The organism is Streptomyces sp. NPDC028635 (assembly GCF_040637635.1).
In the GTDB taxonomy this organism is placed as follows: domain Bacteria; phylum Actinomycetota; class Actinomycetes; order Streptomycetales; family Streptomycetaceae; genus Streptomyces.
Map to the genome: position 1 here is coordinate 55,393 of NZ_JBEZWX010000017.1, position 57,671 is coordinate 113,063.

The 57,671-nt window shown below is 73.4% G+C and carries 44 protein-coding genes and 3 tRNA genes (2 of these 47 only partly in view); 27 read left to right on the forward strand and 20 right to left on the reverse strand.

Translation table 11 applies throughout. From position 1 onward, the window contains the following. From chvE to AB0E88_RS19895, 5 genes are all read left to right on the forward strand, one after another. Positions 1-658: the 3' portion of a multiple monosaccharide ABC transporter substrate-binding protein gene (chvE, locus tag AB0E88_RS19875; protein WP_361632019.1), read on the forward strand. It extends 449 nt beyond the left edge of the window; the window shows 658 of its 1,107 coding nt (coding positions 450-1,107); the start codon falls outside the window, past its left edge; it ends in the stop codon at positions 656-658. Between the two features lie 32 nt (positions 659-690). Beyond that, positions 691-2,250 (forward strand): multiple monosaccharide ABC transporter ATP-binding protein, encoded by a 1,560-nt coding sequence (mmsA, locus tag AB0E88_RS19880; protein WP_361632021.1) that lies wholly within the window; start codon positions 691-693, stop codon positions 2,248-2,250. Next, the gene (gene mmsB / locus AB0E88_RS19885) at positions 2,247-3,536 is read left to right on the forward strand and encodes a multiple monosaccharide ABC transporter permease (RefSeq protein ID WP_361632023.1); all 1,290 of its coding nucleotides are present in this window, start codon (positions 2,247-2,249) and stop codon (positions 3,534-3,536) included. Before mmsA ends, mmsB begins: the two co-directional genes overlap by 4 nt. A 22-nt stretch (positions 3,537-3,558) precedes the next feature. After that, positions 3,559-4,722, forward strand: coding sequence for an aldose epimerase family protein (locus tag AB0E88_RS19890; protein WP_361632025.1), 1,164 nt, complete (start codon positions 3,559-3,561; stop codon positions 4,720-4,722). A gap of 105 nt (positions 4,723-4,827) precedes the next feature. Next, positions 4,828-6,318 carry a histidinol-phosphate transaminase gene (locus tag AB0E88_RS19895; protein WP_361632027.1) on the forward strand — a complete coding sequence of 497 codons (1,491 nt, stop codon included), beginning with the start codon at positions 4,828-4,830 and terminating at the stop codon, positions 6,316-6,318. A gap of 114 nt (positions 6,319-6,432) precedes the next feature. On the opposite strand, the gene AB0E88_RS19900 is transcribed toward AB0E88_RS19895, so the two are convergent. Beyond that, entirely contained in the window at positions 6,433-7,083 is a 651-nt protein-coding gene (locus AB0E88_RS19900) for a DUF4360 domain-containing protein (protein WP_361632029.1), read from the reverse strand. A 204-nt stretch (positions 7,084-7,287) separates the two neighbouring features. Here AB0E88_RS19900 and AB0E88_RS19905 point away from each other — a divergent pair, with 204 nt between their 5' ends. Continuing rightward, positions 7,288-7,932, forward strand: coding sequence for a hypothetical protein (locus AB0E88_RS19905; protein WP_361632031.1), 645 nt, complete (start codon positions 7,288-7,290; stop codon positions 7,930-7,932). Between the two features lies 1 nt (position 7,933). Here AB0E88_RS19905 and AB0E88_RS19910 read toward each other — a convergent pair whose 3' ends face one another. From AB0E88_RS19910 to AB0E88_RS19935, 6 genes are all read right to left on the reverse strand, one after another. Beyond that, positions 7,934-8,395 (reverse strand): Rrf2 family transcriptional regulator, encoded by a 462-nt coding sequence (locus AB0E88_RS19910; protein ID WP_361632033.1) that lies wholly within the window; start codon positions 8,393-8,395, stop codon positions 7,934-7,936. A 57-nt stretch (positions 8,396-8,452) separates the two neighbouring features. Beyond that, on the reverse strand, positions 8,453-9,958 hold the full coding sequence (locus AB0E88_RS19915; protein ID WP_361632035.1) for an alpha-N-arabinofuranosidase: 1,506 nt from the start codon (positions 9,956-9,958) through the stop codon (positions 8,453-8,455). An 84-nt stretch (positions 9,959-10,042) separates the two neighbouring features. Further along, on the reverse strand, positions 10,043-11,008 hold the full coding sequence (locus AB0E88_RS19920; protein ID WP_361632037.1) for an arabinan endo-1,5-alpha-L-arabinosidase: 966 nt from the start codon (positions 11,006-11,008) through the stop codon (positions 10,043-10,045). Positions 11,009-11,031: 23 nt separating this feature from the next. Beyond that, positions 11,032-11,895, reverse strand: a complete 864-nt coding sequence (locus AB0E88_RS19925; RefSeq protein ID WP_361632039.1) for a carbohydrate ABC transporter permease — start codon at positions 11,893-11,895, stop codon at positions 11,032-11,034. Next, complete coding sequence (locus AB0E88_RS19930; RefSeq protein WP_361632041.1) at positions 11,892-12,833, reverse strand: sugar ABC transporter permease; 942 nt, start codon at positions 12,831-12,833, stop codon at positions 11,892-11,894. Before AB0E88_RS19930 ends, AB0E88_RS19925 begins: the two co-directional genes overlap by 4 nt. After that, positions 12,830-14,179, reverse strand: a complete 1,350-nt coding sequence (locus tag AB0E88_RS19935) for an extracellular solute-binding protein (protein ID WP_361632043.1) — start codon at positions 14,177-14,179, stop codon at positions 12,830-12,832. Before AB0E88_RS19935 ends, AB0E88_RS19930 begins: the two co-directional genes overlap by 4 nt. Before the next feature lie 265 nt (positions 14,180-14,444). Here AB0E88_RS19935 and AB0E88_RS19940 point away from each other — a divergent pair, with 265 nt between their 5' ends. The 6 genes from AB0E88_RS19940 (at position 14,445) to AB0E88_RS19965 (ending at position 20,845) form a co-directional block, all read left to right on the forward strand. After that, a complete protein-coding gene (locus tag AB0E88_RS19940; RefSeq protein ID WP_361632045.1) occupies positions 14,445-15,017 on the forward strand; it encodes a toxin-antitoxin system, toxin component family protein in 573 nt (190 codons plus the stop codon). Continuing rightward, positions 15,014-16,246, forward strand: a complete 1,233-nt coding sequence (locus AB0E88_RS19945; RefSeq protein ID WP_361632047.1) for an MAB_1171c family putative transporter — start codon at positions 15,014-15,016, stop codon at positions 16,244-16,246. Before AB0E88_RS19940 ends, AB0E88_RS19945 begins: the two co-directional genes overlap by 4 nt. Before the next feature lie 151 nt (positions 16,247-16,397). Next, entirely contained in the window at positions 16,398-16,904 is a 507-nt protein-coding gene (locus tag AB0E88_RS19950) for a toxin (RefSeq protein WP_361632049.1), read from the forward strand. Beyond that, positions 16,901-18,226, forward strand: a complete 1,326-nt coding sequence (locus AB0E88_RS19955; RefSeq protein WP_361632051.1) for an MAB_1171c family putative transporter — start codon at positions 16,901-16,903, stop codon at positions 18,224-18,226. The genes AB0E88_RS19950 and AB0E88_RS19955 overlap by 4 nt, the downstream gene beginning before the upstream one ends. Beyond that, entirely contained in the window at positions 18,223-19,401 is a 1,179-nt protein-coding gene (locus AB0E88_RS19960) for an MAB_1171c family putative transporter (RefSeq protein ID WP_361632053.1), read from the forward strand. The genes AB0E88_RS19955 and AB0E88_RS19960 overlap by 4 nt, the downstream gene beginning before the upstream one ends. A gap of 28 nt (positions 19,402-19,429) precedes the next feature. After that, positions 19,430-20,845, forward strand: a complete 1,416-nt coding sequence (locus AB0E88_RS19965) for an FAD-dependent monooxygenase (RefSeq protein WP_361632055.1) — start codon at positions 19,430-19,432, stop codon at positions 20,843-20,845. Between the two features lie 357 nt (positions 20,846-21,202). Here the strand turns inward: AB0E88_RS19965 and AB0E88_RS19970 are convergent, their stop codons facing one another. Further along, positions 21,203-22,054, reverse strand: a complete 852-nt coding sequence (locus AB0E88_RS19970) for an SMP-30/gluconolactonase/LRE family protein (protein ID WP_361632057.1) — start codon at positions 22,052-22,054, stop codon at positions 21,203-21,205. Further along, positions 22,051-22,824 (reverse strand): IclR family transcriptional regulator, encoded by a 774-nt coding sequence (locus AB0E88_RS19975; RefSeq protein WP_361632059.1) that lies wholly within the window; start codon positions 22,822-22,824, stop codon positions 22,051-22,053. Before AB0E88_RS19975 ends, AB0E88_RS19970 begins: the two co-directional genes overlap by 4 nt. 136 nt (positions 22,825-22,960) lie before the next feature. Between AB0E88_RS19975 and AB0E88_RS19980 the strand changes: the two genes are divergently transcribed. The 3 genes from AB0E88_RS19980 to AB0E88_RS19990 all read left to right on the forward strand — a co-directional run bounded on the left by AB0E88_RS19980 (position 22,961) and on the right by AB0E88_RS19990 (position 26,507). Further along, on the forward strand, positions 22,961-23,572 hold the full coding sequence (locus AB0E88_RS19980) for a hypothetical protein (RefSeq protein WP_361632061.1): 612 nt from the start codon (positions 22,961-22,963) through the stop codon (positions 23,570-23,572). Between the two features lie 156 nt (positions 23,573-23,728). Continuing rightward, positions 23,729-25,177 (forward strand): acyl-CoA synthetase, encoded by a 1,449-nt coding sequence (locus AB0E88_RS19985; protein ID WP_361632063.1) that lies wholly within the window; start codon positions 23,729-23,731, stop codon positions 25,175-25,177. After that, positions 25,170-26,507, forward strand: coding sequence for a carboxyl transferase domain-containing protein (locus AB0E88_RS19990; protein ID WP_361632065.1), 1,338 nt, complete (start codon positions 25,170-25,172; stop codon positions 26,505-26,507). Before AB0E88_RS19985 ends, AB0E88_RS19990 begins: the two co-directional genes overlap by 8 nt. Positions 26,508-26,787: 280 nt before the next feature. Here the strand turns inward: AB0E88_RS19990 and AB0E88_RS19995 are convergent, their stop codons facing one another. Further along, positions 26,788-30,423, reverse strand: a complete 3,636-nt coding sequence (locus tag AB0E88_RS19995) for a S8 family serine peptidase (protein ID WP_361632067.1) — start codon at positions 30,421-30,423, stop codon at positions 26,788-26,790. Between the two features lie 202 nt (positions 30,424-30,625). Here AB0E88_RS19995 and AB0E88_RS20000 point away from each other — a divergent pair, with 202 nt between their 5' ends. The 5 genes from AB0E88_RS20000 (at position 30,626) to AB0E88_RS20020 (ending at position 39,165) form a co-directional block, all read left to right on the forward strand. Further along, positions 30,626-30,967: a CU044_2847 family protein gene (locus tag AB0E88_RS20000; RefSeq protein WP_361632069.1), complete on the forward strand. Its 342-nt coding sequence runs from the start codon at positions 30,626-30,628 to the stop codon at positions 30,965-30,967. Continuing rightward, positions 30,964-32,616: a trypsin-like peptidase domain-containing protein gene (locus tag AB0E88_RS20005; RefSeq protein WP_361632071.1), complete on the forward strand. Its 1,653-nt coding sequence runs from the start codon at positions 30,964-30,966 to the stop codon at positions 32,614-32,616. The genes AB0E88_RS20000 and AB0E88_RS20005 overlap by 4 nt, the downstream gene beginning before the upstream one ends. A 22-nt stretch (positions 32,617-32,638) precedes the next feature. Continuing rightward, positions 32,639-33,649 (forward strand): MoxR family ATPase, encoded by a 1,011-nt coding sequence (locus AB0E88_RS20010; RefSeq protein WP_361632073.1) that lies wholly within the window; start codon positions 32,639-32,641, stop codon positions 33,647-33,649. Next, positions 33,639-37,970 (forward strand): SAV_2336 N-terminal domain-related protein, encoded by a 4,332-nt coding sequence (locus tag AB0E88_RS20015; RefSeq protein ID WP_361632075.1) that lies wholly within the window; start codon positions 33,639-33,641, stop codon positions 37,968-37,970. Before AB0E88_RS20010 ends, AB0E88_RS20015 begins: the two co-directional genes overlap by 11 nt. Before the next feature lie 157 nt (positions 37,971-38,127). Further along, a complete protein-coding gene (locus AB0E88_RS20020; RefSeq protein WP_361632077.1) occupies positions 38,128-39,165 on the forward strand; it encodes a rod shape-determining protein in 1,038 nt (345 codons plus the stop codon). A 625-nt stretch (positions 39,166-39,790) separates the two neighbouring features. On the opposite strand, the gene AB0E88_RS20025 is transcribed toward AB0E88_RS20020, so the two are convergent. Further along, on the reverse strand, positions 39,791-40,729 hold the full coding sequence (locus AB0E88_RS20025) for an anti-sigma factor RsbA family regulatory protein (RefSeq protein WP_361632079.1): 939 nt from the start codon (positions 40,727-40,729) through the stop codon (positions 39,791-39,793). Beyond that, positions 40,726-41,079: an STAS domain-containing protein gene (locus tag AB0E88_RS20030; RefSeq protein WP_361632081.1), complete on the reverse strand. Its 354-nt coding sequence runs from the start codon at positions 41,077-41,079 to the stop codon at positions 40,726-40,728. The genes AB0E88_RS20025 and AB0E88_RS20030 overlap by 4 nt, the downstream gene beginning before the upstream one ends. Before the next feature lie 284 nt (positions 41,080-41,363). On the opposite strand from AB0E88_RS20030, the gene AB0E88_RS20035 reads away from it, so the two are divergent. The 3 genes from AB0E88_RS20035 to bla all read left to right on the forward strand — a co-directional run bounded on the left by AB0E88_RS20035 (position 41,364) and on the right by bla (position 43,428). Then, complete coding sequence (locus AB0E88_RS20035; RefSeq protein ID WP_361632163.1) at positions 41,364-42,008, forward strand: ANTAR domain-containing protein; 645 nt, start codon at positions 41,364-41,366, stop codon at positions 42,006-42,008. A 65-nt stretch (positions 42,009-42,073) separates the two neighbouring features. Further along, positions 42,074-42,238: a hypothetical protein gene (locus AB0E88_RS20040; RefSeq protein WP_361632083.1), complete on the forward strand. Its 165-nt coding sequence runs from the start codon at positions 42,074-42,076 to the stop codon at positions 42,236-42,238. 266 nt (positions 42,239-42,504) lie between these two features. Beyond that, complete coding sequence (gene bla / locus AB0E88_RS20045; protein WP_361632085.1) at positions 42,505-43,428, forward strand: class A beta-lactamase; 924 nt, start codon at positions 42,505-42,507, stop codon at positions 43,426-43,428. A gap of 104 nt (positions 43,429-43,532) precedes the next feature. Here the strand turns inward: bla and AB0E88_RS20050 are convergent. From AB0E88_RS20050 to AB0E88_RS20060, 3 genes are all read right to left on the reverse strand, one after another. Further along, positions 43,533-43,606 (reverse strand) — tRNA-Ile (locus AB0E88_RS20050). 188 nt (positions 43,607-43,794) lie between these two features. Next, a tRNA-Asn gene (locus AB0E88_RS20055) sits at positions 43,795-43,867 on the reverse strand. A gap of 5 nt (positions 43,868-43,872) precedes the next feature. Beyond that, positions 43,873-43,945: transfer RNA gene (locus tag AB0E88_RS20060), tRNA-Asn, on the reverse strand. 158 nt (positions 43,946-44,103) lie between these two features. Between AB0E88_RS20060 and AB0E88_RS20065 the strand changes: the two genes are divergently transcribed. The 4 genes from AB0E88_RS20065 (at position 44,104) to AB0E88_RS20080 (ending at position 49,798) form a co-directional block, all read left to right on the forward strand. Next, a complete protein-coding gene (locus AB0E88_RS20065; protein WP_361632087.1) occupies positions 44,104-44,418 on the forward strand; it encodes a YtxH domain-containing protein in 315 nt (104 codons plus the stop codon). A 152-nt stretch (positions 44,419-44,570) separates the two neighbouring features. Beyond that, on the forward strand, positions 44,571-46,010 hold the full coding sequence (locus AB0E88_RS20070; RefSeq protein WP_361632089.1) for an FGGY family carbohydrate kinase: 1,440 nt from the start codon (positions 44,571-44,573) through the stop codon (positions 46,008-46,010). Positions 46,011-46,136: 126 nt separating this feature from the next. After that, positions 46,137-47,870, forward strand: a complete 1,734-nt coding sequence (locus tag AB0E88_RS20075) for an ABC transporter ATP-binding protein (RefSeq protein ID WP_361632091.1) — start codon at positions 46,137-46,139, stop codon at positions 47,868-47,870. Continuing rightward, positions 47,870-49,798: an ABC transporter ATP-binding protein gene (locus tag AB0E88_RS20080; protein WP_361632093.1), complete on the forward strand. Its 1,929-nt coding sequence runs from the start codon at positions 47,870-47,872 to the stop codon at positions 49,796-49,798. Before AB0E88_RS20075 ends, AB0E88_RS20080 begins: the two co-directional genes overlap by 1 nt. A 39-nt stretch (positions 49,799-49,837) precedes the next feature. On the opposite strand, the gene AB0E88_RS20085 is transcribed toward AB0E88_RS20080, so the two are convergent. The 5 genes from AB0E88_RS20085 to acs all read right to left on the reverse strand — a co-directional run. Next, positions 49,838-51,121, reverse strand: coding sequence for an RNA polymerase sigma factor (locus AB0E88_RS20085; RefSeq protein WP_361632095.1), 1,284 nt, complete (start codon positions 51,119-51,121; stop codon positions 49,838-49,840). Positions 51,122-51,263: 142 nt separating this feature from the next. After that, positions 51,264-53,183: a DNA primase gene (dnaG, locus tag AB0E88_RS20090; RefSeq protein ID WP_361632097.1), complete on the reverse strand. Its 1,920-nt coding sequence runs from the start codon at positions 53,181-53,183 to the stop codon at positions 51,264-51,266. A 200-nt stretch (positions 53,184-53,383) separates the two neighbouring features. Beyond that, positions 53,384-54,649, reverse strand: coding sequence for an FAD-dependent oxidoreductase (locus AB0E88_RS20095; RefSeq protein ID WP_361632099.1), 1,266 nt, complete (start codon positions 54,647-54,649; stop codon positions 53,384-53,386). A gap of 145 nt (positions 54,650-54,794) precedes the next feature. Continuing rightward, on the reverse strand, positions 54,795-56,051 hold the full coding sequence (locus AB0E88_RS20100; RefSeq protein WP_361632101.1) for a deoxyguanosinetriphosphate triphosphohydrolase: 1,257 nt from the start codon (positions 56,049-56,051) through the stop codon (positions 54,795-54,797). A 63-nt stretch (positions 56,052-56,114) separates the two neighbouring features. Continuing rightward, positions 56,115-57,671: the 3' portion of an acetate--CoA ligase gene (gene acs / locus AB0E88_RS20105; protein WP_361632103.1), read on the reverse strand. It continues 444 nt past the right edge of the window; only the last 1,557 of its 2,001 coding nucleotides appear in the window; the start codon falls outside the window, past its right edge — the gene reads right to left on this strand; it ends in the stop codon at positions 56,115-56,117.

Sequence of the window (57,671 nt, forward strand, 5' to 3'; positions counted from 1 at the left end):
GCAGCTCCAGGCGAACTACATCGCCGACAAGCTGGGCCTGAAGAGCGGCAAGGGCCCGTTCAACATCGAGCTGTTCGCCGGCTCCAACGACGACAACAACACCAAGTACTTCTTCAACGGCGCGATGAGCGTCCTCAAGCCGTACATCGACAGCAAGAAGCTCGTCGTGCGCTCCGGCCAGACCTCGCTCAACCAGGTCACCACCCTGCGCTGGGACGGCGCGACCGCCCAGCGGCGCATGGACGACATCCTGACCAAGTCCTACAAGAGCGCCCGCGTCGACGCCGTCCTGTCGCCGTACGACGGCATCTCCATCGGCATCCTGTCGGCGCTGAAGTCCGACGGCTACGGCTCCGCGGGCAAGCCGCTGCCGGTGCTGACCGGGCAGGACGCCGAGCTGGCGTCGGTGAAGTCCATCATCGCCGGGCAGCAGACGCAGACGGTCTACAAGGACACCCGCCAGCTCGCCAAGGTCGCCTCCGGCATGGTCGACGCGGTGCTGAACGGCAAGAAGCCCGAGGTCAACGACAGCAAGACCTACGACAACGGCTCCAAGGTCGTGCCCGCCTACCTGCTCCAGCCGGTGAGCGTCGACAAGACCAACTACGACAAGGTCCTGGTCGCGGGCGGCTACTACACCGCCGGCCAGCTCAAGTAACCGGGCACCGAGAAGGATTGGAAGGCACGACCATGGCGGGACCCGTCCTGGAAATGCGCTCGATCGTCAAGACCTTTCCCGGTGTCAAGGCGCTGTCCGACGTCACGCTGACCGTCCGCCAGGGCGAGGTCCACGCCATCTGCGGGGAGAACGGCGCCGGGAAGTCCACCCTGATGAAGGTGCTCTCCGGCGTCCACCCGTACGGCAGTTACGAGGGGGACATCCTCTTCGAGGGGGAGGTCTGCCGGTTCCGGGGCATCCGGGCGAGCGAGCAGCACGGCATCGTCATCATCCACCAGGAGCTGGCGCTGGTGCCGTATCTGTCCATCGCCGAGAACATCTTCCTCGGCAACGAGCACGCCAGCCGCGGTTTCATCAACTGGAACGACACCCTCAGGCACGCCGCAGAGCTGCTGCGCCGGGTCGGCCTCGACGAGCACCCCGAGACGCGCGTCGCCGACATCGGCGTCGGCAAGCAGCAGCTGGTGGAGATCGCCAAGGCGCTGTCGAAGAAGGTGAAGCTGCTCATCCTCGACGAGCCCACGGCGGCGCTCAACGACGAGGACAGCGGCAAACTCCTGGATCTCATCCTGCAGTTGAAGGACCAGGGCATCACCTCGATCATCATCTCGCACAAGCTGAACGAGATCCGCAAGGTCGCCGACTCGGTCACGATCATCCGCGACGGACGCTCCATCGAGACGCTGGACGTGAAGGCGCCGGAGACGACCGAGGACCGGATCATCAGCGGCATGGTCGGCCGCGACCTCGACAACCGCTTCCCCGAGCGCACCCCGCACGAGCCGGAGGCCGGCGCGGCGCCGGCGCTGGAGATCCGCAACTGGAGCGTGCACCACCCCATCGACCAGCAGCGCAAGGTCGTCGACGACGTGTCGCTCACCGTGCGCCGCGGGGAGATCGTCGGCATCGCCGGCCTGATGGGCGCGGGCCGCACCGAACTCGCGATGAGCGTCTTCGGCCGCTCCTACGGCCGCTACGCCGGCGGCACGGTCCTGAAGGACGGCAGGGAGATCCGGACGAAGACCGTCGCGGAGGCGGTGGAGCACGGCATCGCGTACGTCACCGAGGACCGCAAGCACTACGGCCTCAACCTGATCGACACGATCAACCGCAACATCTCGCTGACCGCGCTGAAGAAGGTCGCCAGGCGGGGCGTGGTCGACGAGCACGGGGAGCGGCAGGTCGCCGAGGGCTTCAGGAAGTCCATGAACATCAAGGCGCCGACCGTGTTCGAACCGGTGGGCAAGCTGTCCGGCGGCAACCAGCAGAAGGTCGTCCTCAGCAAGTGGATCTTCGCGGGTCCGGACGTGCTGATCCTGGACGAGCCCACGCGCGGCATCGACGTGGGCGCCAAGTACGAGATCTACACGGTCATCGACCAGCTGGCCGCGCAGGGCAAGGCGGTCGTCTTCATCTCCTCCGAGCTGCCCGAACTGCTCGGGATGTGCGACCGGATCTACACCATGGCCGCCGGGCGGCTCACCGGCGAGGTTCCGCGGGCCGAGGCCACGCAGGAAGTGCTGATGCGCCGGATGACGAAGGACACCCAGAACGAAGAGGTGACGCGATGAGCACCGAAGTGACCAAGAGCCCGGTGGCCGCCCCGCCGGGCGGCGGCCCGGGCCAGGGCACGACGGGAGGGAACCTGCTGCAGCTGGTGGTGGGCGGCCTGCGCCGCAACATGCGCCAGTACGGCATGCTGCTCGCGCTCGGCCTGATCGTCGCCGTCTTCGCCGTGTGGACCGACGGCGACCTGCTGCTGCCGCGCAACGTCTCCAACCTGGTCCTGCAGAACAGCTATGTGCTGGTCCTCGCGATCGGCATGATGCTGGTGATCATCGCCGGTCACATCGACCTGTCGGTGGGCTCGGTCACCGCGTTCGTGGGCGCCTTCGCGGCCGTGCTGACCGTGGAACACCATGTGGCGTGGCCCGTCGCGGTGGTGCTGTGCCTGCTGGCGGGTGCGGTGGCCGGCGCGGTGCAGGGCTACTTCATCGCCTACCTCGGCATACCGTCGTTCATCGTCACCCTCGCGGGCATGCTGATCTTCCGCGGCTTCACGGAGATCCTGCTCCAGGGGCAGACCCTCGGACCGTTCCCGAACGGCCTGCAGAAGATCGGCAACGGCTTCCTGCCGGAGGCCGGTCCGCACACCAACTACCACAACATCACCCTGCTGCTGGGCTTCGCGCTGATCGCGTTCTCGGTGGTGCAGGAGGTCCGGGACCGCAGGCGGCAGCGCGAGTTCTCGCTCGACGTCGTGCCGCGCAACCTCTTCCTGCTGAAGCTGGTCGCCATCGTCGCAGCGATCCTCGTCGTCACCCTGCTGCTCGCCAGCTACAAGGGCGCGCCGATCGTGCTGCTGATCCTGGGCGTGCTGGTCGTCGGCTACGGCTATGTGATGCGCAACTCGGTGTTCGGCCGGCACATCTACGCCATCGGCGGCAACCTGCCTGCGGCGAAGCTGTCGGGTGTGAAGGACAAGAAGGTCACCTTCTTCGTCTTCCTGAACATGGGCGCGCTCGCGGCCCTGGCGGGGCTGGCGATCGCGGCCCGGCTGAACGCGGCGTCCCCGAAGGCGGGTCTGAACTACGAACTCGAGGCGATCGCCTCGGCGTTCATCGGCGGCGCGTCCATGAGCGGCGGTGTGGGCACCGTCCTCGGCGCGATCATCGGCGGTCTCGTCCTCGGCGTGCTGAACAACGGCATGAACCTGCTCAGCGTCGGCACCGACTGGCAGCAGGTCATCAAGCCTCCCGCCGTGGGGGGGGTGGTGGGTTTCGTGGTTTGCAAAACCCCCTCGCGGTGTGTGTTTCTCCCGGGGCCCCGGCCGTCGGGGGGGGCCCCTCCCCTTTGACGTCGTGTGAGGAGCCGTACCCATGGAACTGAACAGACGCACGGTCATCGCCTCGGCAGCGGCGGCGGGCATCGCCGCGACGACCCTCGGCACCACGGCCGAGGCCGCCCCCGCCACCGGCCGGCCCGGCCACCGGCCGGTGAAGGAACACTTCGGCACGCTCGCCGACGGCACGAAGGTGTACCGCTGGACGCTGGAGAACGGCGGCACCCGCCTGGGCGTCCTGTCCTACGGCGGCGCCGTCCAGTCGCTGGAGATCCCCGACCGGCACGGCCGCCGCGCCAACGTCTCCCTCGGCTTCGACAACCTCGACGACTACGTGGCGTCCAGCCCGTACTTCGGCGCCCTCATCGGCCGCTACGGCAACCGCATCGCCAAGGGCCGCTTCACCCTGGACGGCACCGGCTACCAACTGTCCGTGAACGACGGCGAGAACAGCCTGCACGGCGGCGCCAAGGGCTTCGACAAGCGGGTGTGGGACGTGGAGCCGTTCGCCGCCGGCTCCGATGTCGGCCTGCGCCTGCACTACACCGCCGCCGACGGCGAGATGGGCTACCCGGGCACGCTGCGGGTGACCGTGACGTACACCCTCACCCGGGGCGGCGACTGGATCATCGACTACGCGGCCACCACCGACAAGGCCACCGTCGTCAACCTCACCAGCCACATGTACTGGAACCTGGCCGGCGAGGGCAGCGGCAGCGTCGAGGACCACGAGCTGCAGATCGCCGCCTCCCGCTTCACGCCCACCGACGCGGGCCTCATCCCCACCGGCGAGCTCGCGAAGGTCGCGGGCACCCCCTTCGACTTCCGCCGCGCCAAGCCGGTCGGCCGGGACCTCCGGGCCGGTCATCCGCAGCAGGTCCTCGCCAAGGGCTACGACCACAACTGGGTCCTCGACAAGGGCATCACCGGCGAGCCGGAGCACGTCGCCACGCTGCGCGACCCCGCCTCCGGCCGCACCCTGAAGATCGCCACCGACCAGCCGGGGCTGCAGTTCTACTCCGGCAACTTCCTCGACGGCACCCTCACCGGCACCTCCGGGCGCACCTACCGGCAGGGCGACGCGCTGTGTCTGGAGACGCAGCACTTCCCGGACTCGCCGAACCACCCGGCGTTCCCGTCGACGGTGCTGCGCCCGGGCGAGACGTACCGCTCCCGGACGGTGCACCGCTTCTCCGCGTGAACCCGGCCACACGGCACGGGTGTTGAACGACACCCCACCGGTCTGCGTACACAAGGGCGGTCCGTGCTCCCCCGGCACGGGCCGCCCTTGGACACGGAGGCCCCCTTGGCAGACAACGTCACTTCGCTGTTCCGTGAGCACGCCGCGCACAGTCCCTCGATGGCGGCGCTGACGCGGGAGAGCGACGGGGCGGGACCGCTGGACTTCTGCATCCCCTGCAATCCGTACTTCCCCACCCCGGCGATGTTCGAGGAGCTGGCGGCCCGGCTGCGGGAGATCCTCACGTACTACCCGAGCAGCGCGGAGACGGTCACCGCAGAGCTGTGCGATCTGCTGCGGCTGCCGCCGAGCTGTGTGGCGATGGGCAACGGCTCCACGGAGCTGATCACCTGGATCGACCATCTGCTGGTGCGCGAGTCCCTCGCGGTGCCCGTGCCCACCTTCGGGCGCTGGACCGACCAGCCGATGGAGACCGGCAAGCGGGTCGACATGTTCCCGCTGCAGGAGGCGAACGGCTTCGCCCTCGACCTGTCCCGCTACGCCGACTTCATCCGCGCCCGCGGCACCCGGGTGGCGGTGGTCTGCAACCCGAACAACCCGGACGGCGGCTACCAGCACAAACAGGCGCTGGTGGGGTTCCTGGACGCGATGGCGGACCTGGACCTGGTGGTCGTGGACGAGTCGTTCCTGGAGTTCGCGGACGCGGAGGCGGACGCTTCCGTGGTCCAGGAGGCCGTGCTCCGTCCGAACGTGATCGTCCTGCGCAGCCTGGGCAAGAACTTCGGGCTGCACGGCGTCCGCTTCGGCTACCTGGTGGCCAACCCGGCGCTGGCCGGCCGGGTCAGGTCGATGCTGCCGAAGTGGAACCTCAACTCCTTCGCCGAGCACGTGGTGTTCATGCTGCGCGAGCACGGCAGGGACTACGCGCGCAGCCTCCAGCAGGTCCGCCGCGACCGCCAGGAGATGACGGCCGCGCTGTCGGCCCTGCCGGGCCTGACCGTCTACCCCTCCCAGGCCAACTTCCTCTTCGTGCGGCTGCCGGTGGGCGCCGAGGGAACGGTGGTGCGCGACCGGCTGCTCACCGGGCACCGGATCCTGGTCCGCGAGTGCGGCAACAAGATCGGTTCCTCCAGCCGCTTCCTGCGGCTCGTGGTGCGCCCCCAGCCGGACGTGCGCCGCCTGGCGTCCGGCCTGGAGCAGGTCCTCTTCGGCACGTCCACGAGGAGTGCCGCCGAGCCGTTCCCCGGGGGCGGCTACAGCTCGGGCACGGCGGCGGTGGACCGGCTGGTCGGCCAGACCAACGGCACGGGCGTGCCGGTGATCGGCCAGACCAACGGCACGGGCGTACCGCTTCCGCCGGCCCAGCCGTGGCCCCAGCCGCAGCCGTTGCCCCCGGCGGGCATCCCGGCGGGAGTGCCGGCCGGCATACCGGCGGCGGCCCCGGTGGGCGTTCCGGCGGCCGCCACCGTGGGAGTGCCCGCCCAGGGCGGCCTCACGGCGGCCCAGGTGCGCGGTACGACGGGCATGCCGGACGGCCTGACGGCGGCCCCGGCGGCGGGCTGGCCGAACGCGGCGGGGATGGGGCGGGCGGGCTGAGCCGGGGGCAACGGCTCACGCGTCGGCGCTCGACGGCCCGCGCGGTCCCGGAAGCGGCCCCGCGGTCACCGTCCGGGGGACGGTGACGGTGACCGCGGGGCCCCCGCGTCGGGCTCAGCGGTCCGGGCACTCCTTCCACGCCAGGTGGTAGACGGTGCTGATGTCGCCGTCGGTCGAGTCCATCGTCATGAAGCTGACCTTGCCGGGCGCCGAGGTCCCGGCGTTCACGCGCAGCTCCGTGTTGATGTTGAAGTTGCGCTGCACTCCGCAGGGCGCCCAGACCAGCTGCGCCCAGTCCGTGGTGTCGGTGGCCTGCCAGTTGTCGTTGTAGGGGCCGGTCAGCGGGTGGTTGCGGTACACCGTCTGCGAGGAGCCCTGGAAGTAGTACGACGCTCTCTGCGCGCCGTTCGCGCCCTGCTGGAGTGCGGCGAAGCCGCGGTAGTCGGCGCTCGCGACGGCGTAGGTGAAGCCCTGGGGGACGTGCACGACGAGGTTCAGCTGGCAGTTCTTGCGGAAGGCCGTGGGGTCGGAGTTGCCGCCGGCCTGGGCCAGGTAGTCGCTGTAGGTCACGGTGAAGGCCGTGTTGTCCTCGGAGACGGCGACCGCGGTGGTGCCCTGGGGGCAGCCGGAGCCGTTCACCGTGGCGATCTTGATGACGATCTTGTCCGGGGGCGGGTCGGTGAACCCGGAGGACGGGTGCTGCGCCGGTAGTGCCGTGCCGAGCAGAGCGGCGAGGACGCCGCTCAGGAGGAGTCCGCCGGCCATGGTCTCTCCGTCCGTTCAGTGGGGGGTGACTGTGTCGCACCGACTGTCGGGGACGTGTGAGGGATCCGTGAAGGCGCCCTCCGGTCATTCGCGGCGCCCTCCTGTGACACGGCTGTGACCGGAGTTATGGCTTCCACCACAGCCCGGTGCCGGGGCGGGCTCCAAGATCAACGGGTGCGCAGATCCCGCTTGCCCTCATCGTCCGTGACAGGTGCCCTCGTCGGCGCCCTGGCCGCCCTCGGCGTGGTCGGTGGGGTGCTCGTCGGGTGGGGCGGGCTCGACACCGTCAACGGGTGCGGGTATCCGGACAACCCCTATCCGTCCGAGACCGCGCGGGACTGGGTGACGTACGCCGACGTCGTGGTCGTCGGACAGGTGGTCGGCGAGCGGGAGAGCGGGCGGCGGGAGCTGGCCTCGGGCCCCTACCGGTACGCCGTCGAGCGCACCGTGCGGATACGCGCCGAGTCCGTGCCGTACGCGTCCCGGGAGCGGTCCCACCCGGCGCTCGGCGCGGCCTTCGACTACGTCGCGCCCGGCTGGAGGATCACCCGCGGCAGCCGGGACCGGGTCGACGTGCTGACCGGTGACGCACCCCGCGTCGTGCCCGGCCACACCTACGTCCTCGCCCTGCGTCACCGCGAGGGGCGGTGGGTGGCGCTCGGCGAGGGCGGTGTCGTGCCCTACGACGGGCATGTGGTGGGGCGCGGGGAGTGGTGCGGGCAGGTCGTGGACACGGACGGGTTCGCCCACGGGGAGCGGCTCGGCCGGCGTGACGACCACAGCCTGGAGAAGGCCCTGCTCGGGCAGGGGGATCAGGCTCTCGTCCGCGCCCTTCGCGAGGCCCGCTGACTCACGGGTTCTCCCACGCCGCCGGTTCCGCCGCCAGCTGCCGCACCGGCTCCGGGAGGGCGTCGGCCGCGATGTCCGCGAGCGTGACGCCCTCCAGGATCCTGCGGACGTTGGCGCGCAGGGCGATCCACAGCGGCAGCAGCGGCTGGGCGCTGCCGGTGTAGGTCAGGCCCGTGGGGCGTTCGCCGCGTACCGAGACGATCGGGCCGTCCACGGCCCGGATGACGTCCGCCACCGTGACCGCCGACGGCTCCCGGGCCAGCCGGTAGCCGCCGCCCCCGCCGCGCCGGCTGTCCACGATGCCGGCGCGGCGCAGATCGCCGAGGATCCCCTCGAGGAACTTGTGCGGGATGCCCTGGGCCGCGGCGATCGCCTCCGCCTTCAGCGGGTCGTCGCCCTCCTGCCGTACGGCCAGCTCCAGCACCGCTCGCACCGCGTAGTCCGCCCGCGCCGAGATCCTCATGCGTTCATTGTGCGGCCCGGGCCCCCGCTGCCCCCGCCCGGCCCGTGCGACCCTCCTCTACGCCAGCCTGATCACGTTCCAGGACAGCGGCTCCAGCACGGCCGTCAGGCGGCCGTCGGTGAGGGCCGTGCCGTCCACTTCGTGCGGGACGACCCGCTCGGGCTCGGTGAGCGTGTTGCGGGCGTCCGGGTCGGCGTCGGCGAGAGCGCTGTGCTCGACGACCCGGGTCAGGTCGAGGCCGTTCAGCGCGGCCTGGAGCGGCAGCGGTTCCGTGCGGCTGCGGTTGACCGCGAACACTGTGACGGTGCCGTCCTCGGCGCGTACGGCGGTGGCGTGCAGCAGGTCGGTCTCGCCGTAGCGCTTCGTCTCGTACGTCGGTGAGTCGACACGGACGTCCAGCACCTGCCCGCGGCCGTGCTTCGACGCCTGGGCGAAGGGGAAGAACGTCGTCTGCCGCCAGGCCGGGCCGCCCGGCTCGGTCATGATCGGGGCGATGACGTTGACCAGCTGGGCGAGGCAGGCGACGGTCACCCGGTCGGCGTGCCGCAGCAGGGCGATGAGCAGGGAGCCGAAGACGACGGCGTCGGTGACGCTGTAGTTGTCCTCCAGCAGACGGGGGGCCTCCGGCCAGTCCAGGGCGCTGACCTCGGCCTCGGTGCGGGACAGGTACCAGACGTTCCACTCGTCGAAGGAGAGGTCGATCTTCTTCTTCGACTTCAGGCGGGCGCCGACGTGGTCGCAGGTGGCGACGACGTTCTCGATGAAGGACTCCATGTCGACGGCGGAGGCGAGAAAGGAGTCCACGTCGCCGTCGAGGGGTTCGTAGTAGGCGTGCAGGGAGATGTGGTCGACCAGGTCGTACGTCTCGGCGAGAACCTTCGCCTCCCATTCGGCGAACGTCGACATCGACTGGCTGGAGCTGCCGCAGGCGACCAGTTCGACCGCCGGGTCGATCTGCCGCATCGCGCGGGCGGTCTCGGCGGCGACACGGCCGTACTCCTCGGCCGTCTTGTGGCCGGTCTGCCAGGGACCGTCCATCTCGTTGCCCAGGCACCACAGCCGGATGCCGAAGGGCTCCTTGTCGCCGTGGGTGATCCGAAGGTCGGACAGGGCTGTGCCGGAGGGGTGGTTGGCGTACTCCTGGAGTTCCAGGGCCTCGGCGACGCCACGGGTGCCGAGGTTCACGGCCATCATGGGCTCGGCCTGGGGTCCCACCTTCTTGAGGAAGGCGATGAACTCGGACAGGCCGAACCGGTTGGTCTCGGTGGAGCGCCAGGCGAGGTCGAGGCGGCGGGGGCGCTCCTCGACGGGGCCGACGGAGTCCTCCCAGCGGTAGCCGGAGACGAAGTTGCCGCCGGGGTAGCGGACGGCGGTGACGCCGAGCTCCTTCACCAGCTCCAGTACGTCGGTGCGGATGCCTTCGGCGTCGGCGGTGGGGTGGCCGGGTTCGTAGATGCCGGTGTAGACGCAGCGGCCGAGGTGTTCGACGAAGGAGCCGAAGACACGGGGGTTCACTTCGCCGACGGTGAAGGCGGGGTCCAGGGTGAATCGGGCGGGGTGCACGGGGTGCGCCTTTCGGGGAGGGAGGTTTCTGTTTCGTCGGCGGGTGCCGGTTCGTTGTCGCTGGTCGCGCAGTTGCTCGCGCCCCTAGCGGAGTTCGGGCCAGCCCGAATCCCACGTCACCTTGTTCAGGCCCAGCTTCGGCGTGCCGTTGTCCGTCGCGTCGTAGTAGTGGTACGCCAGCCAGTCCTGGCCGCGGTCCTGGAAGACCGACTCGCCGCCCGGGCCGGCGTAGCGGCCGTGGCCGGCCAGCAGCAGATCGCCGCCGCCCTCCAGGAGGGGCTTGCCGGTGCTGTCGACGTAAGGGCCGGTGACCGATGCGGAGCGGCCGACGCGGATCTTGTAGGTGGAGTTCACGCCGGCGCAGCACGTGTCGTAGGAGGCGAAGAGGTAGTAGTAGCGGCCGTGCCGGACGAGGTACGGGCCTTCGACGGCGTAGGGGGCGTCGGGGCGGGTGGCGAGGTGGCGGACCTCCGCTCCGGGGATCGCCTTGCCGGTCCTCGGGTCGAGTTCGACCATGCGGATGCCGGTCCAGTACGAGCCGAACGTCATCCACAGCCGTCCCTCGGCCGTGATGACCGCCGGGTCGATGGCGTTCCAGGGGTCGGTCTTCTCGGAGCTGAAGGCCGTGCCGTGGTCGGTCCAGGTGCCGGGCAGGCCGGTGGGGGACGTCGCGACACCGACGGCGGAGTGGTTGGTGCCCCAGGAGGAGACGGCGTAGTAGAGCCAGTAGCGGCCGTCGCGGTAGGAGATGTCGGGGGCCCAGGGGTCGGCCGTGTCGCTGTACCGGTACCACCAGCTCGGCGGGGTCGCGAAGGCGTTGCCCGCGTCGTCCCACTGCCTGCGGTCCTCGGAGGTGCGGGCGCCGATCACCCCGCCCGTCGAATAGGCCACGTAGCCGCCGGACTTCAGGCGGATGACGGTGGGGTCGTGGACGATCTGCTGTCCGGTGATCGGCTGGGGGTCGGGGTAGGCGGCGTCCGCGGTCGCCGTGGCCGGGATCAGGGCGAGGACGGCGGCGGCGACGGCGGTCGCCAGTCGGGTGCGCTGCAACGGAGCGGCTCCTGTCCGGGGGATCACTGGCCGGCGAGGCCGGTGTGCGCGACACCCGCCACGATCTGGCGCTGGAAGAAGACGAAGACGACGATGAGCGGCAGCCCGGCCATCAGGCCGCCGGCCATGAGCTGGGCCCACTGGATCCCGTAGGAGTTCATGACGGTGGCGATGCCGTTCGGCATGGTCATCAGGTCGGGGTTGTTGGTCACCATGTAGGGCCACAGGAAGTTGTTCCACGAGGCGATGAAGGTGAAGATGCCGACCGCGGCGAGCGAGGAGCGCGAGAGCGGCAGGACGATCGTGAAGAAGACCCGCCAGCGGCCGGCGCCGTCGATGAAGGCGGCCTCCTCGAGCTCGCGCGGGATGCCCTGGAAGAACTTGTAGAGGATGTAGACCATCGCGGCGGGCGCGCACTGCGGCAGGATCATGCCCCAGTAGGTGTCGACCATCCCCATCTGCTGCACGGTGGTGAACAGGGGCACGCCGAGGACGGCCGGAGAGATCATCAGGCCCGCCATCACCGTCCCCATCAGGACCGCCTTGCCGCGGAACTGCGTGCGGGCGAAGCCGTATCCGGCGAGCGCGCTCACCATGAGCACGACGGCGGTGACGCAGACGGACACGACGAGCGAGTTCACCAGCCAGTTGGTGATGTTGCCGGTGTCGAACAAGGCCTTCCAGGCCTGGCCGGTGATGTGCTGCGGCAGCCAGTGCGGCGGGATCTCGGCGGCCTCGGCCTCGGACTTCAGCGAGGTGAGCAGGGCCGCGACGATCGGTGCCACGAAGAGCGCGGAGACGGCGGCGCCGAGCAGTGTGAGGACGATCTGGCCAGGGGTCCAGCGCTTGCGGGAGTTGGTGCGTACGGTCGTCGTGGCGGTGGTCATCGGCCACCCTCCTCACGGTTGCGCAGCAGCCACATCCGCGCCAGGGCGACGACTGCGATGATCACGAAGAAGATGACGGAGATCGCGGAGGCGTACCCCACGCGGTAGCTGGTGAAGCCCTGTTCGAGGGTGTACTGCACGAAGGAGCGGGTGCTGAGCTCCGGTCCGGGGCCGAAGTCCATCATCACGACGGCCTGGTCGAAGAGTTGCAGCGAGGCGAGGATCTGGAGCGCGACCACCAGGCCGGTGATGTGGCGGAGCATCGGCAGGGTGATGTGGACCGTGCGGTGCCAGGCGTTCGCGCCGTCGAGCCTGGCGGCCTCGTACAGGTGGGCGGGGATGCCCTGGAGGGCGGCGAGGTAGAGCAGGAAGGAGAAGCCGACGGTCCACCACAGGGTCTCGATGACGATGGCGAGCATCGCGTACGACTTGTCGGTGAGCCAGGGTGTGTCGGTGCCGAGGGTCTGGTCGAACAGGCCGATGCCCTGGGTGAACAGCCACTGCCACATGTTTCCGGCGACCGTCGAGGGCAGCAGGAACGGGGCGAAGAAGCACAGCCGCCACAGCCACTTCCCGCGCTCGATGTGGTGGGCGAGCATCGCCAGGGCGAAGGCGAGGACGGTGATGCAGGGGACGACGAGGAGGGTGAAGTAGGCGCTGTGGTCGAGCGCGTCCCACATGGCCGCGTCGTTCAGGGCTTCGCGGTAGTTGCCGAGGCCGATGAAGTTCGCGCTCTGGCCGGTGATGTCGGCGTCGGTGAGGCTGAGGTAGATGCCGCGCAGGAGCGGCCAGATCACGAAGAGCGCGAAGAGCGCGAGGAACGGGGCGACGAACCAGCCCCCGTGCTGGAAGCCCTGTCTGCGGCGCAGGGCCGCGCCGGCGGTCGCGGTCGTCGCCCGTACCGGTGGGATGACGGTTTCCGCGCTGGTCGTCGTCATGCGAGGGCACCTCCCTGCGCGGCGGTGTGGCCGTCCATCGGGTTCTTGGAGGCGAGGAGTTTCACGAGTTCGGTCTTCATCCGCCGGGCGACCGTGCCCGGCTCGGCGGAGCCCATCGTGGAGGAGACGACCATCGGGCCGAGGTCCTGGGCGAGGATGCCGGTGGAGCCCGCGAACCACACCTTCGGCTCGGTGGCCTGGTGGTCCATGGCGCTGACGTACTCGTGCTGCGGAGTGAGCTTGTGGTACGCGGCGGTGGACAGGGTCGGTGTGTACGCGGGGATGTGGCCGCCGGCCGCCCACTGCAGGGCGTGCCTGACGACGTAGGCGGCGAGCCGGTGGGCGCCCTCGTCGGCGGCGCCGCCGCGGCCGGACTGATGGGGCAGGACGAAGGAGTGGGACTCGGCGTGGGTGGCCGGCTTGCCGAAGACGGGCGGCAGCGGGGTCGCCCCGTAGTCCAGTTGCGCGCCGGAGAAGACCGGCACCGACCAGTTGCCCTCCCAGGTGAAGGGGGCGCCGTTGATGAACTGTTCGCCGGTGGGGGCGCCGGGGATGACATAGCCGTCGGTGACGTGGCGGCGGAGGAACTCCAGGACCTCGGTGGCCTTGTCGGCGTCGAAGGTGACCTCGGTGTTCGCGGCGTCGAACCAGGTGCCGCCGAGCTGGGTGTAGAAGGCGACGAAGAACCACCACTGGAAGTTCTGGTCGTTGGTCCACAGGCCGATGGTCTGCAGGCCGCTCCTGGTGACCTTCTTCGCCTTCTTCAGGACGTCGAACCACTCGGCGGGGGACGTGACGGGGACGAGCCGGCCGTCGTCGCCGATCAGGTCCGCCTTCCTCAGCACGTCCCTGCGGTAGAAGCAGAGCTGGACGTGGATGTCGAGCGGGAGCGCGTAGAGCTTGCCGTCGATGACCGCGCGCTTCCACAGGGCCGGGTTGAAGTCCTGCTCGCGTACGCCGTACTTGCCGAGCAGTTCGACGTCCCACGGGTCGAGCAGGCGGCCGGGCGAGAAGCCGGTGACGCGGCCGAGGTGCATGACGCCGAGTTCCGGTGCGCGGTTGCCGGCGGCCGCCATGGCGAGCTTGGTGTAGAAGGGGTTGCCCCACTGGAGGGTGGAGTCCTTGACCGCGACGTCGGGGTTCTCCGCACGGAAGGCGTCCAGCATGTCGATCATGTTGGAGCCGTCGCCGCCGCTGAAGAGGTTCCAGTAGCGCACACGGGTGCGCGCACCGGCGGCGAGCGCGTCGGCGCCCGTGCCGAGGGCCGCGAAGCCGAAGCTCCCCGCGACGGCGAGGCCGCCCGCGGTGGCCAGAAGATGCCTGCGATTCAGGCCAGGTCGTCCCATTGCCTGCCCTTACGTTTCGAGGGCGTCGTGCCCTGCTGCCCGTAGCGCCATTCCCGTCCGTTCGGTATTTCGAATGACGCTCGTAACTTCGAACGGGAACGTAAGGTCGGAGCGCCGGGACGTCAATGGTTCGGACACGACTTCACCCGGGCCGCCGAAAAACGACCAACCCGCCCCGCGCGCCTGGCCGATGGAGGGCGTGACGCGGACACGCCCAGCCACGTAGGCTCGAACAGCCCTGAAAGCGGCGGCGGAAGGAGGCGGGATGGGCATCACGGCGCTGCTGCGGCGCTCGCGCACCCGCTCGTCCATGCGCGCCCTCTCCGCCTCCCTCACCACCGCCGTACGCACGGCCGGTGAACGCCCGGGCGATGTGCGGGACCTGTGCCGGGCACTGTGCTCGGCGATGGCGCGGCGGCGCGGCGGACGGCCCGTCGACCTGCGCTTCGAGAAGTTCCCGGACGGCATCGGGGTCACCGGACTGTGGGTGGAGTTCCAGGACTTCGACCTGGTCATCGTCGAGGAACGCGCCGAGGAGGTGCAGCAACTGGTCGTCCTCGGGCACGAGTTGTGGCATCTGCACGCCGGGCACCGGCACCGCGTCGCCACCCCCGCCGCGGCCCGCGCGCTGGCCGGGCGGCCCGGCTGGCCGGACCTCGCGCTCGGCGCCGCCGCCCGCGGCGGCTCCCGCTCACGCGACGAGGCGGACGCCGACGACTTCGGGCACCGGCTCGCGGCGCTGTGCCGGGACCTCGTCACCGCCTCCGCCGACGGGCGCCCGGCGGGCCCGCTGCAGCGCTCCCTCGGCTACCACGGGCGCGGACGGACCCCCCGGTGACGGTACGGCTGGCGCTCACCCCGTCGGCGTTCGTGACCGACTTCTACACCACGTTCTGGTGGATCCCGACGCTCGTGCTCGCCTCCGCGCTGGCCGTCAAACTGCCCACCATCCTGCGGCTGTGGAAGGACCCGCTGCTGCGCGCGGTCGGCGGACTGCTCCTGCTGGCCTGCTCGGTGTTCGTGTTCGTCGCGCCGCCCACCATCGCCTGGACCAACCGGGTCACCGGCGTGCCCAACATCGCCGCACCGCTGGTGTACTCGCTGCTCACCGCCTTCTGCGGGTCCTGCCTGCTGTTGATCATCGCCTGGCGCAACGGCCCGTCCGAACACTCGGCGACCACGCGCCGCGCCCGGCGCCTGGTCGTCACCTCCTACGGCGCGGTGATCGTCGCCCTGTGGGCGCTGTTCGCCCTGGCCGACGTGCCCGTGGAGCGGCTGCGGGACCTCGACACCTACTACGCCACCACCCCGTTCATGCGCGAGGAGATCCTGCTCTACCTCCTCGCGCACAGCGTGGCCGTCCTGATCACCTCACGGCTGATCTGGAACTGGGTGCGCACCGACGGACTCGACGGCTGGCTGCGCTGGGGACTGGTCCTCCTCGGCGGCGGCTACGCCATGAACCTCGCCTTCGACGCCGCGAAGCTCACCGCCCTCGCCGCCCGGTGGACCGGGCACGACCTGGACTGGCTCTCCACCAACGCCGCGCCGCCGGTCGCCGGACTGTCCGCCGTGCTCATCGCCGTCGGCTTCATCCTGCCGCACATCGGACAGTACCTTCAGGACCGCTGGCGGGTGCGGCTCGCCCACCGCGAACTCGGCCCGCTGTACCAGCTGCTGCGCTCCGTGCACGGCCGCGGTGTGCCCCGCGTCCTGCGCGCCGCGCCCGAACTGCGGCTGATCCGGCGCGAGACGTACATCCGCGACGTCCTGCTCCCGCTGGCCCGTCACCTCGACGAGGATCTGCGGCGCCACGCCGAGGACGCCGCCCTCGCCCTCGGGCACCCCCCGGAACGGGCGCGGGCGCTCGCCGCCGCGGTCGCCCTCGTCGACGCCGTCGAGGCACGACGCTGCGCCGACGCGGACGAGAAGGCGGCCGACGGCGTGGACACCGCCCGGCTGCTGCGGGAGATCGGCGCCGTCTCGCGTGCGCTGCGCCGCCGGGACGCGGTCGAGGCGGTGCGCGCCCGCGCCGCCGTCCTCGGATCCGCTCAGGGCACGAGGTAGCCGTGGGGGCGCCGGGGTTGGCGTCCGAGGTAGCTGAGGGGGCGCCGGGGTTGGCATAGTGCACGACGGGGGCTGGCAAAGTGCACGATGACCGCACGAGCACACCGGGACGGTGCCGAGAACAGTGCGTAGGTGGCGTACGAGCAAGGAGATGCGTCGGCTCGCCGACGCCCTCATCGACCCCATGCAGGTGCCCCTGCCCACGGACCCCGAGACGCTGTTCGCCGCACTCGTCGACTCCGTGAGCGCCTGGCGGGGCCGGGAGGTCACCGTCCACCGCGAGGTCTTCCCGCCGCACACGGCGAGCGGGCTGTGGCTGGAGCGCGAGGGGCAGGACATCGTGGTCGTCGACCGGCGGGCCGCGGTGTGGCACCAGATCGTGATCCTCTGCCACGAGGTGTGGCACATGAACCGGCGGGACGACGAGCCGGTGGATCTCGGTGAGCTGCCGCGGCCGGTCGCCGCGCGCACCGACTTCAGCCTCGCCGAGGAACAGGAGGCGGACCGTTTCGGGATGCTGATGGGCCGCAGGCTGCGGGCCTGGCTCGAGGCGTCCCCCGACGCGGTGTCCGCCGCCGGCGGCGACGGCACCGGCGGCCCCCAGGATCTCGCCGGCCGCATCGGGGCGGCGCTGGGCTATCGCGGGACACGCGGATGAACGGCCTGACCAACTACCTCAGCTGCGGCGTGCTGTGGCTCGGACTCGCCCTGAAGGCGCCCGACCTGGTGCGCCACCGGCACGACCCTTATCTGCGGGCCATCTGTGCGGTACTGGGCCTGGCCGGACTGTGCTTCTTCCTCGGCGCGCCCCCCACCATCGGCGCGGTCAACCGCCTCAGCGGCGTCGCCAACCTCGCGGCTCCGCTGACGTACGCGGCGATCACCGCGTACGGCGCCGCCTCCCAGGTGCTGATCGTGCGCTGGCGGGGCGGCCAGGGCGTACGGCGCACGGCGCGCCGGTGGATCATCGCCTACACGGGGGTGGCCGTCGGCATCGGTACGACGTTCGCGCTGGGTGACGCGCCCGTGGAACGCCGTACCGATCTGGACACCTACTACGCGACGACGCCGTTCATCGCCGAGATGATCGTGCTGTACCTGGTGGCGCACCTCGTCGCCGCCACCGTCACCCTGGTCTCCGCGCTGCTGTGGGCCCGCCGGGTGACCGGCTGGCTGCGCGCGGGGCTGCTCGTGCTGGGCGTGGGCACGCTGTGCGGCGCCGGGTACAGCGCCGCCAAGCTCGTCGCGGTGGGCGCCCGCTGGACGGGGCACGACTGGTCGCCGCTGGACACCGCCGTCTCACCGGCCGCGGCGGGACTCGGCGCCCTGCTCACCTCGGTCGGCATCCTCGTACCGCTGGCCGGGCCCCGGCTCGCCGAGTGGCAGCGTGCCCGGCGGGCGTACGTGCGGCTCGCGCCGCTGGAACGGGCGCTGGACGACGTCCTGACCCGCCGCGCCCTGCGCCTGCCCCGGCCGCGCTGGGCCACCCCGCCCACGCGTCTCATCTGGCGCCAGACCAGCATCCACAACGCGCTCGGCCACCTCGGCAGCGCCTACGACCCGCTCCTGTACGCCCGCACCCACCGGGCCGCGCTCGAGGCCACCGGCGATACAGCCGGCGCGGCCGCGACGGCCTGGGCGGCGGTGATCGCCGCGGCGGCGGAACGGGACCGGGAGGACCGGGCCGGGCCGCCCTCGCCGGCGGACCCGCACCTGCCGCCGCCCGACGGGGCACCGGCCCGCCTCACGGCACCGGCCACCCGTGCGGAGGTGCGTCCCGTACGGCTCACGGCACCGGCCGACCCGGCTCCCGTACGGCTCACGGCACCGGCCGACCCGGCTCCCCCGCGGCTCGTCGCGGTGGCCGGCGAGCCGGGTTGTCTTCCTCCGGGAGGTCCCGTCGATCTGGCCGGAATCGCGGACGCGTTCGCCGTGATGCGCGGGCGGGCGCGGGGCGCGGACGGAGTGCTGGTGCGATGAGCCTCGTCGTGTATCTGGCCGCCTGCGTGTTCGCCCTGTCCTCCGTGCTGCTCCTGCGCCGGCCCGGCACCGCCCTGCGCGACCCGCTGACGGTGTCCACGTGCGTGGCGATCGTCCTCGGCTCGCTCGTGTTCGTGTGCGCCGCCCCCCTCACGCTCGCCGCCGTCAACGACCTGACCGGCATCCCCAACTTCGGCGCCCCGCTGACGTACGGCATGCTCTCCGCGTACAGCTGCTCGCTGCTGATCCTGCTGATCAACTGGCGCGGCGGCTCCCGGGAGCACGTGCGGCGGCTGGTGCTGCGCTGCGTCGCCGCCTACGGCGCGCTGATCGTCGCCATCGTCGTGCTGTTCGCCCTCGCCGACGCCCGCATCGAGCGGCTCACCGACCTCGACACCTACTACGCGACCACGCCCGGCCTGCGCGAGATGATCCTGCTGTACCTGCTGGGGCACAGCGCGGCCATGCTCGCCATGTGCGCGGTGTGCCTGAAGTGGGGCCGCGAGGTCACCGGTCTGCTGCGCGCCGGGCTGCGCCTGATCCTGACCGGCGCCCTGCTGGACCTGCTGGGCTTCCAGGCCGCCAAGTACGCCGCTGTGGCGGCCCGTTGGTCCGGTCACGACCTGGACTTCCTGTCCACGACCGTCGCGCCGCCCATGGCCTCCCTCGGCGCGCTGATCTGCTCCGCCGGGTTCGTGCTGCCGAGGCTGCTGCCGGCGGTCGTCGCGCAGTGGCGCGGCTACGGCGAGAACCGCACGCTGCGCCCCCTGTGGTCCGCGGTGCGCTTCGCCTCCACCGCCCCCAAGCCGGAGGCCCGTTGGTGGTGGCTGCCGCAGGAGCGGCTGCGCTGGCGCGAGGTGTCCATCCACGACGCGCTGCTCGCGCTGGCCCCCTACTTCGACGAGCGGGTGCGTGTGCGCGCCCTGGACGAGGCGCTGCGGGCCGGCCGCTCCGCGCACCGGGCGCGGATCGAGGCGGAGGCCGCCATGCTGGCCGCCGCCACCCGGCGGGCCGCCGCGCAGGAGCCGCCGCTGGACACGCCGAGCCCCTACCGGCTGCACGCCACGGAGGTTCCCGGCACCAGCGGCCTGGTGGAACTGGCCCGTGCGCTGTCCCGTTCCCCCCTCGACGCGGCCGGGCGCGCGGGTACGGTAAGGGCCGCCTCCCCCCGCTGAACTCCCGTTCGCCGACCGAAGGAGCCCCATGCCGCACAGAGCTGTCGTCATCGGAGCCGGCCTGGCCGGGATGCTGGCCGCGGCGGCGCTGTCGGCCACCGTGGACGAGGTGGTCGTGGTGGAGCGGGACGACCTTCCCGACGGTCCCGGCCACCGCAAGGGGCTCCCGCAGGGCCGGCACGCCCATCTGCTGATGCCGGGTGGCCTGGCCGCGATGGAGGAGCTGATACCGGGGGTGAGCGTGCGTCAGGCGCTGCTGGCGGCCGGTGCGCGCGAGGTCCCGCTCGGCTCCGGCATGCTGGCGCTCACCTCCGAGGGCTGGCTGCGGCGCTGGCGCGACGGCGGGCCCCGCATGATCACGTGCAGCCGGGCGCTGCTGGACTGGGTGGTGCGGGACCTGGTGCTGGAGCGCCCCGGGGTCCGGATCGAGCGGGGGCGGGCGCTGGAACTCACCGGCTCCCGCGGCCGTGTGCGCGGTGTGCGGGTCGAAACGGGCGCCGGACGGGAGGAGTTCGCCGCCGACCTGGTGGTCGAGGCGTCCGGGCGCGGCTCGCGGATCGTCGGCTGGCTGGAACGGCTCGGGGTGTCGGGGATACGGGAGAGAACCGTGGACGCCGGGCTCGTCAACGCCACGCGCGTGTACCGCACGCCCGAGGGCGCCGAGGACTTCCCGCTGGCCGTCGTGCAGGCCGACCCGTACGTGTCCCGGCCGGGCCGCAGCGGCATGGTGCTGCCCATCGAGGGCGGCCGCTGGATGGTCAGCCTCGCCGGCACCCGCGGCGGTGAGCCTCCGGCGGACCCGGACGGCTTCCTGCGGTACACGCTGGACCTGCCGCACCCGATCGTGGGGCGGCTCATCTCCGGCGCGGAGCCGCTGGGCGACGTGCACGTCAGCCGCAGCACCCGGAACTCCCGCCGCTATCTGGAGCGGGTGCGGGAGTGGCCGGAGGGTCTCGTGGTGCTCGGCGACGCGGTGGCGACGTTCAACCCGGCCTACGGGCAGGGCATGTCGGTGGCCGCGCTGGGCGCCGCGGGGCTGCGCCGCGAGCTGGAGCGCGGCGGGCCCACCGCGCCCGGCCTGGCGCGCCGGGTGCAGCGCGTAGCGGCCCGGGCGGTGGAGGCGGCCTGGGCGTCGGCGGTCGGCCAGGACATCTGGTTCCCGGACGTGCGCGGCGGCCGGCCCGGTGTCGCCGACCGCCTCGTCACCCGCTACTCCCGCCGCCTGACGGGCGCGGCGACCTCTTCCTACGACGCGGCACGGGTGCTGTGGGACCTCACCAGCCTGCGCACGGGCCCGACCCGCCTCCTGCGCCCCGACGCACTCCTGGCCGCCGTCACGGGCCCCCTGCTCCCGCCCCTGTCGGGACCACCCCTGACCCCGACGGAACGCAAGATCCTGGCAGACCTGGACCACACGGGGCGGGGGGAGCCGGGACACGGGTGAGCCCCGCCGGGCGGTGGAGCCGGGGGCGGCTCAGCGCCCGGCGGGCGGCGGGGCCGGGGCGCGGCTCAGCGCCCGGCGGGCGGCGGGGCCGGAGCGCGGCTCAGCGCCCGGCGGGCGGTGGGGGCCGGGGCCGCATGCGGAAGCCCCCGCCCGGTAAGCCGACGCGGCACGCGCGAACCCTGGCGGGACGAGCCAGGACCGCATGCCGAAACCCCGCCCGCAAAAGCCGACGCGGCACGGGGAAACCCGGCAGGAGAAGCCGGCACGGCACGCGGAACCCCCGGCGGGTCGGCCGCCCTCCCGCCGGCGTGGCGAACCCACCGCCCCGTCCCCCGCCCCCGGCGGCCCCGGGCGCGGTCAGCCCGCGAACGGCGGCTGGGGCAGGCCCTTGCCCGCGTCCGGGACGACCAGCAGGGAACCGGCCGTCGGATGCGGTGCGGCCAGACCCACGCGGGCCGTGGTGACGTAGAGGTCCGTCAGGTCCGGGCCGCCGAAGGCGCAGGCCGTCACCCTCGGCGTGGGCAGCGCGATCGTCCGGTCCAGGCGGCCGTCGGGCGTGTAGCGGCGTACCGCCGCACCGTCCCACAGCGCCACCCACACACAGCCGTCGGCGTCGACCGTGAGGCCGTCGGGGAAGCCGGCGCCCTCCTCGATCCCGGCGAACGGCCGCCGGTCCGTCACGCGTCCGCCGGCATACGAGAAGACGTCGACGCGGCGGGTGGGTGAGTCGATGTAGTACATGAGGCGGCCGTCCGGGCTCCAGCCGGTGCCGTTGCTCACCGCCACGTCGTCGAGGACCCCCTCGGCCGCGCCGTCGCCGGTGAACCGGGACAGGGTGCCGCCGCCCGGCGCCTCGTCGTAGCGCATGGTGCCCGCCCACAGCGCGCCGTCGGGGGCCACGGCGGCGTCGTTGGCGCGGCGCCCCGGCACCGGCTCGTGGTGCAGCCAGCGGAAGGCGCCGTCGGGGTCGAGCAGACCGACACCGTCGCGCAGGTTGAGCACCAGGCCGCCGCCGGCGCGGGGCTTGGCCGCGCCGACGTGCTGCTCGGTGGCGCGCACCGTGCGGCGGCCGGTGACGGGGTCGTAGGTGTGGACACGGCAGCCGAGGATGTCCAGCCAGATCAGCCGGCCGGCGGCCGCGTCCCAGGTCGGCCCCTCGCCGAGCATCGCCTCGGCCCGTACCGCGACCTCGTACGCCGGCCCGCTCACACCGCGCTCCGGTGGCCGAGGTTCTCCGACAGCTCGGCGGCGCCCTTCGCGGCGAGCTGCTCCAGCTCGGCCCGGCGCTCCTCGCTCCAGCGGATCATCGGCACGGAGATGGACAGCGCGGCCACGACCCGTCCGGTGCGGTCGCGCACGGGCGCGGCCACGCAGGACACGTCCGGGTTGGACTCGCGGGACTCCACCGCGATGCCGCGCGCGCGGATCTCGGCCAGGGCCTCGCGCAGGGCGGCCGGATCGGTGATGCTGTTCGGGGTCATCGCGACCAGCTCGGCGTCGTCCGGGACGCGGGCGGCGAGCTCCTGCTCCGGGAGGGAGGCCAGCAGCATCTTGCCCACCGAGGTGCAGTGCGCGGGCAGCCGGCGGCCGGCCGCGGACACCATCCGCACCGCGTGGGTGGAGTCCACCTTGGCGATGTAGATGACGTCGGTGCCCTCCAGGATCGCCACGTGCACGGTCTCGTCGCAGGTCTCGGCGACGGCGCGGGCCACCTGCTGCCCCTCGGCGGCGAGGTCCAGCTGCTCGGCGTAGCGGCTGCCGAGCTGGTACGGGCGCACGCCGAGCCGGTAGCGTCCGGGCTGGCCGGGGACGGTGACCAGGTACTGGCGGGCGGCGAGCGTGGTGACCAGCTCGTGCACGGTGGTGCGCGGCAGTTGCAGCTTGCGCACGATGTCGGGGGCGGAGAGCGTGCCGTCCCCGTCGAGGAAGAGCTCCAGAATGTCCAGAGCCCGGGTCACGGCAGGTACGAGGCGTCCCACGACCGGCCCCCTCCCTTGTGTGGTCAGTAAGCCTGCGTTCGATATTTCAACAGGCGGTCGGCATGACGAACACAGGCTAGTCATATCCCGATCGCCCGGGCAATGGTCCGGACGCGCGTGGCCGGTCTGAGGAACGATGGAGGACGTGCCGCCCTCCTCTGCGCGCCCCGCCGCCCCCTTCACCCGCCGTGACTTCCAGCTGGTGTTGCTGCGCCGCATGGCCGATCACAACCCGGAGCTGGTGGACGACGCCCGCCGCACCCTCGGTGTCTCCCTGGCCGAGATGCGCGAGGCGAACAGACGCTGGCAGGCGATGGTCCGCTCGCCCCGGGCCCGCGCGGCGGCGTCCCGCTACCGATCGGTGCTCGGCCCGCCGGAGGCCGAGTCGAAGCGCGCTGTCGGCGACCTGGAGTGCGCCGCCTGGCAGTGGCCGCTCCCTCTCTGGCCCGACCTGCGCTTCGAGGTCCTCGTCGGCCCGCGCGGCGCGGTCTGGAACGAGTGGCTGGTCCGCGCCCCGGACTCCCCCGGCCCCGACCTGCGCACCCTGGAGGACCTGACCCCCTGGTCGTGCACGGTCGACGAGGCGGCCCGCGCCTTCGCCCCCGCCCGCCCGCTCGAGGGCACGGCCCCGACCCGCTGGGGCCTGGCCTTCACCGCCCCGGACGCGGCGGGAGCGCGCCACGAGGTGGTGGCGGAGTTCACCTGGGGCCTCCTGCAACGCACGGCGGTCACTTCACACCCGAGGTGACCGCGCTCCCAAGAAAGAGGGCGCGGGGAACCGCGCGACCGGCCACCGGACCACCCCCACCCGCACCCGCACCCGCACCCGCCGACGATCAGAAACCCGGCAGAGGCGAAGCCACCGTGGGGTAGGAAAGGACCGGCGCCCACCAAAGGAGACCACGTGCCCTCCCTCTTCCCCACGCTCACCGGAACCCCGGACACGCAGGAAGCCCTCCACTTCCCCGACCGTCGGCTGACCTACGCGGAACTCGCCGCCGCCGCCGGAGCCGTGGGCGAGAGGGTGCGGGGCCACGCCCGGGTCGCCGTGTGGGCGACCCCCGCGCCGGAGACCGCCGTAGGTGTCGTCGGCGCACTCCTCGCCGGCACGGCCGCCGTCCCCCTCAACCCCAAGTCGGGCGAGAAGGAACTGCGGCACATCCTCACCGACAGCGCCCCCGCCCTCGTCCTGGCCGCCCCCGGCGACGACCTCCCCGCGGCCCTGGACGCATACGAGCGCGTCGACGTCGACGTACGCGCCGCCGGGCCCGTCCCCGACGACCGGGCGGCCGACGAGACGGACCCGGCACTCGTCGTCTACACCTCCGGCACCACCGGCCCGCCCAAGGGCGCCGTCATCCCGCGCCGGGCGATCGCCGCGACCCTGGACGCGCTCGCCGACGCCTGGCAGTGGACCGGCGCGGACGTGCTGGTGCACGGGCTGCCGCTGTTCCATGTGCACGGGCTGGTGCTGGGCGTCCTCGGCCCGCTGCGGCGCGGCGGCTCGGTGCGCCACCTCGGCAGGTTCAGCACCGAGGGCGTGGCGAGGGAGCTGGGCGCGGGCGCCACCATGCTCTTCGGCGTGCCGACCATGTACCACCGCATCGCCGAGGCCCTGCCCGCCGACCCGGAGCTGGCGAAGGCGCTGGCCGGGGCCCGGCTGCTGGTGTCGGGGTCGGCGGCGCTGCCGGTGCACGACCACGAGCGGATCGCGGCGGCGACCGGGCGGCGGGTCGTCGAGCGGTACGGCATGACCGAGACGCTGATGAACACCAGCGTGCGCGCCGACGGGGAGCCGCGGGCCGGGACGGTCGGGGTGCCGCTGCCGGGCGTGGAGCTGCGGCTCGTGCAGGAGGACGGCTCCCCGGTGCCGGCGTGCGACGGGGAGACCATCGGCGAGATCCAGGTGCGCGGTCCGAACCTGTTCACCGCGTACCTGAACCGGCCGGACGCCACCGCCGCCGCGTTCACCGACGACGGCTGGTTCCGCACCGGGGACATGGCGGTGCGCGAGGCGGACGGGTATGTGCGGATCGTCGGGCGCAAGGCCACCGACCTCATCAAGAGCGGCGGGTACAAGATCGGAGCCGGGGAGATCGAGAACGCGCTGCTGGAGCACCCGGGGGTGCGGGAGGCGGCGGTCACCGGGGAGCCGGACCCGGACCTGGGCGAGCGGGTGGTGGCGTGGATCGTCCCGGCGGACCCCACGGCGCCGCCGTCCGCCGAGGAGCTGGCCGGCCATGTCGCGGACCGGCTCGCCCCGCACAAGCGACCCCGCGTGGTCCGCCATGTCGACGCCCTCCCCCGCAACGACATGGGCAAGGTCATGAAGCGGGCGCTGTCCCATGGCTGAGCGCGGGTCCGCCCGGGCGGCCCTCGCCCTGGTCACCGACGACTTCACCGAACTGCCCGCCCCCGGGCGGCGGTCGCGGCCCGACGGCCCGCTCGGCTGGCAGGGCTACGACGACGCCCGCGCCCGCGCCGCCGGACGCACCGGCGAGGAGGAGTCCGTCGTCTGCGGCACCGGCACCGTCGAGGGCACCCGGGCGGTGCTGATCTCCTTCGAGTTCGGATTCCTCGGCGGCTCGCTCGGCGAACGCACCGGCGACCGGCTGGAGCAGGCGTACAGCCATGCCCGCGCCCACCGGCTGCCGGTCGTGCCGCTGGTCGCCACCGGCGGCAGCCGGATGCAGGAGGGCATGCTCGCGCTCACCCAGCTCCAGCGGGTGGCCCGGCAGTCGGCACTGACCCGCGAGGCGGGACTGACGCAGATCGCGGTCCTGCGGGACCCGACGACGGGGGGCGGCTGGGCAACGCTCGGCGCGGGCGCCGACGTGGTGCTCGCGCTGCCCGGCGCCCAGGTCGGCTTCGCGGGCTCACGGGTACGGCCGCCGGACTCCGACCCGGCCGCGTACACGGCCGAGGCGCAGGTGGCGGCGGGGTCGGCGGACGCGGTGGTGGAGCCGGGTGAGCTGCGGGCGGTGCTGGGGCGGTGGCTACGGCTGCTGACCCGCCCGTCCGAGGCGCCCGCACCGGTGCCGCAGGCGCTCGGGGCGCGGGAGCTTCCGGTCTCCGGCTGGGACGCCGTCCAGCGGGCCCGGGACCCCCGGCGCCCGCGCGCACGGCAGTACCTGGACGCCTATTTCACGCAGCGCGTCGCGATCTCCGGCGACCGCTGCGGGGGCCGGGACCCGGACGGCATGCTCTGCGGGTTCGGTGAGCACCAAGGGCGGACGGTGGCCTACGCCGCGCAGACCGGCACGGCGACCCGGCCGGCCGGCTACCGCACCGCGGCCCGGCTGATCCGGCTCGCGGACCGGCTCCGCGTTCCCGTGCTGACGCTGGTGGACACGCCGGGCGCGGCCAACGACGCCGAGGCCGAGCGGCAGGGCGCGGGCCCGGCCATCGCGGAGGTGTTCGCGGCGGTCGCGTCGGCTCGGACGCCGGTGACGACGCTGGTGATCGGTGAGGGCGGCTCGGGCGGCGCGCTGGCGCTCGCGGCCCCCGGCACCACATGGGCCACTCCGGACAGTTACTTCTCCGTCATCGCGCCCAACCTCGCGGCGGCCATCCTCAAGCGCCCCCAGGAGGAGGTCGAGGCGACGGCGGCCCAACTCCGTATCCGGCCGCAGGACTTGGCGGAGCTGGGCGTGATCCGAACAGGCGATCAGTTGTTCCCTTGAACAGGTGATCGTCACCCGTGAGGGCGACTGCGGCGGGTGAGACCCCGGATACTAACGGTGTGCGAGCGACGGGCTGCAGACCGTGGTCGACGCACAGGTCCCACATCACAGCACCACCGCAAGGAGAACCACGATCATGAACCTGCTCACCGACGTCCTGGCCGGCCTCTTCCACTTCATCGGCTGGCTGGTCTGAGGGCGAAGGCCCGCAGCAGCGACAGCGGCGCCGTCTCCCCGTCCCAGGGAGGCGGCGCCGCCGTTTCGTGTATCCGGAAGCGGGCTACCTCACACCCACCGCGCCCAGGATCTCCTGGCGCACCGAGCCGCCGTGGTCGTCACGGGCGAAGGCCCGAAGCGACACCGAACCGGCGCCGCGCGGAACGCTGAGCGTGCCGCGCCACGACGCGCCGGAACCGCCGAGGCGCACCGGACTCCAGGTCTTCCCGCCGTCGTACGACACCTCGAGCCGGCCCCCGCCGAGCGTGCCGGTGCCGGGCGCGCCCTCGACGTGGGAGGCGCTCAGGCCCACCGGGACGCGGCTGCCGCCCCGGACGTCGCCGGCGAGGTCGGTGTCGATGTCGTAGGCGAGGTTGATCAGCGGCAGGAAGGTCTGCCGGTCCTCGGGGGTCGCGGCCGAGCGGAAGGTCCACTCGGAGCGGCCCCGCGTGGCCCTGCCCCAGCGGGCGGCGTCGAGGGCCGTCTCGGTGACGACGGTGTACTCGTGCGCGTCGGCGGGGGCGTCCCACACGTACGCGGCGGAGCTGCGGCCGGTGTCGACCAGCGTCCCGTCGAGGTAGACGGACGTGGTCTGGCTCATGCCGCTGTCCTCGCTCCACACGTCGCCGAAACCGGTGTGGTCGGGCCCCGAGTCGCCCCAGCCGGGCGTGTTGAACTGCAGCTGGTTGCCGCTGCGCTGCTGCCCCCAGCCGAGCCCGGTGCCGAGCCAGGGGTGCCACACGGGCCGGAACCAGTTCAGCCCGGGCCGGGTGCCGCCCCGGTAGGCGACGAGCCCGCTGCGCTCCTCCAGCGCCCCGTCGGCGGCCGTCACGGACTCGTGCCACAGCTGGCCGGGGCCGGTGGAGACGTAGTCGGTGCGCTCGGCCGGGAAGTCGGCGCGCTCCTGGAAGCCGATGCCGATGGGGAAGGTGCCGGTGATCGAGTACCGGAACTCGCCGCCGGAGACCGGCTTCGCCGCGTGGAACTTCACCCCGACCGAGGCGAGTTGGCGGGCGCCGGGCGCGTAGGTGAGGTCGCGGTCCGGGATCGCGCCCGGGTGCCCCTCGGACAGGTCGTACACATAGGGCGTGTCGCGCGTGATCGTGAGGTCCACGCGTGCCGCCTGACCCAGCCGCCGGGCGTCGGCCGTGTTCAGCGTGGCGATCGGGAACGGCCGGTCGCCGCCGTCGTCCGGGCCCCACCAGGCGTTCAGGCGGCCGGGCGCGTCGTCCGTGACGAACAGGGCCTTCACGCCCGCGTCCTGCGCGGCCTGCGCGAGGGCCACCGGGTCGGTGCCGTCGGTGAGCCGCACGAGGACCGCCTTGCCCGCGACGCCGGTCAGGGGGCCGGTGCCGACGTCGGCCAGCGGCAGCCGCAGCCGCCCGTCGGTGAGGGCCCCGCCGGGCTGCGCGACGGCCTCGCCGACCCCGCGCACCTCCATGAGCGGCTTGCCGAGCCGCCACACGGTCCGGTACTCGAAGGTGCCCTGCGTGACCTTCCGGGTCGGCGCCGCGAACACGCTGTCGTACCTCACCGGCACCTGGACCGCGCCGAACAGATCGGAGCCGCCCGCGGCACGGTCGTACTCCATGAGCAGCTGACGGGTCTCGGTCGGCCGCCCGGTCTCGGCCCGCACCTCCCGCAGCGTGCGCCCGTCCAGGGTGATCTCGCGGTCGCGGTCCAGGGTGACCTCGGGGGCGGCGAGGAAGCCGAGGCCGAGGGAGTCGGCGCCATGGCTGCCGCGCACGTCGAGGAAGGAGGTCAGGCTGTACGTCCCCGGCTTCAGGCGCAGCGTCAGGGTGCCGGAGTCGCCGACCTGCGCGGGGAAGGCGTCCACGCCGGCCGCGAGCTGCTGCACGGCGAGGTCCGCGGCCGCGGGCGCCCCGGCGCGGTCCTTGACGTGCACGGTGAGCGTGTACCGCTCCTCCTCCTTGACCAGCCCGAACGCGGTGTGCGCGACGGGTGTGCCGGCCGCGTCCACGGCGACGACCTGTCCGCTGGTGTCGCCGACGGGTGCCTTGGCGCCGTCGCCGGTGAGCGTGGTGGAGGCGGTGCCGTGCGCGGGGACGGTCAGGGCGGTGTCGGCGAGGGTGGCGACGCCGTCCGGCGCACCGGTGACGGAGAGCTTCAACGCGACCGGTGCCTCACCGGAGTTGCTGTAGGTGAGGGTGCGGGTCACCGGCTGGTTCGCGTCGTACGGCCAGCGGTAGAAGCCGAGGTCGGCGCTGCCGGTGGCGGTGACGGTCGCGCCGATCGCGTCGGGCACGCTGACCCGGCCGCTGCCCAGCTGGTAGGCGGAGGCGTCCAGTTGCTTCGAGGTGGACATCAGCGCGTCCTTGAGCCGCGCACCGGTCCAGTCAGGGTGGCGCTGCGCGAGCAGCGCGGCGACACCGGCGACATGCGGGGTCGCCATCGACGTCCCGCTCATCGAGGTGTACGGCCCGCTGCCCCCGGTGAGCCCGGAGCGGGCGGCGAGGATGTCCACGCCCGGCGCGGAGACGTCGGGCTTGAGGGCGTTGTCGCCGTGGCGGGGCCCGGCGCTGGTGAAGTAGGCGGCCCGGTCGGCGGAGTCGACGGCACCGACGGTGAGCGCGGCGTCGGCGGCGCCGGGCGAGCCGATGGACGAGGGCGCGCCCGTGTTGCCCGCGGCGATCACGAACAGGGCGCCGGTCTCACGGGTGAGGGTGTTCACGGCCTGCGCCATGGGATCGGTGCCCTCGCTCGGCTCGCTGGAGCCCAGACTCATCGAGACGATCCTGGCGCGGACGTCCTTCGCGGCCCACTCCATGCCGGCGATGATCTGCGACTCGCTGCCCGAGCCCTGGTCGCTGAGCACCTTGCCGACCGCGAGCGTGGCATCGGGTGCGACGCCCTTCTCCCGGCCGTCGGAGGCGGCGCCGCTGCCGCCGACGGTGGAGGTGACGTGGGTGCCGTGACCGTTGCGGTCGGCGACCTCCTGGCCCTCGATGAAGCTCTTCGCCGCGGTGACCCGGCCCGCGAGGTCGGGGTGGGTGACGTCGACGCCGGTGTCGAGGACGGCGACGGTGACGCCCTTGCCGGTCAGCCCGGCCTCCCAGGCCCGCGGTGTGCCGATCTGGGTGTTGCTTTCGGCCATGTCGGCCGTGACCCGCGCGTCGAGCCACACCTTCTCCACGCCGCCCTGTCCGGTGACCGCCTGCCAGAACGCGCGGCCCTTGGGCGCCCGCACGGCGTCCCCGCGCACGCTGGGCAGCGCCCGCACCCGCTCGGCCCCCCGGGGCAGGGCCGCGCGCACCCCCTTGCCGTGGGTGACGATCAGCGGCAGCGCGCCGGCCTCGTCGTCGGTGAGGTGCTGCCGGATCAGGGCGCTGACGTCGAACAGCCGCCGGTCGAGGGTGCCCGCCCGCAGATACGGCAGCGCCTCGTCCGGTACGACGCTGATCTCGCCGTTCGCGCTCTGCGTGCGCACGGCACCGCTCGCGCCCCGGGGCCGCTGGACGGTGACGGTCCGCTTGCCGCCGCCGAGGTCGGTGACGGTCACCCGGTCTCCGGTGACGAGGGTGACGGTACGGGCGGCGTCCGCGGTCCGTGCGGCGCTCGCGGTGGGTGCGGTGGTGGCCGTACCGGGGCCGGGCGCCGCGCCCGCGCCCGTCGGCAGCAGGGCGATCACGAGCCCGGCCGACAGGAGACTCGCCCCGCGTCTGACTGGTCCTCTGCTCATCCACGCCTCATTTCGTCGTGTGTCCGACGAGTGTCACGGGGCTTGTGGGGACGGGGAGTTGACGGGAGGCGGCGGAAAGGCGCCCTGGCGGGTTTCCGCCAGGGGTGCGGTGACCGGCGGCGGAACCCGGTTCACCGGACGGGCAGGGTCCGCAACAATGTCCACGGCAAGGTCACGACAGCACGGGGGAGTTGGCGGCACGTTGGACGAGTTGGTGGAGTTCACGACCGAGGACGGCGCACTGGTCGTGGTGGAGGGCGTCGAGGACGCCGCGGGTGCCCGGCTGGTCTCGCGCGGCGGGACCGCGCAGGCCGCGCGTACCTTCGAGGGCTCCCTGGCGGGCGTACGCGCGGCGGCCGAGTCGGCGCTGCGGGTGCTGCGCGACGGGACGCTGAAACCGGACGCGGTGGAGCTGGAGTTCGGCGTGAAGATGAGCGCTGAGGCGGGTGCCGTCATCGCCAAGGGAGCCGCCGAGGCGCATCTGGTCGTCAAGCTGAGCTGGTCGCCCGGCGGCTCGGCGCGGGATGCGCAGACCTCGTCATGAGCACCACCGCCTGGCACGCCCGCGTCGTCTGCGGCAGCGAGGTCGGCGCCGGTTTCCTCGTCTCCGCGCGCCACGTCCTCACCTGCGCGCACGTGGTCCGGCAGGCCGGCACGGACCCGGTCGGCGTGACCTTCCCCAACTCCCGTCACCTCGCCGGGTTATCTGCCGTCGTGGCGGTGCACGGCGGCTGGCAGGGCGGCGCGGCGGACCCCGGCGACCTCGCGGTGCTGGAGCTGTCCGAGGACGTGCCCCTCGCCCCGGCCCGGTTCGCGGCGCCCGGCGCCGAACGCGGCGGCCGGCAACTCGTCGCCTACGGCTTCCCGCGCGGCTACGACGAGGGCATGCTCGCCTCCTACCGGGCGCTGCCCGGCCCGCGGATCTCCGACGAGTGGGTGCAGCTGGAGGCGCTCACCGGGCACGGGCAGCCGCTGGCGGCCGGATTCAGCGGGGCCGCCGTGACGCTGGAGGACGGTTCGGTCGTCGGCATGGTCACGGCGGTCGCGGGCGGCCGGGACGTGCGGGTGGGCCGGATGCTGCCCACCGAGGTCATGGCCCGCTACTGGCCGGGCCTCGGCGAGCTGGTGCCGACCGGCCACCGGCCCGAGACGCTGCGCCGGCTGTACGCGCTGGTGCGCCGGGCCGAGGCGCAGGGCCGGGCGGGCGACGCCAACCGGCTGTACGGGGACGCGGTGGGGGCCTTCGGGCCGCCGCTGCCCCCGGGCGGCTTCGCCTCGCTGGCCGCGGCGGCTGCGTACGTGCAGTGGGAGGTGCCCGAGCCGGAGGCCGCGGCCCGGCTGGCCGACCGGCTGGAGGAACTCCTCGACGGGGCCGTCGCGGCGCAGCCGCCCGCCGCCTGGTCGCCGGTCGTGGTGGAGATCGACCACAGCGGCGAGGGGCCCGGCCAGGTCACCGTCGAGGTGTCGGCGTACCGCGACGGTCGGCGCCGGCCCGTCGGCACCCGCCGGCTGCCGAGGAACGCGGTGCGCGCCTACGTCCAGCAGCGCCTGGACGAGGCCGCCGACCAGCTAGCGCCGGACGCCGAGGAGCTGGTGACGTTCGTGCTGCCGCGCGAGTGGCTGAACGAGCCGGTCGCGCAGTGGGAGTGCAGCGCGGACGACAGTACGCCGCTGGGCTGCGCCTATCCGCTGGTGGTGACCGACCGGGCGCGGCACCGCAGCGGCCGGCTGCGGCACCAGCTGCGCAAGAAGTGGCAGAAGCTGGACGCCTCGCCGGGCGCGGACGTGCACCGCGTGGAGTGCGGCAGCCGGGAGCGCCCCGGCGGGCTGCGCAAACGGCTGTGGGACTCCGACGCGCACCTGGCGGGCTTCGCCGTGCCGCCCGCCTCGGCGGCCGAGCACTTCGCGGTCTCGCTCACCGTCCCGGTGCCGGTCCTGCTGTGGCGGCGCACCGGATGCCCCGGCACCGGGCACGACGGCCCGTGCGCGGGCACCGTGTTCCTCGACGAGCTGACGGCCTCCCTCACCGGCGTACCACCCGTCGAACTGCCGCGTCACGTGCAGAAGTTGCGGCTGGCGGCGGACGCCGAGGACCCGGACGGGCACTGGGCGCGCGAGCTGCAGCTGCTGTGGGACGACCCGCGCTGCTTCCCGGAGCCCGCCGCGAGCCTGCACACCCCGGTCGCCCGATAACCCCCTGGAGCCAAGGAAACCCATGCCTCTGTGGCCCGTCTACACCGGCACCGGCACCCCGCACGACGGCGTGGACCGGCTGCCGCCGCCCCCGCCCTGGCGGGCCTTCGACGGCGGCCCGGTGCTCGAGGTGCCCGACGAGCGCGCCGACGCCGCCGCCGTCTCCCCCGACCGCGCCCACCGCGCCGCCACCTACCAGGCCACCGAGGAGACCGTCCAGCTGGTCAACGCGGCCCTGTATCTGCGCCGCCCGCTGCTGGTCACCGGGCCGCCCGGGACCGGCAAGTCGTCGCTGGCGTACGCGGTGGCGCGGGAGCTGCGGCTGGGTCCGGTGCTGCGCTGGAACATCACCAGCCGCTCCACCCTGCACGACGGCCTGTACCAGTACGACCCGCTGTCGCGGCTGTACGCGGCCCGGCAGGGGCCGCACGCGGCGGACGCCGGGATCGAGCACCATCTGCGCCTCGGCCCGCTCGGCACCGCCCTGCTGCCGTACGCCCGCCCCCGCGCGCTGCTCATCGACGAGATCGACAAGAGCGACCTGGACCTGCCCAACGACCTGCTGAACGTGCTGGAGGAGGGCCAGTACGAGATCCCCGAGCTGGTGCGCTCCGCCCGGCACGCGCCCGAGGGCCGCGCCCAGGTGATGATCGACGGCACCGACGAGCGGGTGCCGGTGGAGCGGGGCCGGGTGCGCTGCCGGGCCTTCCCGTTCGTGGTGCTGACCAGCAACGGCGAGCGCGAGTTCCCGCCCGCCTTCCTGCGCCGCTGTGTGACCCTGCGGCTGCGGCAGCCCGGCGACGGGCATCTCGCCGAGATCGTACGGGCGCACCTGGGCGAGCCGGACGAGCGGGCGCGGGGGCTGATCGACCGGTTCCTGTCCCGGGCGGGCGCCGGGGACCTGGCCACCGACCAGCTGCTGAACGCGATCTACCTCGCCCGCTCCGCCGACCTGGACGCCACGTCCCTGGACGAGCTGGCGGAGCGGCTGATGCCGTATCTGGGCCAGGGCGCGCAGGCCGATGTCTTCTGACCCCTCCCCCGCGCCGCCGGCCCTGCCGGCGGCGCTGGGACGCCTCGCCGACGTGCTGGCCGAGGCGGCGGGCGGACCCCGGCCCACCGCGCTGGAGCTGGCGGAAGTGCTGTGGCTGGCCCGGCAGATGGACCACCGGGACGAGGAGCAGCCGGTACCCAGGGAGCCGCGGACGCCGCCCGTACCGCGCCGCCCGGAACCGGACGACCGGCCGCGCCCGGCGCCCGCGCCCCCGCGAGAGCCCGCCCCCGCCCCGCCGCGCGCCCCGCTGCACCTGCCCGCCCCGCGACCGGCCCCGGGCGCCACGACCGCACCGCACGCCTCGCTGCTGGCGCCCGCGCCGCCGATGCTGCCGCACCCGCTCGCCCTGCAGCGCGCCCTGCGCCCGCTGGGCCGCCGCGTCGACGCTCCCTGCGGCCGGGAACTGGACGAGCGGGCGACCGCCGAGCGCATCGCCCGGCTGGGCGCGGACCCGCAGTGGTGGCTGCCGGTGCTGCGCCCGGCCCGCGAACGCTGGCTGCGCCTGCACCTGGTGCACGACGCCGGGCCCACGATGCCGGTGTGGCGGCCCCTGGTGCGCGAACTGCACACCACGCTGGCCCGGTCGGGCCTCTTCCGCACGGTCACCGGCTACCGCGCCGACCCCGACGGCACGGTCCACGGCCCCGCCGCACCCGCCGACGGCCGTACGGTGCTGCTGCTGGTCAGCGACTGCATGGGCCCGCAGTGGCGGGAGGGCCCCGCGGGCAGCCGCTGGCACGCCACCCTGCGCCGCTGGGCCCGCCGGATGCCGGTGGCGGTCCTCCAGCCGCTGCCCGAGCACCTGTGGCGCGACACGGCCCTGCCCGCGGTCCCGGGCCGGCTGTCGGCCCCGCACCCGGCGGCCCCGGCGGCCGCCCTGGCCTTCACGCCGTACGAGCCGCCCGACCCGTACGAGGCGGACGCCCCGATCGTCCTGCCGGTGCTGGAGCCGGGGCCGCGCTGGCTGGCGAACTGGGCCGCGCTGCTCGCCATGCCCGGCCGCACCGAGGTCCCCGCCGCCGGCGCCGCCCTGCGCGGCCCGCTGCCCGCCGACGCCGGTGACCGCACGGACGTGTCCCGGCTGCCGGCGGAGGATCTGGTGCTGCGCTTTCGCGCGACGGCGTCCCCGGAGGCGTTCCGGCTGGCCGGGCATCTCGCCGTGGGCCGCCCGCACCTGCCCGTGATGCGGCTCGTCCAGGCCGCGGTGGAGCCCGATCCGCAGCCGCGCCACCTGGCCGAGGTGATCCTCAGCGGCATGCTGACGACGGTGCTCGGCCCACCGGGCTCCTACGCCTTCCGGCCCGGCGTACGGGAGGTGCTGCTGCGCAGCCTGCCCCGCTCGGCGCGCGAGAGCACGACGGAACTGCTGGAGCGGATCGGCGGCCTGATCGACACGGCGGCGGGCCGGGCACGGGGCGAGTTCCGGGCGGCGACCCCGGCGGAGTCGGGCCGCCCGCAGGGCGTGGACGGGGAGGCGTTCGCCCACGTCCGGCAGGACAGCGTGCGCCGGCTGACACAGAGCCGGGACGCCCAGGAGCTGTTCGCCGGGCGGTACCGGCTGCTCCGGCGGCTCGGCGTGGCGGGCGCGAGCTGGCTCGCGGAGGACACCGAGGACGGCGACGTGAAGGTCGTGGTGCGCCGGCACAGCCCGCTGATGTGGGCCGACGGCGGCTTCGAGGACATGGCCCGGCGCCTCGCGGCGGTCCGCCACCCCCGGATCGCGGCCGTCCGCGACCACGGAACGGCCGGCGGATTCACCTACCTGGTCCGGGAGTACGTCGAGGGGCAGCCGCTGACGGACAGGCTCGCCGGGTCCCCGCAGGCCCTCGGTGCGGCCGCCGCCGTCGCGTTGCTCCCGCCCCTGGTCGACGCCCTGGACGCCCTCCACGCGCACGGCCGCCCGCACGGCCGGTTCCGTCCCTCGCAGGTCCTGCTCACCGCGAGCGGACCGGTGCTGATCTGTCTCGACGGGCCGCCCGCGGACACCGGGAGCCGGGCGGAGGACCTGCGGACGCTGGGACATCTCCTGCCCTCGCTCTGCCCGGTGGAGGAGCTGCCCCCGCAGCCCGCCCGTGAACTGGCCACCGCGCGCTCCGAGCTCACCTCCGACCTCCCCGGGCACCAGGAGAGCGGCGCCGACCGGCTGCGCCGTCTGACCTGGCCGTCGGACCGGCTGCGCTACTGGCTGCTGGGCCCGCCCAAGGTCACCCGCGGGGACCGCGTGCTGCAGATCCCCCCGGGGTCGCCCCGGACGCTGCTCGGTGTGCTGCTGCTGCGAGGTGGCACCGCCACCCTGGAAGAGCTGGCCTCGGAGCTGTCACCGCAGCCGATGGGCCACGACTTCGTCACCCGGCGCCTGCGCGACCTGCGCGCGGCCCTGACACCCCACGCGGACATCGTCGTCGTCGACGGCACCGTGTCGCTGCGCCCGGCCCCCTCCACCGACGACGTCGACACACTGCTCGCCGCCCGCCTCGCCGGCCGTGCCCGGTCCGCCGACGACCCGGCGCGCCGCGGCGAACTGGCCCGCGAGGCGCTGAAGCTGTGGCGCGGCACTCCGCTGGACGGGGTGCCCGGACCCGCCGCCAGGGCCGCCCGCGCGGAGCTGGACTTCCTGCGCCGCGACCTGGAATCCCTGGCCGCCGCGGCGTCCCCGTGGCCCACCGTCTCCATCCGGACGGCAAGCCTGCGCCGCAGCCCGGAGGACCGCATCTCCCTCGAAGCGGCCGTGCACGAGGTCTTCTCCCGCTCCCTGTCCCCGCACCAGTACGAGGTGCTGGTCCGGGAGGACGGCTACCTCGTCCACACCGACCCCGCAGCCCCTCTCCTCCCCCTCCTGGTCGCCGTGGTGCGGATGTTCCCCGGCCTCCTGCCCGCCCAGGCCAGGCTGTGCGTGACGTTCCCGCGGGCCGTGCCGGCGGAACGGCTGTCCGAGGGCCGCCATGTCGTCGTCCCGCCCGCCCTGTACGAGGAGTTCGCCGCCAGCTCCGCCGCCGCGCGGCCCCCGCGGTTCCGGCCGCTGTGGGGTGCCTCGCCGCAGGACCCGCCCCTCGCCTGGTACTGCTCCCTGTCGCCGTCGGCCGACGAGGAGGAACGGGAGCTGGTCCGCGGGCCCCTCGTCGCCCGCGATCCCCGCGCACTCGCCATACCGGCCCCCGGCCGCACGGCCGTCGTGCACCTCGACGCCGACGGCCCCCTCACCCTCCTCGACCCGGCCCGCCCGCACCACACCGCCGAGGACCGCGTCACGACGTACTACGAGGTCGACCTGACACCCCGGCAGGCCCGGCACGAGATGACCCTGCCCAGCTCCGGCAAGGGTGACTTCACGGCCGTCGCCGAGCTGTCCTGGCGGGTCGAGGACCCGGTCGCGTTCGTGCACGCCCGCCCGGCGGACGTCGCCGCGCTGCTGGCGGCGCACGTGCGGGAGCAGGCCGCGCGGATCACCGGCCGGCACCCGGTGCGCCGGGCGGCCGGTGCCGAGCGGGCGGTCGACAACGAGCTGGTCCGCTGGCCGGTGCCGGGGCTCGCGGTGACGTGCCGGGTACGGCTGGCCCCGCGCGGGACGCTGCCGCCGGAGCCGCGGGCCCCGGGGGCGGCGGACGTGCCGCTGAGCGAGGTGCTGGCGCACGCGGGGACCGTGCTCATGGGTTTCGAGGGGCCGGTCGCCCGCCTCTTCTCCGCGGCGGCGGCCCGCGCGGCCGCGCTCGACCTGCTCGCGCTGGTCGGCGAGCACCGCGACCCCGAGGACGCGCTGACGGGCCGTCCACTGGCCGTGCAGGCGGTGCGGGAGGCGTCGGTGCACCCGCTGGACGTGCTGCGCACCTTCGCCCGCGACCGCCTCGGACCGCTGCTGCGCGCGCGCCTGGACGAGCTGGAGCTGCGGGCCGTGCCGGACGCTCCGACGACCCACCACTGCGCCGCACTGATCCGTGCCCTGCACGGCTCCGGGCGCCGGGTCCGCGTGATCACGGACGTGTCCGAGGAGGCCGCACGCCGCTACCTGGAGCCCTACCGGCTGCCGCTGGACGGCGTCCACGGCCGCGGCGACGACCTCACCCGGCTCATGCCCGACCCGGACTGCCTGCTGCGGGCACTGGACGGTGCGCCCGCGTCGGCCGCGGTGCTGATCGGGTCCTCACCGGCGGAGCTGGCGGCGGCGCGGCGGCTGGGGCTGCCCTTCGTGGGGCTGGCCCGCACCGCGCCGCTTCAGCGGCAGCTGCGGGAGGCGGGCTGCGAGATCAGCGTCCGGTCGCTGGATCCGCTGCTGGAGGCGGCGCGCGCCCTGCCGCCCGGCTGACGCCCCGTCTGCTCCGGTACGGGCGGGGCGCGTCGGAGGGTCGCGGGCGAAACACCCGTTCAGCGGCACCCCGCCCGGCCCCCTCCAGCAAGCGGCTTCCTCTCCGTCCCCGCAGGATGCGAGACAGGCCCGCCACCTACGGGAGGAACCGCCAGCCATGACCGCCAGTCTCGAGCAGCTGCGCCGCTGCCACTTCGCCGTCGACCTGGGGGCGGCCCGTACCCGCGTCTACGTCAAGGGCGCGGGGCTCGTCGTCGACCAGCCGTCCGCCGCCGCCGTCAACACCCGCACCGGCGCGCTGATCGCGGTCGGTGAGTTCGCGGAGAAGATGACGGGCCGCACCCCCCACTACATCCGGGTCGTGCGCCCGGTGTCGGGCGGGACGGTCGTCGACATCGAGATGGCGCAGCGCATGCTGCGGCACCTGCTCGGCGACAAGATCCGCCGCCAGCTGCGCCGCAAGCCCCGGCTGCGGGCCGCCGCCTGCACCCCGCACGACGCGGATCCGCTCGCCCAGCGCGCCGCGATCGAGACGCTGGTCGGGCTCGGGGCGCGGCGGGTGGAGCTGGTCGACACGCTGATCGCCGCCGCGGTCGGCTGCGGGCTGCCGGTGGAGCGCCCCGAGGCCACGATGATCATGGTGTGCGGGGCGGCGGCCACCCAGGTGGCGGTGCTCTCCCTCGGCTCCATCGTCACCGCCGAGCGCATCCCGGTCGGCGGTGAGGCCGTGGACCACGCGATCGTGCAGCACCTGCGCCACGAACACGAGCTGATGCTGCCGAGCCAGTCCGTACGTCCGCTGCAGCTGGCCCTGTCCGGCAACGGGCTCACCCCGCACGGCCCGGCGTCCACCGAGATCCACGGCCGGGACGTGGCCACCGGGCTCGCGCGCAGCGTCCGCGTGGACACCGCGGCGGTACGGGACGCCATCCAGACACCGCTGACCGCCGTGCTCGACGGCATCGGCAAGGTGCTGCGGGACTGCCCGCCCGACCTGGTCGCCGACCTCGCCGACCGCGGGATCATGATGGTCGGCGGCTCCGCCCTGCTCCCCGGCTTCGACCAGATGCTGCGTCAGGCCACGGGCATGCCGGTGCACATCGCCGACCGCCCCGACATCTGCGCGGCCCAGGGCCTGGGCGCCATGCTGGAGGGCCGCATCGAACCACTGCACCTGGACCCCCTGGCCCCCTGACCCACCCCCCTGACCCACTGCGCGCGGCACGGATCCCCCACCGAGGGCCGCGCTGCACACATCGCCCGCATCCCCACGGACGGCCACTACTCCCCGTGCCCCGGAATCCCCGCCGGGGCCACGGCACGCCGCCGCCCGCAGCCCGCAGGGGCCGCTGCGCGCCGGCGTCCGGATGCTCGGCTGGAGGCGCCGCGACCCCGCGCAGGTGCCCCGCCGGGGACACAGCGCGCGGCCACCCGGGCCGCGCCGGGTCCCCTACGGCGACCGCTCCCCACCGTGACCGGACGCCCCGACGGGCGCCGTAGCCGGCCGACGGGGCCCCTCCGCACTATGCCTTCGGCCCGGGGATCCCCCACTCGCGTCGACTCTCCCCCGCGGCCCCGCGGTCGCAGGCTCCCCGCACTCGCAGGAAGCTCACGCGGGGCGCCCACGCGTCCGCGCCCCGGGTCGGGCGGGACCGCCCTGTCGGCCCGCCCGATCCGACGACAGGTGCCGGTCGAAGCGGGCCCATCCGAGGCCGACGGCGACAGCGGAGGCGGGCGTCAACCGAGACCGGCGCCGGGCCGAGATGGGCGCGGCAGAGGGCCGGTGCTGGGAGACGGCCGGTGCTAGGAGACGGCCGGTGCTAGGAGAGGTAGGCGCGGATCGTGGTGCCGTCCTCGGCGGTGTGCAGCCGTACCAGGTCGCTGACCAGGTTCACCAGCAGCAGACCGCGGCCGCCGCGCTGGCCGCGCGGGACGGGCCGGCGGCCGGCCAGCGGGTCGGTGAGCCGCCCGGCGTCCCGCACCTCGCACACCACGTGCCCGCCCTCTCCCCACACCCGCACGGTGCCGCTCCCGCCGCCGTGCACCACGCTGTTCGTGGTCAACTCGGCCGCGACGAGGGCGAGATCGTCCAGCCGTACGCCCTCGAGTCCGAGCCGCGCACCCTCGCCGACCGCGTGGTGCCGGGCCGCCGAGAGGGAGGCCCGGTCGAAGGCGAACGCCGTGACGTCCGGGGCGGGGGGCAGCGGCTCGTTGTAGCGGGCGACGACCTCGGCGGGGGCGTACGCGTGGCTGAGGCGTTCGCCGACAGCGCCGGCCGGGATCACCGTGGGATGGGTGGCGTAAGCGTCGGCGACCGTCCGCTCGGGCAGCCGGACGACGTCGTACGGGCACAGGATCGTCGCCTCGCGGCCCTGGAACGCGGCGTTGATCAGCGCCTCGTGCTGTACGCAGGCCGGGTACTCGGCGGCGCTGCGCCCGGCCCAGACCGGTTCGCCGACGATCCGCACCCGGCGTCCGGCCGGCTGCGCGTCGGCGAAGGCGCGCAGCACCCCGGGGATGATCCGGCCCGGGTTGCGTCCGGCCTCCCGCATGTCCATCAGCCGCACCCGGCGGGCGTCGTCGCCCAGCTCGGAGCGGATCAGCTCCAGGTTGTCACCGGGGACGGCGACCGCGACGGGCTCGCCGGCGTCGAGCCCGTCGCGCACGAAGGGAACGGTGCCGGCGAGGTACTCCTGCGGGTCCCGGTAGAAGAGCGCAGGGTGCACGAACGGCTCGGCCGGCGCCTCGCTCGTACTCATGACATCGACACCTCGATCGCCGCCATCCCGGGCCAGAACAAGTCCAGCACCCTGCTCACCACGGCCGGCGGACGGTGCAGCACGATGCGGCGCCCGTCGGGCAGCCGCTGGGCCGCGTCCGCGAGCGCACCGACCCCGGCGACATCGGCGAACGTCACCGCGGACAGCTCCAGGTAGTACACATCATCGTCCTCGCACAGCACATCTCGCAGGGCACGCTCCCAGTCCCCACGCGTTCCCAGGCTGATCTCGCCCGTGGCCCGCAGGCCGGACCGCCCGGAGAGCGGCGCCAGCGACAGTGCCGGCAACGCGTCGACGGGCGGAGCCGGCACCCCGTCCAGGTCGCCCATGACCGCCACCTCCTCGACGATCTCTGTCTACCCGCCCGGCACCCGGCCATGCCGCCCGGCGCCGACCGCGCGGGAGCACGTGTGTAGGAGACGGTACGCCGGGCAGGCGCAGCCCGACAGCGAGGAGCCCGGAGCCTCGCGGGCGCGCGGGAGGCCGCGGCCTGCACGATTCGCACCGAAAGGCACAGGGGGCGCGCGACGCCGTGAGGACCGTCGGAGACCACCGGGACGCAGACCGTACACCGCTGACGGGACAGCTGGACGCGCTGGTCGTCGAGGCCCGCGTGGCCCGGGGACGGGCCGAGCTGCGACCACGCGGGGAGCTGGTCCACGGCTGTGCCCGGACCCTGGCGGCCACGCTGGACGGGCTGCCGGAGGGGGTGCGGGAGATCGAGCTGGACATGTCCGGGGTGCACTTCATGGACACGGCCGGGCTGGGCTTCCTGGACCTCCTGGACGACCACCGCCACCGGCACGGGGTCCCGGTGCGGACCGCGCACTGGCAGGGGCAGCCGCGCCGCATCCTGGAGCTGGCCGGCCTGGACACCGGGGAACCGCTGCGCGGCGCCGCCCACGGCGGTGCGGGACCGGCCGACCCGCCGGCGCGCACCGCCTCGGCCGTGGCGCTGGAGCGGGCGGAGCGGCTGCGGACGCTGCAGGACGAGATCGCCCAGCTGCGGCAGGCGATCGCCTCCCGGCCGGTGATCGACCAGGCGCGCGGCATGCTGATGGCCGCGCACGGCTGCACCTCGCAGGAGGCGTGGACGATCCTGCGGGAGACCTCGCAGCTGTCCAACACCAAGCTGCGCGCGGTGGCCGCCATGCTCACCGCCGGGGCCGGCGCCGCCGGCGCTCCCCCGCCGGCCGAGATCCGCTCGGCGCTGCGCACGGCACTCTCCCACCGCCGCTCCCGGCACCACCGGTCCTGACACCGGTGTGGTCCGGTGATCTCCCGGGGTACTCGGGCGGCGACCGACGGACCCGGGAGGAAGCCATGACCGAACCCACCCCGTCGCAGGCCGAGGGCGAGCGGCAGACCGCCGACGACACGTCCGACCCGACCGACGAGCCGACGAGCCCGCAGACGACACCGTCCCAGGCGGAGGGCGAACGCGACGACGACACCGAGGTGACGGCGGCGGCCGACACAGCGCAGTGATCCCGGACCGGCCGCCGCACCCCAGCCGCCGGTGGCGGCCGGCACCCGCGCACCGGTGACGCCTTCACTTCCCCTGTCATGCGCTGCCCTGCGTCAGGGGGTCATGACGCAGGACAGCGCCACGGCCTCGCGGCGTCACGGCGGCCTCGCGGCGTCACGGCGTCCGCGTCGGCGAAACGCGGGCCGAGCTCTTGGACAGGTGCGCGGTGCGGCTGTTTCGCTGGGCCCGTCGATCACGGCACGACGGACCCCGGGAGGCCCCCGCGATGACCGCCACCACCAGCTCCCCCACTCCGCCGCGGCGCCCGCTGCTGAAGGCCGGCCTCGCCGCGCCGGCCGCGGTGCTCGCCGCCTCCGCCGCCGCCACGGCCGCGCCGGCGGCACCCGAGCGGCTGCGCGACGCCGAGGGCCGGCTGCGCGACCTGGAGGAGCGCTACGGCGCCCGGCTCGGCGTGTACGCCCGCAACGCGCGCACCGGGCAGTTCGTCGCCCACCGGGCCGACGAGCCGTTCGCGATGTGCTCGACGTTCAAGACGCTGGCCGCCGCCGCGGTGCTGCGCGACCACGGCCACTGCGCCCCGCTCGACCGGGTGATCGCCTACCCGGCCGCCGACCTGCTGCCCAACTCCCCGGTGACCGAGAAGCACGTCGCCACCGGGATGCGGGTGGACGGACTGTGCGCGGCGGCGATCCGCTACAGCGACAACGCCGCCGGCAATCTGCTGCTGCGTCAGATCGGCGGCCCCGCCGGGCTGACCCGCTTCCTGCGCTCGCTCGGCGACCGGGTGACCCGGCTCGACCGCTGGGAGCCCCAGCTGAACACGGCCGTCCCCGGTGACCCGCGCGACACCACCACGCCTGCGGCCCTCGCCCGCTCCTACGCGACCCTGACACTGGGCGACGCCCTGTCCCCCGCGGACCGCGATCGGCTGGTGACCTGGCTGAAGGGCAACACCACCAGCGGCGAACGCTTCCGCGCGGGGCTGCCGGCCGGCTGGACCGTCGCCGACAAGACCGGCACCGGCGACTACGCCAGCGCGCATGACATCGGCGTGGCGTGGACGACGAGGGGCACACCGCTCGTTCTCGCGGTGCTGACGTCGAAGGCCGCACCGGACGCCCCGGTCGACAACCACCTGATCGAGGAGGCGGCGCGTCTGCTGGCCCGCAGCCTGGCGCCGGGTGAGTGAGGAAGGCGCCCCCGGACGGGTGAACGGCGGTCGCCGCCTCGGCGTGGCGACCGCCGCCGCCGAGGACCCGCAGGTCAGATCGATTCTGCGCCCGTACTGCGCGGTGGGGCGGGTGGGACTCGAACCCACGGCCGACGGATTATGAGTCCGCTGCTCTAACCGGCTGAGCTACCGCCCCATAGCGGCGTGTCGCGTACATGTGTACGCGCCGTGTGCCGCAGCATAGCCGCTCATACGATCTCCTGCTTCGCAGGGGCGATCTCGCACGCGCGCCACGACCACGCCACGTCCATGAGGACCGCGACGCCGTGCGCGCGGTTCCCGCGCACATGAAAAAGGACCCCATCGGGGTCCTCGTTCAGCATGCTCCCCCGACTGGACTCGAACCAGTAACCTGCCGGTTAACAGCCGGCTGCTCTGCCAATTGAGCTACGGAGGACCGAGCTCCCCCGACTGGACTCGAACCAGTAACCTGCCGGTTAACAGCCGGCTGCTCTGCCAATTGAGCTACGGAGGAATGCCTCGTTCGCATCGAACGGACCTCCTGGGGTATTCGCCAGGGGGCGCTCGCTCGCTGCGACACATACATTAGCGCAAGCAGGGGGGTGCTCCGCCAATCGGTACCCCCGGCGCCGACGCCGCACCACAGGACCGACACGAGGAAGGGTGGCCGCCATGCGCTACCGGCTCACGTTCGTCGCCGGACTCGCCCTGGGTTACGTACTGGGCACGAAGGCCGGGCGCGAACGCTACGAGCAGCTGAAGAAGTCCGCCCGCCAGGTCACGCAGAACCCGGCCGTGCGCAACACCGCGGAGACGGCGGCCATGCAGGGCCGCCAGTTCGCGGGCAAGGCCTATCACGCCGTCAGCGACAAGGTCGGCGACCACGTCCACGTCCCGGACTCCGTCGCCCACCGCGTCAAGTCCCTCAAGGCCCGCAGCGCCCACAACGGAGGCGGAAGCGACGACTGGGGCACGAGCAACACCTGAACATGTCGGGCGGGGGGACTCGTGCGGACCCGGGGGCGCGGGGAACCGCGCGACCAGCCACCCACGCCCCGCACCCGGCGGCAGCACACGCACCCCCCGATTAGGACGCCCCCCGCCCGAGCCGGCGCAGCGCTACGGCACAATCGGTGGCCATGGGGATAGTCGCCGGCTTGGACAGCTCACCGGACTTCACGCGCATCGTGGTCTGCGACACGGACACCGGTGCCGTTCTGCGGCAGGGCTATGCCCCGCATCCCCTGGAGGGACGCCCGAGCGACGTGGACCCGCAGGCCTGGCTGCTGTCCCTCGGTGAGGCGGCCGGCGGCGGCCTGCTGGAGGGCGTGCAGGCCATCGGCGTGTCGGCGCAGCAGAACGCGCTGATCCCGCTGGACGCGCAGGGCGCCACCGTGCGGCCGGCGCTGGCCGGCGCCGACAAGCGGGCGCAGGTTGCGGCGGCCGACCTCATCGACGCGCTCGGCGGGCGGGAGGCGTGGGCGCAGGCCGTGGGGTGCGTGCCGCAGGCCGCGCAGCCGGTGACCAAGCTGCGCTGGCTGGCCCGCAGCGAGCCCGACAACGCGCGCCGCGCGGCGGTGCTGATGCAGGCCCACGACTGGCTGGTGTGGCAGCTGCTGGGCCGGCCGGTCCGCCGGACCACCGACCGCGGCGGCGCCTCGGGCACCGGGTACTGGTCGGCGGCCACCGGTGCCTACCGTCCCGACCTGGTCGAGCTGGCGCTCGGCCGCCAGGCGATGCTCCCGGAGGTCATCGGCCCCGCGGAGGCGGCCGGTACGACACCGGAGGGGCTGCTGATCTCGGCCGGGACCGGCGAGACCATGGCCGCCGCGTTCGGGCTCGGGATCGGGCTCGGGGACGCGGTCGTCTCGCTCGGCGCCTCCGGGTCCGTGATGGCCGTCCACCCCGAGGCGCTCGTCGACAGCACCGGGATGATCACCTCGCTGGCCGACGCGACCGGGATGCACCTGCCCGTCGTCACCACCCTCAACGCCGTACGGGCCCTGCGCGGTACCGCCGAACTCCTCGGGCTGCCGGACCTGGAGAGCCTGTCGGAGCTGGCGATGAAGTCGACGCCGGGCGCGCACGGGCTGGTGCTGCTGCCGTATCTGGAGGGTGAGCGGACGCCTCATCTGCCGCACACGGCGGGCACGCTCGCCGGGCTGCGGCGGGAGTCGATGAAGCCGGAACACCTCGCGCGGGCCGCGTTCGAGGGGATGCTGTGCGGGCTCGCGGACGCACTCGACGTGCTGCGCGGCCGTGGCGTCGAGGTGCGGCGGATCTTCCTGCTGGGCGCGGCGGCCGAGCTGCCGGCCGTGCAGGCGGCCGCGCCGGCCCTGTTCGGCGCGCAGGTCGTCGTCCCGCAGCCCGCGGACTACGCGGCGATCGGCGCGGCGCGGCAGGCGGCGTGGGCGCTCGGCGTGTCGCAGGGGATCCTCGATCCGCGTACCCCTCCGTCCTGGCACGGCGCGGCGGCGCAGGTGCTGGAGCCGGGTGAGGAGCTGGCGGTGGGCCAGGCGGTGCGCCAGCAGTACGTGTCGGTCCGCGAGCAGACCCATCCGGGGGCGATGCGGCCGTAGGGGCGACCCCTCGGCCGGGGCACGCCGGTTCGGGTTAATCGGTTGAGGTAACGCGGGTGGAGTGTCCGACGATAGGGGCCACGGGCAACCGAACCGCCCCCGTCGCCGACTCCGAGAGAACCCAGCGTGCTCATACGACTCCTGCGGACCTATCTCAGGCCCTACAAGAAACCGATCGCCCTGCTGGTGGGGCTGCAGTTCCTGCAGACCTGCGCCACCTTGTACCTGCCCACCCTGAACGCGGACATCATCGACAACGGTGTCGTCAACGGCGACACCGGCTACATCCTCGGCCACGGCGCCCTGATGATCGGCATCTCGCTGGCACAGGTCGTGTGCAACATCGGTGCCGTGTACTTCGGCGCGCGGACCGCCTCCGCGCTCGGCCGGGACGTGCGCGGTGCCGTCTTCGACCGGGTGCAGTCCTTCTCCGCACGTGAGGTCGGTCACTTCGGCGCGCCCTCGCTCATCACCCGTACGACGAACGACGTGCAGCAGGTCCAGATGCTGGCCCTGATGACGTTCACCCTGATGGTGTCGGCGCCCATCATGTGCGTGGGCGGCATCGTCCTGGCGCTCGGCCTGGACGTGCCGCTGTCCGGGGTGCTGGTCGCGGTGGTCCCGGTGCTGGCGATCTGCGTCACGCTGATCGTGCGCCGGCTGCGGCCGCTGTTCCGCGCCATGCAGGTGCGGCTGGACACGGTGAACCGGGTGCTGCGCGAGCAGATCACCGGCAACCGCGTCATCCGCGCCTTCGTGCGCGACGACTACGAGCAGGAGCGCTTCCGCAAGGCCAACACCGATCTCACCGCGATGGCGCTGGGCACCGGCAACCTGCTCGCGCTGATGTTCCCGATCGTGATGACGGTGGTGAACGTGTCGTCGATCGCCGTGGTGTGGTTCGGCGCGCACCGCATCGACAGCGGCGGGATGCAGATCGGTGATCTGACGGCGTTCCTCGCCTATCTGATGCAGATCGTCATGTCCGTGATGATGGCCACCTTCATGTTCATGATGGTGCCGCGCGCGGAGGTGTGCGCCGAGCGTGTCCAGGAGGTCCTGGAGACCGAGTCGAGCGTCGTGCCGCCGCTCGCGCCGGTCAGCGAGCTGCGCCGGCACGGCCATCTGGAGATCCGCGGCGCCGGCTTCCGCTACCCGGGCGCCGAGGAGCCGGTGCTGAAGGCGATCGACCTGGTCGCCCGGCCCGGTGAGGTGACGGCCGTGATCGGCTCCACCGGCAGCGGCAAGTCCACGCTGCTCGGCCTGGTCCCGCGGCTGTTCGACGCCACCGACGGCGAGGTGCTCGTCGACGGCGTGGACGTGCGCGAGGTCGAGCCGCAGCTGCTGGCCCGCACGGTCGGCATGGTGCCGCAGAAGCCGTACCTGTTCGCCGGGACGGTCGCCTCCAACCTGCGCTACGGCAATCCGGACGCCACCGACGAGGAGCTGTGGCACGCGCTGGAGGTGGCGCAGGCCAAGGACTTCGTCACCAAGCTGGAGGGCGGCCTCGAGGCGCCGATCGCGCAGGGCGGTACGAACGTCTCCGGCGGTCAGCGCCAGCGCCTGGCGATCGCCCGGACCCTGGTGCAGCGGCCGGAGATCTACCTCTTCGACGACTCCTTCTCCGCGCTCGACTACGCCACCGACGCCGCGCTGCGCGCCGCGCTGGGCCGGGAGACCGCGGAGGCGACCGTGGTGATCGTCGCCCAGCGGGTGTCGACCATCCGCGACGCCGACCGGATCGTCGTCCTCGACGAGGGCCGGGTCGTCGGCAGCGGCACCCACCACGAACTGATGGCGGACAACGAGACCTACCGGGAGATCGTGCTCTCCCAGCTGACGGAAGCGGAGGCTGCCTGATGGCGGGGCCCATGGGGCGGATGATGGCCGGGGGCGGTCCCGACAGCCGTTCGCTGGACTTCAAGAACTCGGGCAAACGGCTGGTCTCCCAGTTCCGGCCGGAACGGGTCACCATCTACGCGCTGCTGGCGTGCGTGGTGGTCAGCGTCGGGCTGAACGTGGTCGGCCCGAAGATCCTCGGCAAGGCCACCGACCTGGTGTTCGCCGGGATCATCGGCCGGCGCATGCCGGCCGGGGCGACCAAGGAGCAGGTCCTCGACTCGATGCGGGCGCACGGGCAGGGCGGCATCGCCGACATGCTGAGCGGCACCGACTTCACGCCCGGCAAGGGCATCGACTTCGGCGCGGTCGGCGACGTCCTGCTGCTCGCGCTCGGCACCTTCCTCGTCGCCGGTCTGCTGATGGCGGTGGCGACGCGCCTGGTCAACCGGGCCGTGAACCGCACCATGTTCCGGCTGCGCGAGGACGTGCAGACGAAGCTGTCGCGGCTCCCGCTGTCGTACTTCGACAAGCGGCAGCGCGGCGAGGTGCTGTCCCGGGCGACCAACGACATCGACAACATCGGGCAGACCCTCCAGCAGTCGATGGGCCAGCTCATCAACTCGCTGCTCACGATCATCGGCGTGCTGGCGATGATGTTCTACGTCTCCTGGATCCTGGCGCTGGTCGCACTCGTGACCGTGCCGCTGTCGTTCGTCGTCGCCACCCGCGTCGGCAAGCGCTCGCAGCCGCACTTCGTGCAGCAGTGGCGCACCACGGGCAAGCTGAACGCGCACATCGAGGAGATGTACACCGGGCACGCCCTGGTGAAGGTGTTCGGCCGGCAGCAGGAGTCGGCGCAGCAGTTCGCCGAGCAGAACGAGGCGCTGTACGAGGCCGGGTTCAAGGCGCAGTTCAACAGCGGGATCATGCAGCCGCTGATGATGTGCGTGTCGAACCTGAACTATGTGCTGGTCGCCGTGGTCGGTGGTCTGCGGGTCGCGTCGGGCTCGCTGTCGATCGGTGACGTGCAGGCGTTCATCCAGTACTCCCGCCAGTTCTCCATGCCGCTGACGCAGGTGGCGTCGATGGCGAACCTGGTGCAGTCGGGCGTGGCCTCGGCGGAGCGCATCTTCGAGCTGCTGGACGCGGAGGAACAGCAGAGCGACCCGGTGCCCGCCGAGAGGCCCGCCGAGCTGCGCGGGCGGGTGGAGCTGGAGCACGTGCAGTTCCGCTACGACCCCGACAAGCCGCTCATCGAGGACCTGTCGCTGAAGGTGGAGCCCGGCCAGACGGTCGCCATCGTCGGCCCGACCGGCGCGGGCAAGACCACGCTGGTCAACCTGCTGATGCGGTTCTACGACGTGACGGGCGGGCGCATCACCCTGGACGGCGTCGACATCGCGCGGATGTCCCGGGACGACCTGCGTGCCGGGATCGGCATGGTGCTGCAGGACACGTGGCTGTTCGGCGGCACGATCGCGGAGAACATCGCCTACGGCGCGGCGCGCGAGGTCACCCGCGGGGAGATCGAGGAGGCGGCGCGGGCGGCGCACGCCGACCGGTTCGTGCGCACCCTGCCCGACGGCTACGACACCGTCATCGACGACGAGGGCACGGGTGTCTCCGCCGGTGAGAAGCAGCTGATCACCATCGCGCGGGCGTTCCTGTCCGACCCGGTGATCCTGGTCCTCGACGAGGCGACCAGCTCCGTCGACACGCGCACCGAGGTGCTGATCCAGAAAGCGATGGCCAAGCTCCAGCACGGCCGGACGTCCTTCGTGATCGCGCACCGGCTCTCCACGATCCGGGACGCGGACACCATCCTCGTGATGGAGAACGGCTCGATCGTCGAGCAGGGCTCGCACGGGGAGCTGCTCGCGGCCGGCGGCGCGTACGCGCGGCTGTACCAGGCGCAGTTCGCGCAGGCGGTCGCCGAGGTCGACTGACCGTCCGGCGGGTCGCCCGGTGCCGGGCGACCCGCCGCTTCAGTCCAGGTAGCCCCTGAGCTGGTCGGCGAAGGCGTGGTCGCGGAGTTTGCCGAGGGTCTTGGACTCGATCTGCCGGATGCGCTCCCGGGTCACGCCGAAGAGGCGGCCGATCTCCTCCAGGGTGCGCGGCCGGCCGTCGATGAGCCCGTACCGCAGTTGGACGACCTTGCGCTCGCGCTCCCCGAGCGTCGACAGCACCGCCTCCAGGTGCTCCCTGAGCAGCAGGAACGCGGCCGACTCCACGGGTGAGGCGGCGTCGCCGTCCTCGATCAGGTCGCCGAGCGCGACGTCCTCCTCCTCGCCGACCGGCGCGTGCAGCGACACCGGCTCCTGCGCGAGGCGCAGCACCTCGCCGACCCGTTCCGGCGCCAGGTCGAGCTCGCCGGCGACCTCCTCGGGGGTGGGCTCGTAGCCGCGTTCCTGGAGCATGCGGCGCTGTACCCGCACGACCCGGTTGATGAGTTCGACGACGTGGACGGGCACGCGGATGGTGCGGGCCTGGTCGGCGAGCGCCCGGGACATGGCCTGGCGGATCCACCAGGTGGCGTAGGTGGAGAACTTGTAGCCGCGGGCGTAGTCGAACTTCTCCACGGCCCGGATCAGCCCGAGGTTGCCCTCCTGCACGAGGTCGAGCATGGTCAGGCCGCGGCCGACGTAGCGTTTGGCGACCGACACGACCAGGCGCAGGTTGGCCTCGATGAGCCGCCGTTTGGCGAGGCGGCCCAGGACGACGAGCCGGTCCAGGTCGTGGGCCAGCCGGCTGTCCAGGTCCGGGGTGTTGGCGAGCTTCTCCTCGGCGAACAGGCCGGCCTCCACGCGCCGGGCCAGGTCGACCTCCTCGGCGGCGGTGAGCAGCGGGATGCGGCCGATCTCCCGCAGGTACTGGCGGAACAGGTCGGCGGAGGGCCCGGTGGTCTCGGCCCGGGCGGGCGTGACGGCCTCGGCGGGCCCGGTCTCCGCCGCGGCCTCGTCCCGGGCTTCCGCATCGGCTTCCGCTTCGGCGAGGGCCTCGGCGGGCGGCTCTGTGGGCTCGGGCATGGCCTCGGGGTGGTGCGCGGCGGGGCTCTGCGGCGGGACGGCGGCCAACAGATCGGCCTCCGCGTCCGCTTCCGCGCCGTCGGTACTGTCGCTGTGGACGAGGGTCTGGGTCTGCACGGGGGCGACCTCCAGGGGGGAAACGCTGCTGAGGTGAACGGACCGCGCGGGTGTGGGACGCGTGGGGACGGATCGGCCGCGCTCCGGGGACTCAGGCACCGCACCCCAGTGTGGAGTACGACACATCGCGGAAACGAGGGGCGTGCGATGACTTTTTGCGTCCGCTCGGTGACCGGCTGGTGATCCCGGTCCCAGCGCCGGGCCGGAGCGCCGCGACCCTCACGAGGCCGCCGGTTCAGAGCGCCGCGGCCTCGACGAGGCCGCCGGTTCAGAGCGCCGCGGCTCCGTGCGCCTGGAGCGCCTGGTCGTACTGCTGGAGCACCCACAGCTCGTTCTGCACGGCGGCCAGGGCGGCCGGGTCGCCAGCGGCGCCGAGGCGGGTCAGCTGGGACTGGACCTCGGTGATCCGGCGTTCCACGGCGCGGCGGCGGACGGTCACCAGGACCATGCCGGCGTAGGTCTCGTCGACGGTGCGGCGCAGGATCGCCTCGACGGCCAGCTCCGTCACCATCGCGCGGACCCGGTCGTCGGGGGCGGCCTCACGGACCCGGACCAGGTACTCCTGCGGGTCCGTCAGGCCCTGCTCGGCACCGCCCGCGTCCAGGATCGCCTGGCGTACGGCGGCGTACGGCGGGGCGGTGAACTCGTCGACGCCGTACGCGTCGAAGGCCGGGGAGACCAGTTCGGGGCGTTGCAGGGCGAGCTTGAGCAGTTCGCGTTCGGTGGCGTAGACGGGGTTGCGCAGGGTGAGGGCCGGGCCGGAGAACGCCGGGCCGCCGCCGGCCGCCCACTGCTGCCGGTCCGGCTGCTGCCGGTCCGATGGCGTGGCGGGCGCGGGGCCCTTGCCGCCGCGGTCGCGGGCCCAGCGGGCGAGCTGGGCGACCCGCTTGACGACGAACTGCGTGTCGAGGATGCCGAGCATCCCGGCGAGCTGCACGGCGACCTCGTGCTGGGCGCCGCTGTTCTTGATGCGGGCGACGACCGGGGCCGCCTCGTCGAGGGCCGCGGCGCGGCCGGCCGGGGTGTCCAGGTCGTAGCGGGCGACCATCTGGCGCAGCGCGAACTCGAACAGCGGGGTGCGCGGTTCGACGAGGTCGGCGACCGCCTCGTCGCCCTTCACGATGCGCAGTTCGCACGGGTCCATGCCGTCGGGCGCGATCGCGATGTAGGTCTCGGCGGCGAACTTCTGGTCGTCCTCGAAGGCACGAAGGGCCGCCTTCTGGCCGGCCGCGTCTCCGTCGAAGGTGAAGATCACCCGCGCGCTGCCGTTGTCCATCAGCAGGCGGCGCAGGATCTTGATGTGGTCGGTGCCGAAGGCGGTGCCGCAGGTGGCGATGGCCGTGGTGACCCCGGCGAGGTGGCAGGCCATGACGTCGGTGTAGCCCTCGACGACGACCGCCCGTGAGGACTTCGCGATGTCCTTCTTCGCCAGGTCGATGCCGTACAGCACCTGGCTCTTGCGGTAGATCGCCGTGTCGGGCGTGTTGAGGTACTTCGGTCCGTTGTCCGCCTCGTACAGCTTGCGGGCGCCGAAGCCGACGACGTCGCCGCCGATGTCGCGGATCGGCCACATCAGCCGGCCGCGGAAGCGGTCGATGGGGCCGCGGCGGCCCTCCTGGGCGAGGCCGGAGAGCAGCAGCTCCTTGTCGCTGAAGCCCTTGCCGCGCAGGTGGCGCACCAGATGGTCCCAGCCCTGGGGGCTGTAGCCCACGCCGAAGTGCAGGGCGGCGTTCTGGTCGAAGCCGCGCTCGGCGAGGAAGATCCGGCCGGTGTCGGCCTCGGGGCTGGTGGCGAGCTGTTCGGCGTACCACTCGGCGGCGACCTTGTGCGCCTCGACCAGGCGGATGCGTTCGCCGCGCTGGTGGGCGGGGTTGTAGCCGCCCTCCTCGTAGCGCAGGGTGATGCCGGCCTGGCCGGCGAGGCGCTCGACGGCCTCGGAGAAGGTCAGGTGATCGACCTTCATCACGAAGGCGATGGTGTCGCCGCCCTCCTGGCAGCCGAAGCAGTGGAAGAGTCCCTTGCTGGGGCTGACCTGGAAGGACGGCGACTTCTCGTCGTGGAAGGGGCACAGGCCCTTGAGGTTGCCGCCGCCCGCGTTGCGCAGCTGGAGGTACTCGGAGACGACGGCGTCGATCGGGACAGCGTCCCGAACCGCCTTCACGTCCTCGTCTCTGATCCGTCCTGCCACGTGGAGATTCTACGGGGCCGGACCGACACTCCTGAGGCGAGACGTCCCGTCCCCGGCCCGGGGTCCGGGGGTTGCCCCCCGGGGAGCGCGGCACGGGGCCGGACCGACAGTCCCGGGGCGAGACGTCCCGTCCCCGGCCCGGGGTCCGGGGGTTGCCCCCCGGGGAGCGCGGCGCGGGGGCGGGCCGGTGCTCCTGAGGCTCAGGGGGCCAGGTTCTCCAGCGGGACGTGCGGGTCGGCGAGGGCCTCCAGGTCCACCGGACGGCCGGCGCGGATCAGTTTCTGGATGTGCTCTGTGACATCCCACACGTTCACGTTCATCCCGGCCAGGACGCGGCCCTCCTTCACCCAGAACGCGATGAACTCCCGCTTGCCCGCGTCCCCGCGGATCACCACCTCGTCGTACGTCCCCGGCGGCGCCCAGCCGCTGTACTCCATGCCGAGGTCGTACTGGTCGGTGAAGAAGTAGGGCACCCGGTCGTGGACGACCTCCTTGCCGAGCATCGCGCGGGCGGCCGCAGGACCGCCGTTCAGCGCGTTCGCCCAGTGCTCGACCCGCAGCCGGGTGCCGAACAGGGCGAGCGGGAAGGAGGCGACGTCACCGGCCGCGTGGATGTCCGGGTCGGACGTGCGCAGCCGCTCGTCCACGACGACCCCGCCGCCGTGCTCCCGGTCGGCGATCTCCAGCCCGGCCGCTTCCGCGAGGCCGGTGCGGGGCGCCGCCCCGATCGCCGCCAGCACGTCGTGCGCCGGGTGCTCCTCGCCGTCGTCGGTGCGGGCGGCGAGGACCACACCGTCCTGGCCGACGATCTCGGTGAGCCGCGCACCGAAGTGGAAGCGCACCCCGTGCTCGCGGTGCAGCTGCGCGAAGACGTTGCCCAGCTCGGGTCCGAGGACGCCGTGCAGCGGGGTCGGCGACGGTTCGATCACCGTGACCTCGGCGCCGTACTCCCGGGCCGCCGCCGCGACCTCCAGGCCGATCCAGCCGCCGCCGGCGATCACGAGGTGGCCGTTGTCCCGGCCCAGCGCGCTCAGCACGCCCTTGAGCCGCTCGGCGTGCGCGAGGCGGCGCAGGTGGTGCACGCCGGCCAGGCCGGTGCCCGGGATGTCCAGCCGGCGCGGCTCGGCGCCGGTCGCGAGCAGAAGCTTGTCGTAGTGGACGAGGGTGCCGTCGTCGCCGAAGCGGACCGTCTTGGCGGCGCGGTCGATCGCGTCGACGGTCTGGCCCAGGTGCAGCTCGATGTCGTTCTGCGCGTACCAGGCGGGTTCGTGCACGAAGACGCTGTCGCGCTCCTCCTTGCCGAGGAGGTAGCCCTTGGACAGCGGGGGGCGCTCGTAGGGGTGGTCGCGCTCGTCGCAGATCAGTATCACGCGCCCGTTGAAGCCCTCCGCCCGGAGCGTCTCGGCCGCCTTGGCGCCGGCCAGGCCGCCTCCGACGATGACGAATGTCTGGTCCGCGTCGACCACTTGTTGCCTCCTCGTAAGGGTGCCGCCACAGGGGAGCGTCCCGCACGGAGCGTGATGGGGGAAGAGGGTGTGGCCCGATCAGGCCACGGAGGGTCACATGGGGTTGCGTCCGGATGGGTGGTTACGGCACATGCGCCTCCCAGTGTCACGCCTGTCTCGTCAGCCTGGCGTGAAGGGAACGAGCCGAGGCGTCGGTGAGGGAGGCGATCTGATCGACGATCACCCGTTTGCGTGCCCGGTCGTCGCCGGCCTTGTCGAACAGGGCGCGGAACTGCGGGTCCAGGCCCTCGGGGGCGCGGGCGGTGAGCGCGGCGGCCAGCTCCAGGACGACGATGCGCTGGTCGGCGCGCAGCCGTTCCTGCTCGTCGCGCTGCATGACGTACCGGTCGGCGACCGCCTTGAGCACCGCGCACTCCAGCCGGGTCTCCCACGGCACGACCAGTTCGGCGGCGTACCGGGTGAGCCGTCCCGCGCCGTACGCCTCCCGCGTGGCGCCCTCGGCGGCGAGGCAGAACCGGCCGATGAGCTGGCTGGTGGCGTCCTTCAGCCGGGCCTGGGCGACGGCCGAGCCGTCGTAGCCGTGCGGCCACCACTCCTCGTCCTGGAGGCGGTCGAGGGCGGCGGCCAGTTCCCCGGGGTCGGTGCCGGCGGGCACGTACCGGCCGATCGCGACCTGGAAGACGTCCTGCCGCTCGGGCTCGGCGTGCAGGCAGACGGGGTCGATGTGGCCGGCGTGCAGTCCGTCCTCCACGTCGTGCACCGAGTAGGCCACGTCGTCGGACCAGTCCATGACCTGCGCCTCGAAGCAGGTGCGCGCGCCGGGGGCCTCCTTGCGGACCCAGTCGAAGACGGGGCGGTCGTCCTCGTACACCCCGAACTTCCCCGAGGCCGGGTCGGTGGGGTGGGCGCCGCGCGGCCAGGGGTACTTGGTGGCGGCGTCCAGGGCGGCACGGGTGAGGTTGAGGCCGACGGAGCCCTCCTCGGTGAACCGCTTGGGTTCGATGCGGGTGAGCAGCCGCAGGGACTGGGCGTTGCCCTCGAAGCCGCCGCAGTCCTGCGCGAACTCGTTCAGCGCCTGTTCGCCGTTGTGGCCGAAGGGCGGGTGGCCGAGGTCGTGGGAGAGGCAGGCGGCCTCCACGAGGTCCGGGTCGCAGCCGAGGGCGGCGCCGAGTTCGCGGCCCACCTGGGCGCACTCCAGGGAGTGGGTGAGGCGGGTGCGGGGGCTGGCGTCCCAGGCGGAGGCGCCGGTCCCGCCGGGGGTGACGACCTGGGTCTTGCCGGCGAGCCTTCGCAGGGCCGCGCTGTGCAGGACCCGGGCCCGGTCGCGTTGGAATGCGGTGCGGCCGGGGCGCTTTTCCGGTTCCAAGGCCCAGCGTTCGGTGTCCTGCGCGTCGTACGGCATGTCTCGACAGTAAGCGGGGGGTGTGACAAACGTGTGCCTACGCGGCTGCCGAGTTTCCGTCGTCTATGCCTCCTCTTCTCCCGCCGGGCCCGCGGAGGGCAGCCGCTCGCGGATCTCGTCCATCACGGAGGAATCCGTGAGCGTCGTGACGTCACCGAGCGCGCGGTTCTCGGCCACGTCCCGCAGCAGGCGGCGCATGATCTTGCCGGAGCGGGTCTTGGGGAGTTCGGCGACGACCATGATCTGCCGGGGCCGGGCGATCGGGCCGATCTCCTTGGCGACGTGGGCACGCAGTTCGGCCGCCGCCTCCTCCGCACCGGTGGATCCGCCGGCCCCCGGCTCTCCCGCTTCGGCGCGCAGGATGACGAAGGCCACGACGCCCTGTCCGGTCGTCGGGTCGGTCGCGCCGACCACGGCGGCCTCGGCGACCATCGGGTGGGAGACGAGGGCGGATTCGACCTCCGTGGTGGAGATGCGGTGCCCGGAGACGTTCATGACGTCGTCGACCCGGCCCAGCAGCCAGATGTCGCCGTCCTCGTCCTTCTTCGCGCCGTCCCCGGCGAAGTACATCCCGGGGAAGCGGGACCAGTAGGTGTCGATGTACCGCTGCTCGTCGCCCCAGATGGTGCGCAGCATCCCGGGCCACGGGTCGGTCAGGACCAGGTAGCCGCCGGAGCCGTCGGGCACCGGTTTGCCACTGTCGTCGACGACGTCGGCCGCGATGCCGGGCAGGGGGCGCAGGGCCGAGCCGGGCTTGCAGACGCTCACGCCCGGCAGCGGGCTGATCATCTGGCCGCCGGTCTCCGTCTGCCACCAGGTGTCCACGACCGGGCAGCGGTCGGAGCCGATGTGCTTGCGGTACCAGATCCACGCCTCCGGGTTGATGGGCTCACCGACCGAGCCCAGCAGGCGCAGCGACGACAGGTCGAACTCGGCCGGGACGTCACCGCCCCACTTCATGAAGGTGCGGATCGCGGTGGGGGCGCAGTAGAGGATCGACACGCGGTACTTCTCGACCAGCTCCCACCAGCGGCCCTTGTGCGGGGTGTCCGGTGTCCCCTCGTACATCACGGACGTGACGCCGTTGGCCAGCGGGCCGTAGACGATGTACGAGTGGCCGGTGACCCAGCCGATGTCGGCCGCCGTCCAGAACACGTCCCTTTCCGGTTTGACGTCGAACACCGCCCAGTGCGACCAGGCGACCTGGGTGAGGTAGCCGCCGGTGGTGTGCAGGATGCCCTTCGGGCGGGCCGTCGTACCGGAGGTGTACATGATGTACAGCGGGTGTTCGCTGTCGAACGCCTCGGCCTCGTGCTCCGGCGGCTGGGTGTCCACCAGGTCGTGCCACCACACGTCCCGGCCGTCGGTCCAGTCGACCTCCTGTCCGGTGCGCCGCACGACCAGGACGCTGCGTACGTCGGGGCACTCGCGCACCGCCTCGTCGACGGCGGGTTTCAGCGCCGAGGGCTTGCCCCTGCGGTAGCCGCCGTCGGCCGTGATCACCACACGCGCGTCGCAGTCGAGGATCCGGCCGCGCAGCGCCTCGGCGGAGAAGCCGCCGAAGACCACCGTGTGGGGGGCGCCGATGCGGGCGCAGGCCAGCATCGCCACCACCGTCTC

What these genes read in the sequence shown, in the direction of transcription:
- AB0E88_RS19940 (WP_361632045.1), top strand. Translation starts at nt 14,445, where the DNA reads ATGGGCATCACGGCGCTGCTGCGGCGCTCGCGCACCCGCTCGTCCATG.
- mmsA (WP_361632021.1), top strand. Translation starts at nt 691, where the DNA reads ATGGCGGGACCCGTCCTGGAAATGCGCTCGATCGTCAAGACCTTTCCC.
- AB0E88_RS20040 (WP_361632083.1), top strand. Translation starts at nt 42,074, where the DNA reads ATGACCGAACCCACCCCGTCGCAGGCCGAGGGCGAGCGGCAGACCGCC.
- AB0E88_RS19935 (WP_361632043.1), bottom strand. Translation starts at nt 14,179, where the DNA reads ATGGGACGACCTGGCCTGAATCGCAGGCATCTTCTGGCCACCGCGGGC.
- bla (WP_361632085.1), top strand. Translation starts at nt 42,505, where the DNA reads ATGACCGCCACCACCAGCTCCCCCACTCCGCCGCGGCGCCCGCTGCTG.
- AB0E88_RS19950 (WP_361632049.1), top strand. Translation starts at nt 16,398, where the DNA reads ATGCGTCGGCTCGCCGACGCCCTCATCGACCCCATGCAGGTGCCCCTG.
- AB0E88_RS19925 (WP_361632039.1), bottom strand. Translation starts at nt 11,895, where the DNA reads ATGACCACCGCCACGACGACCGTACGCACCAACTCCCGCAAGCGCTGG.
- AB0E88_RS19995 (WP_361632067.1), bottom strand. Translation starts at nt 30,423, where the DNA reads ATGAGCAGAGGACCAGTCAGACGCGGGGCGAGTCTCCTGTCGGCCGGG.
- AB0E88_RS20070 (WP_361632089.1), top strand. Translation starts at nt 44,571, where the DNA reads ATGGGGATAGTCGCCGGCTTGGACAGCTCACCGGACTTCACGCGCATC.
- AB0E88_RS19890 (WP_361632025.1), top strand. Translation starts at nt 3,559, where the DNA reads ATGGAACTGAACAGACGCACGGTCATCGCCTCGGCAGCGGCGGCGGGC.
- AB0E88_RS20005 (WP_361632071.1), top strand. Translation starts at nt 30,964, where the DNA reads ATGAGCACCACCGCCTGGCACGCCCGCGTCGTCTGCGGCAGCGAGGTC.
- AB0E88_RS20100 (WP_361632101.1), bottom strand. Translation starts at nt 56,051, where the DNA reads ATGCCGTACGACGCGCAGGACACCGAACGCTGGGCCTTGGAACCGGAA.
- AB0E88_RS20030 (WP_361632081.1), bottom strand. Translation starts at nt 41,079, where the DNA reads ATGGGCGACCTGGACGGGGTGCCGGCTCCGCCCGTCGACGCGTTGCCG.
- AB0E88_RS19955 (WP_361632051.1), top strand. Translation starts at nt 16,901, where the DNA reads ATGAACGGCCTGACCAACTACCTCAGCTGCGGCGTGCTGTGGCTCGGA.
- AB0E88_RS20020 (WP_361632077.1), top strand. Translation starts at nt 38,128, where the DNA reads ATGACCGCCAGTCTCGAGCAGCTGCGCCGCTGCCACTTCGCCGTCGAC.
- AB0E88_RS20015 (WP_361632075.1), top strand. Translation starts at nt 33,639, where the DNA reads ATGTCTTCTGACCCCTCCCCCGCGCCGCCGGCCCTGCCGGCGGCGCTG.
- AB0E88_RS19990 (WP_361632065.1), top strand. Translation starts at nt 25,170, where the DNA reads ATGGCTGAGCGCGGGTCCGCCCGGGCGGCCCTCGCCCTGGTCACCGAC.
- AB0E88_RS20065 (WP_361632087.1), top strand. Translation starts at nt 44,104, where the DNA reads ATGCGCTACCGGCTCACGTTCGTCGCCGGACTCGCCCTGGGTTACGTA.
- AB0E88_RS19930 (WP_361632041.1), bottom strand. Translation starts at nt 12,833, where the DNA reads ATGACGACGACCAGCGCGGAAACCGTCATCCCACCGGTACGGGCGACG.
- AB0E88_RS20080 (WP_361632093.1), top strand. Translation starts at nt 47,870, where the DNA reads ATGGCGGGGCCCATGGGGCGGATGATGGCCGGGGGCGGTCCCGACAGC.
- AB0E88_RS19965 (WP_361632055.1), top strand. Translation starts at nt 19,430, where the DNA reads ATGCCGCACAGAGCTGTCGTCATCGGAGCCGGCCTGGCCGGGATGCTG.
- AB0E88_RS20010 (WP_361632073.1), top strand. Translation starts at nt 32,639, where the DNA reads ATGCCTCTGTGGCCCGTCTACACCGGCACCGGCACCCCGCACGACGGC.
- AB0E88_RS20085 (WP_361632095.1), bottom strand. Translation starts at nt 51,121, where the DNA reads ATGTGTCGTACTCCACACTGGGGTGCGGTGCCTGAGTCCCCGGAGCGC.
- AB0E88_RS19980 (WP_361632061.1), top strand. Translation starts at nt 22,961, where the DNA reads ATGGAGGACGTGCCGCCCTCCTCTGCGCGCCCCGCCGCCCCCTTCACC.
- AB0E88_RS19900 (WP_361632029.1), bottom strand. Translation starts at nt 7,083, where the DNA reads ATGGCCGGCGGACTCCTCCTGAGCGGCGTCCTCGCCGCTCTGCTCGGC.
- AB0E88_RS19910 (WP_361632033.1), bottom strand. Translation starts at nt 8,395, where the DNA reads ATGAGGATCTCGGCGCGGGCGGACTACGCGGTGCGAGCGGTGCTGGAG.
- AB0E88_RS20025 (WP_361632079.1), bottom strand. Translation starts at nt 40,729, where the DNA reads ATGAGTACGAGCGAGGCGCCGGCCGAGCCGTTCGTGCACCCTGCGCTC.
- mmsB (WP_361632023.1), top strand. Translation starts at nt 2,247, where the DNA reads ATGAGCACCGAAGTGACCAAGAGCCCGGTGGCCGCCCCGCCGGGCGGC.
- AB0E88_RS19960 (WP_361632053.1), top strand. Translation starts at nt 18,223, where the DNA reads ATGAGCCTCGTCGTGTATCTGGCCGCCTGCGTGTTCGCCCTGTCCTCC.